The sequence below is a fragment of the Dehalogenimonas formicexedens genome (assembly GCF_001953175.1).
Taxonomy (GTDB): Bacteria; Chloroflexota; Dehalococcoidia; order Dehalococcoidales; family Dehalococcoidaceae; genus Dehalogenimonas; species Dehalogenimonas formicexedens.
This window is the reverse complement of the sequence record NZ_CP018258.1, coordinates 1,365,557-1,423,227: the sequence shown is the minus strand read 5'-3', so window position 1 is coordinate 1,423,227 and position 57,671 is coordinate 1,365,557. Positions and strand designations below refer to the sequence as shown.

At 50.0% G+C, this 57,671-nt stretch carries 52 protein-coding genes, 1 tRNA gene, 1 other RNA gene and 2 pseudogenes (2 of these 56 running past the window's edge); 26 read left to right on the top strand and 30 right to left on the bottom strand.

From position 1 onward, the window contains the following. Positions 1 to 276, bottom strand: the 5' portion of a protein-coding gene (locus Dform_RS07390; protein ID WP_076004435.1) for a GNAT family N-acetyltransferase. It extends 237 nt beyond the left edge of the window; only the first 276 of its 513 coding nucleotides appear in the window; its start codon is at positions 274 to 276; its stop codon lies beyond the left edge, outside the window. Positions 277 to 353: 77 nt separating this feature from the next. On the opposite strand from Dform_RS07390, the gene rlmN reads away from it, so the two are divergent. Next, entirely contained in the window at positions 354 to 1,454 is a 1,101-nt protein-coding gene (gene rlmN, locus Dform_RS07385; RefSeq protein ID WP_076004434.1) for a dual-specificity RNA methyltransferase RlmN, read from the top strand. 22 nt (positions 1,455 to 1,476) lie between these two features. Here the strand turns inward: rlmN and Dform_RS07380 are convergent, their stop codons facing one another. Beyond that, positions 1,477 to 1,959, bottom strand: coding sequence for a DinB family protein (locus Dform_RS07380; protein WP_225973659.1), 483 nt, complete (start codon positions 1,957 to 1,959; stop codon positions 1,477 to 1,479). A 211-nt stretch (positions 1,960 to 2,170) separates the two neighbouring features. On the opposite strand from Dform_RS07380, the gene Dform_RS07375 reads away from it, so the two are divergent. After that, positions 2,171 to 2,968, top strand: a complete 798-nt coding sequence (locus Dform_RS07375; protein WP_076004432.1) for an alpha/beta hydrolase — start codon at positions 2,171 to 2,173, stop codon at positions 2,966 to 2,968. A 56-nt stretch (positions 2,969 to 3,024) separates the two neighbouring features. On the opposite strand, the gene Dform_RS07370 is transcribed toward Dform_RS07375, so the two are convergent. The 3 genes from Dform_RS07370 to Dform_RS07360 form a co-directional block, all read right to left on the bottom strand. Then, on the bottom strand, positions 3,025 to 3,792 hold the full coding sequence (locus Dform_RS07370; RefSeq protein WP_076004431.1) for a nitroreductase family protein: 768 nt from the start codon (positions 3,790 to 3,792) through the stop codon (positions 3,025 to 3,027). 15 nt (positions 3,793 to 3,807) lie between these two features. Then, positions 3,808 to 5,604, bottom strand: coding sequence for an ABC transporter ATP-binding protein (locus Dform_RS07365; protein ID WP_076004430.1), 1,797 nt, complete (start codon positions 5,602 to 5,604; stop codon positions 3,808 to 3,810). Between the two features lie 95 nt (positions 5,605 to 5,699). Next, a complete protein-coding gene (locus Dform_RS07360; protein ID WP_076004429.1) occupies positions 5,700 to 6,155 on the bottom strand; it encodes a YqhA family protein in 456 nt (151 codons plus the stop codon). A 362-nt stretch (positions 6,156 to 6,517) separates the two neighbouring features. Between Dform_RS07360 and Dform_RS07350 the strand changes: the two genes are divergently transcribed. After that, entirely contained in the window at positions 6,518 to 8,293 is a 1,776-nt protein-coding gene (locus tag Dform_RS07350; RefSeq protein WP_076004427.1) for a chloride channel protein, read from the top strand. Between the two features lie 113 nt (positions 8,294 to 8,406). Here the strand turns inward: Dform_RS07350 and Dform_RS07345 are convergent, their stop codons facing one another. Next, on the bottom strand, positions 8,407 to 9,075 hold the full coding sequence (locus Dform_RS07345) for a class I SAM-dependent methyltransferase (protein ID WP_076004426.1): 669 nt from the start codon (positions 9,073 to 9,075) through the stop codon (positions 8,407 to 8,409). A gap of 319 nt (positions 9,076 to 9,394) precedes the next feature. Here Dform_RS07345 and Dform_RS07340 point away from each other — a divergent pair, with 319 nt between their 5' ends. The 7 genes from Dform_RS07340 (at position 9,395) to Dform_RS07310 (ending at position 15,651) form a co-directional block, all read left to right on the top strand. After that, the gene (locus tag Dform_RS07340; protein WP_076004425.1) at positions 9,395 to 9,865 is read left to right on the top strand and encodes a MarR family winged helix-turn-helix transcriptional regulator; all 471 of its coding nucleotides are present in this window, start codon (positions 9,395 to 9,397) and stop codon (positions 9,863 to 9,865) included. Then, positions 9,858 to 11,492 (top strand): MFS transporter, encoded by a 1,635-nt coding sequence (locus Dform_RS07335; RefSeq protein ID WP_076004424.1) that lies wholly within the window; start codon positions 9,858 to 9,860, stop codon positions 11,490 to 11,492. The genes Dform_RS07340 and Dform_RS07335 overlap by 8 nt, the downstream gene beginning before the upstream one ends. 61 nt (positions 11,493 to 11,553) lie before the next feature. Further along, positions 11,554 to 12,429, top strand: a complete 876-nt coding sequence (locus Dform_RS07330) for a DegV family protein (protein WP_076004423.1) — start codon at positions 11,554 to 11,556, stop codon at positions 12,427 to 12,429. Positions 12,430 to 12,779: 350 nt separating this feature from the next. After that, on the top strand, positions 12,780 to 13,547 hold the full coding sequence (gene heR / locus Dform_RS07325) for a heliorhodopsin HeR (protein WP_076004422.1): 768 nt from the start codon (positions 12,780 to 12,782) through the stop codon (positions 13,545 to 13,547). A gap of 35 nt (positions 13,548 to 13,582) precedes the next feature. After that, entirely contained in the window at positions 13,583 to 14,416 is an 834-nt protein-coding gene (locus tag Dform_RS07320) for a DegV family protein (RefSeq protein WP_076004421.1), read from the top strand. Positions 14,417 to 14,430: 14 nt separating this feature from the next. Further along, positions 14,431 to 15,213, top strand: a complete 783-nt coding sequence (locus tag Dform_RS07315; RefSeq protein ID WP_076004420.1) for a DUF1295 domain-containing protein — start codon at positions 14,431 to 14,433, stop codon at positions 15,211 to 15,213. A gap of 30 nt (positions 15,214 to 15,243) precedes the next feature. Then, on the top strand, positions 15,244 to 15,651 hold the full coding sequence (locus Dform_RS07310; protein WP_076004419.1) for a DUF2177 family protein: 408 nt from the start codon (positions 15,244 to 15,246) through the stop codon (positions 15,649 to 15,651). A 524-nt stretch (positions 15,652 to 16,175) separates the two neighbouring features. Here Dform_RS07310 and Dform_RS07300 read toward each other — a convergent pair. Then, positions 16,176 to 16,916 (bottom strand): Crp/Fnr family transcriptional regulator, encoded by a 741-nt coding sequence (locus tag Dform_RS07300; RefSeq protein WP_076004417.1) that lies wholly within the window; start codon positions 16,914 to 16,916, stop codon positions 16,176 to 16,178. Positions 16,917 to 17,040: 124 nt separating this feature from the next. Here Dform_RS07300 and Dform_RS11455 point away from each other — a divergent pair, with 124 nt between their 5' ends. Both Dform_RS11455 and Dform_RS07295 read left to right on the top strand, forming a co-directional pair. After that, positions 17,041 to 17,208: a hypothetical protein gene (locus Dform_RS11455; protein WP_192846586.1), complete on the top strand. Its 168-nt coding sequence runs from the start codon at positions 17,041 to 17,043 to the stop codon at positions 17,206 to 17,208. An 18-nt stretch (positions 17,209 to 17,226) separates the two neighbouring features. After that, complete coding sequence (locus tag Dform_RS07295; protein ID WP_058439799.1) at positions 17,227 to 17,646, top strand: pyridoxamine 5'-phosphate oxidase family protein; 420 nt, start codon at positions 17,227 to 17,229, stop codon at positions 17,644 to 17,646. Positions 17,647 to 17,890: 244 nt separating this feature from the next. On the opposite strand, the gene Dform_RS07290 is transcribed toward Dform_RS07295, so the two are convergent. The 7 genes from Dform_RS07290 to Dform_RS07260 form a co-directional block, all read right to left on the bottom strand. After that, positions 17,891 to 18,118: a hypothetical protein gene (locus Dform_RS07290; protein WP_076004416.1), complete on the bottom strand. Its 228-nt coding sequence runs from the start codon at positions 18,116 to 18,118 to the stop codon at positions 17,891 to 17,893. An 18-nt stretch (positions 18,119 to 18,136) separates the two neighbouring features. Next, positions 18,137 to 19,585: a reductive dehalogenase gene (locus Dform_RS07285; RefSeq protein ID WP_083635400.1), complete on the bottom strand. Its 1,449-nt coding sequence runs from the start codon at positions 19,583 to 19,585 to the stop codon at positions 18,137 to 18,139. Between the two features lie 227 nt (positions 19,586 to 19,812). Next, entirely contained in the window at positions 19,813 to 21,189 is a 1,377-nt protein-coding gene (locus tag Dform_RS07280; protein WP_076004414.1) for a reductive dehalogenase domain-containing protein, read from the bottom strand. 23 nt (positions 21,190 to 21,212) lie between these two features. After that, positions 21,213 to 21,461: a helix-turn-helix domain-containing protein gene (locus Dform_RS11830; RefSeq protein WP_076004413.1), complete on the bottom strand. Its 249-nt coding sequence runs from the start codon at positions 21,459 to 21,461 to the stop codon at positions 21,213 to 21,215. 1,088 nt (positions 21,462 to 22,549) lie between these two features. Beyond that, complete coding sequence (locus tag Dform_RS07270) at positions 22,550 to 23,242, bottom strand: response regulator transcription factor (RefSeq protein WP_058439797.1); 693 nt, start codon at positions 23,240 to 23,242, stop codon at positions 22,550 to 22,552. After that, entirely contained in the window at positions 23,217 to 25,010 is a 1,794-nt protein-coding gene (locus Dform_RS07265) for a PAS domain-containing sensor histidine kinase (RefSeq protein WP_065128746.1), read from the bottom strand. Before Dform_RS07265 ends, Dform_RS07270 begins: the two co-directional genes overlap by 26 nt. Then, complete coding sequence (locus tag Dform_RS07260; protein WP_058439795.1) at positions 25,003 to 25,587, bottom strand: hypothetical protein; 585 nt, start codon at positions 25,585 to 25,587, stop codon at positions 25,003 to 25,005. Before Dform_RS07260 ends, Dform_RS07265 begins: the two co-directional genes overlap by 8 nt. Before the next feature lie 711 nt (positions 25,588 to 26,298). On the opposite strand from Dform_RS07260, the gene Dform_RS07255 reads away from it, so the two are divergent. The 3 genes from Dform_RS07255 to Dform_RS07245 all read left to right on the top strand — a co-directional run bounded on the left by Dform_RS07255 (position 26,299) and on the right by Dform_RS07245 (position 30,048). Next, entirely contained in the window at positions 26,299 to 28,092 is a 1,794-nt protein-coding gene (locus Dform_RS07255; protein ID WP_058439794.1) for an adenosylcobalamin-dependent ribonucleoside-diphosphate reductase, read from the top strand. Between the two features lie 211 nt (positions 28,093 to 28,303). Further along, on the top strand, positions 28,304 to 29,752 hold the full coding sequence (locus Dform_RS07250) for a reductive dehalogenase domain-containing protein (RefSeq protein ID WP_058439793.1): 1,449 nt from the start codon (positions 28,304 to 28,306) through the stop codon (positions 29,750 to 29,752). Positions 29,753 to 29,778: 26 nt separating this feature from the next. Beyond that, on the top strand, positions 29,779 to 30,048 hold the full coding sequence (locus Dform_RS07245; protein WP_058439792.1) for a hypothetical protein: 270 nt from the start codon (positions 29,779 to 29,781) through the stop codon (positions 30,046 to 30,048). A 52-nt stretch (positions 30,049 to 30,100) separates the two neighbouring features. Here the strand turns inward: Dform_RS07245 and Dform_RS07240 are convergent, their stop codons facing one another. Continuing rightward, complete coding sequence (locus Dform_RS07240) at positions 30,101 to 31,000, bottom strand: bile acid:sodium symporter (protein WP_058439791.1); 900 nt, start codon at positions 30,998 to 31,000, stop codon at positions 30,101 to 30,103. A gap of 280 nt (positions 31,001 to 31,280) precedes the next feature. Between Dform_RS07240 and Dform_RS07235 the strand changes: the two genes are divergently transcribed. The 7 genes and pseudogenes from Dform_RS07235 to Dform_RS11600 form a co-directional block, all read left to right on the top strand. Then, the gene (locus tag Dform_RS07235) at positions 31,281 to 32,336 is read left to right on the top strand and encodes a hypothetical protein (protein ID WP_058439790.1); all 1,056 of its coding nucleotides are present in this window, start codon (positions 31,281 to 31,283) and stop codon (positions 32,334 to 32,336) included. Positions 32,337 to 32,452: 116 nt separating this feature from the next. Continuing rightward, positions 32,453 to 34,570: a DUF3631 domain-containing protein gene (locus Dform_RS07230; RefSeq protein ID WP_158513481.1), complete on the top strand. Its 2,118-nt coding sequence runs from the start codon at positions 32,453 to 32,455 to the stop codon at positions 34,568 to 34,570. Next, a complete protein-coding gene (locus tag Dform_RS07225) occupies positions 34,567 to 35,259 on the top strand; it encodes a Mom family adenine methylcarbamoylation protein (protein ID WP_058439788.1) in 693 nt (230 codons plus the stop codon). Before Dform_RS07230 ends, Dform_RS07225 begins: the two co-directional genes overlap by 4 nt. Beyond that, on the top strand, positions 35,256 to 35,888 hold the full coding sequence (locus Dform_RS07220; RefSeq protein ID WP_058439787.1) for a ParB N-terminal domain-containing protein: 633 nt from the start codon (positions 35,256 to 35,258) through the stop codon (positions 35,886 to 35,888). Before Dform_RS07225 ends, Dform_RS07220 begins: the two co-directional genes overlap by 4 nt. A gap of 244 nt (positions 35,889 to 36,132) precedes the next feature. Next, positions 36,133 to 36,543, top strand: a complete 411-nt coding sequence (locus Dform_RS07210; protein ID WP_058439786.1) for a hypothetical protein — start codon at positions 36,133 to 36,135, stop codon at positions 36,541 to 36,543. A 4-nt stretch (positions 36,544 to 36,547) separates the two neighbouring features. After that, the gene (locus tag Dform_RS07205; RefSeq protein ID WP_058439785.1) at positions 36,548 to 37,168 is read left to right on the top strand and encodes a recombinase family protein; all 621 of its coding nucleotides are present in this window, start codon (positions 36,548 to 36,550) and stop codon (positions 37,166 to 37,168) included. Positions 37,169 to 37,346: 178 nt separating this feature from the next. After that, positions 37,347 to 37,754 (top strand): annotated as a pseudogene (locus Dform_RS11600) (recombinase family protein); the annotation flags it as partial. 9 nt (positions 37,755 to 37,763) lie between these two features. On the opposite strand, the gene Dform_RS11595 reads toward Dform_RS11600, so the two are convergent. Continuing rightward, entirely contained in the window at positions 37,764 to 37,913 is a 150-nt protein-coding gene (locus Dform_RS11595) for a hypothetical protein (protein WP_225973658.1), read from the bottom strand. Between Dform_RS11595 and Dform_RS11590 the strand changes: the two are divergent. Further along, a pseudogene (locus tag Dform_RS11590) lies at positions 37,908 to 38,432 on the top strand (recombinase family protein); the annotation flags it as partial. The gene Dform_RS11595 and the pseudogene Dform_RS11590 sit on opposite strands and share 6 nt — an antisense overlap. 499 nt (positions 38,433 to 38,931) lie before the next feature. On the opposite strand, the gene ssrA reads toward Dform_RS11590, so the two are convergent. The 4 genes from ssrA to hcp all read right to left on the bottom strand — a co-directional run bounded on the left by ssrA (position 38,932) and on the right by hcp (position 42,069). Continuing rightward, positions 38,932 to 39,286: a transfer-messenger RNA gene (ssrA, locus tag Dform_RS07180) on the bottom strand. A gap of 6 nt (positions 39,287 to 39,292) precedes the next feature. After that, positions 39,293 to 39,748 (bottom strand): SsrA-binding protein SmpB, encoded by a 456-nt coding sequence (smpB, locus tag Dform_RS07175; protein ID WP_076004411.1) that lies wholly within the window; start codon positions 39,746 to 39,748, stop codon positions 39,293 to 39,295. A 78-nt stretch (positions 39,749 to 39,826) separates the two neighbouring features. Beyond that, complete coding sequence (locus tag Dform_RS07170) at positions 39,827 to 40,381, bottom strand: DsbA family oxidoreductase (protein WP_083635399.1); 555 nt, start codon at positions 40,379 to 40,381, stop codon at positions 39,827 to 39,829. Positions 40,382 to 40,506: 125 nt separating this feature from the next. Continuing rightward, positions 40,507 to 42,069, bottom strand: a complete 1,563-nt coding sequence (hcp, locus tag Dform_RS07165) for a hydroxylamine reductase (RefSeq protein WP_192846584.1) — start codon at positions 42,067 to 42,069, stop codon at positions 40,507 to 40,509. A 164-nt stretch (positions 42,070 to 42,233) separates the two neighbouring features. Here hcp and Dform_RS07160 point away from each other — a divergent pair, with 164 nt between their 5' ends. After that, complete coding sequence (locus tag Dform_RS07160) at positions 42,234 to 43,058, top strand: glutaminyl-peptide cyclotransferase (RefSeq protein ID WP_076004409.1); 825 nt, start codon at positions 42,234 to 42,236, stop codon at positions 43,056 to 43,058. Positions 43,059 to 43,060: 2 nt separating this feature from the next. Here Dform_RS07160 and cysE read toward each other — a convergent pair whose 3' ends face one another. The 4 genes from cysE to Dform_RS07140 are packed head-to-tail and all read right to left on the bottom strand — an operon-like array spanning position 43,061 to position 45,779. Next, positions 43,061 to 43,774 carry a serine O-acetyltransferase gene (gene cysE / locus Dform_RS07155; RefSeq protein WP_225973657.1) on the bottom strand — a complete coding sequence of 238 codons (714 nt, stop codon included), beginning with the start codon at positions 43,772 to 43,774 and terminating at the stop codon, positions 43,061 to 43,063. 46 nt (positions 43,775 to 43,820) lie between these two features. Beyond that, positions 43,821 to 44,171, bottom strand: coding sequence for a divalent-cation tolerance protein CutA (gene cutA / locus Dform_RS07150; RefSeq protein WP_076004408.1), 351 nt, complete (start codon positions 44,169 to 44,171; stop codon positions 43,821 to 43,823). A gap of 6 nt (positions 44,172 to 44,177) precedes the next feature. Further along, positions 44,178 to 45,089 carry a quinolinate synthase NadA gene (gene nadA, locus Dform_RS07145; protein ID WP_076005107.1) on the bottom strand — a complete coding sequence of 304 codons (912 nt, stop codon included), beginning with the start codon at positions 45,087 to 45,089 and terminating at the stop codon, positions 44,178 to 44,180. Between the two features lie 21 nt (positions 45,090 to 45,110). Further along, a complete protein-coding gene (locus Dform_RS07140; RefSeq protein WP_076004407.1) occupies positions 45,111 to 45,779 on the bottom strand; it encodes a class I SAM-dependent methyltransferase in 669 nt (222 codons plus the stop codon). A gap of 301 nt (positions 45,780 to 46,080) precedes the next feature. Between Dform_RS07140 and Dform_RS07135 the strand changes: the two genes are divergently transcribed. Next, positions 46,081 to 48,498: a multicopper oxidase family protein gene (locus tag Dform_RS07135; RefSeq protein WP_076004406.1), complete on the top strand. Its 2,418-nt coding sequence runs from the start codon at positions 46,081 to 46,083 to the stop codon at positions 48,496 to 48,498. A gap of 441 nt (positions 48,499 to 48,939) precedes the next feature. Here Dform_RS07135 and Dform_RS07130 read toward each other — a convergent pair. Further along, positions 48,940 to 49,015 (bottom strand) — tRNA-Ala (locus Dform_RS07130). A 105-nt stretch (positions 49,016 to 49,120) separates the two neighbouring features. Here Dform_RS07130 and Dform_RS07125 point away from each other — a divergent pair. Beyond that, positions 49,121 to 50,593: a M1 family metallopeptidase gene (locus tag Dform_RS07125; protein ID WP_145925546.1), complete on the top strand. Its 1,473-nt coding sequence runs from the start codon at positions 49,121 to 49,123 to the stop codon at positions 50,591 to 50,593. Between the two features lie 25 nt (positions 50,594 to 50,618). Here Dform_RS07125 and glgA read toward each other — a convergent pair whose 3' ends face one another. The 5 genes from glgA to Dform_RS07100 all read right to left on the bottom strand — a co-directional run. Then, positions 50,619 to 52,094: a glycogen synthase GlgA gene (gene glgA / locus Dform_RS07120; RefSeq protein WP_083635397.1), complete on the bottom strand. Its 1,476-nt coding sequence runs from the start codon at positions 52,092 to 52,094 to the stop codon at positions 50,619 to 50,621. A gap of 9 nt (positions 52,095 to 52,103) precedes the next feature. Beyond that, positions 52,104 to 53,378 carry a glucose-1-phosphate adenylyltransferase gene (locus tag Dform_RS07115; RefSeq protein WP_076004404.1) on the bottom strand — a complete coding sequence of 425 codons (1,275 nt, stop codon included), beginning with the start codon at positions 53,376 to 53,378 and terminating at the stop codon, positions 52,104 to 52,106. A gap of 94 nt (positions 53,379 to 53,472) precedes the next feature. Next, positions 53,473 to 53,994, bottom strand: coding sequence for a mycothiol transferase (locus tag Dform_RS07110; RefSeq protein WP_076004403.1), 522 nt, complete (start codon positions 53,992 to 53,994; stop codon positions 53,473 to 53,475). 228 nt (positions 53,995 to 54,222) lie between these two features. Next, on the bottom strand, positions 54,223 to 54,630 hold the full coding sequence (locus Dform_RS07105; protein WP_076004402.1) for a response regulator: 408 nt from the start codon (positions 54,628 to 54,630) through the stop codon (positions 54,223 to 54,225). A 112-nt stretch (positions 54,631 to 54,742) separates the two neighbouring features. Further along, a protein-coding gene (locus tag Dform_RS07100) for an MASE3 domain-containing protein (protein ID WP_083635395.1) crosses the window boundary here: on the bottom strand, positions 54,743 to 57,671 show its 3' portion. Its footprint extends 794 nt past the window's final position; 2,929 of the gene's 3,723 nt are visible here — the last part of the coding sequence; the start codon falls outside the window, past its right edge; the stop codon is at positions 54,743 to 54,745.

Sequence of the window (57,671 nt, the reverse complement as noted above, 5' to 3'; positions counted from 1 at the left end):
ATGGATGTAGACTGAATTTTCCACGGTAAAACGGTAGGCGTAACGCGTGTGATAGGGTGAAAGTGAGCCCCACCCCACCACTGCCCCTGCCTGTTCGGCGACTACGACCGGATAGGTTTCCGGGGCGTGGTGCTCAAACCATTTCTTCCTGGCTTCGATAGTTTCGGTTTTTTCCTGGTAGGTGCATGTCGAGGCCAGGACATAGTGGTTGTAGATCTCGTTAATAGCCTGTAAATCATCGGTTTTGGCGAGTCTGATCGAAACATCCCTGTTCATAAATTCAGAGTTTACTATGGATGGCGATTTCGGGCAATACGGTTTACATAAATATAAAGTTAGACTAAAATACGCCCATGCGCGACAGCCCGCATAAAGAAAATCTTTCCAACTTGACCTTCGACCAACTGGTGGAATTCGTCCGTGGTTTAAGTGAGCCGGCGTCCGGAGCGAGCGATCTATGGAAGTGGATCTATCGCCGTTTCGAGACGGATTTCGGCTTGATGAACGGCATTCGCCCTTCGTTGATTGAAAAGCTGGAAAGATTTGCGGAGATCACCACCATTGAACCTCTGGAAGAGCGAGTTTCAGCGGATTCCCTGACAAGGAAGGTCCTATTCCGCCTGGCGGACGGGAAGACGATCGAAACGGCTTTGATGTTCTTCAAGAACCAGGGCAGCGGCAGAGACCGGCGCACGATCTGCGTTTCCAGCCAGGTCGGTTGCCCGGTAGGGTGCGCATTCTGCGCCACGGGCCAGCAGGGCTTTGAACGGAATTTAAGCCCGGGGGAGATCGTCGCCCAGGTCCTGTATTTCCTCCGACTTATGGAACGGGAAACTGCTCCGGATGAGGCTAATCCTCAAAGAAGGCTGACCAACGTGGTGTTCATGGGGATGGGCGAACCACTTGCCAACTACGACAATGTGCGACGGTCGATCACGATTTTGAATTCCCCCAAAGGACTGAACATGGGCATCCGGCAGATTACGCTTTCAACCTCGGGAATGGCGCCGGAAATCCTCAAACTGGCTCAGGACGATGTTCAATGCCAGTTAGCCCTTTCGCTGCACGCGGCCAATGATGAACTGCGCCGGCGTTTGGTTCCCCTCGCCCGGAAATATCCGGTAGGGGAATTGATGCCTGTTTGCCGGGAGTACTCTGGAAAAACAGGAAGGCATGTTTACATTGAATACGCCCTTTTTGATCAAGTCAACGATTCGCCGAAAGACGCCGACGAACTCATTGAACTGCTGGGTAAAGGCGGTTTCCCGGTAAATCTGATTCCCTGTAATGAAACATCGGCAAACGGGTTTCACCCGCCGTCACTCGATACTGCGCGGGCTTTTCAGAAGCGGTTGATATCCGGCGGGGTCCGGGCAATGCTCCGCGTCTCCCGGGGTGCTGATATCGGGGCCGGCTGCGGTCAATTGAAAAGCCGCTGGCTGGAGTCCAGGTAAGCCTGGGTGGTTTTGGCAACAACTACCCTTTCGATTTAAACCGTTTAACGTTATCCTCAATCTGTTTCAGGTGCTCCCGAACATGACCTTCGGCGCCCGCCAACAGGTTTTCGAGGGTCAGGGTGCCTCTTTCGGAATGCTCGACGGTGTTTGCCCAGGCCGAGTCAGGAAGCTGAGCCATAAGCTCGTAGCTTAATGATCTCAGCATTCGAAACAGATTCAAGGATTCCTCTACGCTGCGTCCGGGGTAGTCCAGAGAATCCGCCCACCTGTTTTGATCGAAGGCTACTACGGCGCCGCCCGGTTCGGCGATGGCTTTACGAAATCTGATGTAATAGTTGGCCTCGCCATCCGCCACATGGAATATCACCTGCCTGATGCTCCATTCACCGGGCGCGGGTACCCACTTTACGATTTCGGGATCAATGGATTCCAAAACGGAATGTAGCTGATCCGGCACATTCACGAAAGAATCAAGCAATTGTCTCCTGCCAAGCGTCTCCATATATGCCCTTCCTTGCGTTCGAGTTCCCATCATCATAGATGAATTGCCTCCTTTTGACTATCGATATGTTTTAACCGGCAGAGGGCAGTGATATATTAAACTTCGATGGGGTATAAATCCCACCCGGAAGATTTTCAAACGACTCCTGAAAATTTCAGGCGCCTTTCTCGTTGGATTCCTGACGCTCTCGGTTATCGGTTCAATCGCAATAATGACCGTTCCCCGGTTGCCTCTTACGGCTGACCCGGCTCTGATCGCTCCGGACTACCAGAATGTGTCCTTTCCTTCTCGCGACGGGATCGATTTAAAGGGATGGTTCTTTCCGGGTTGGAACGGCGCGGTCATCGTTATCGTACACGGCGGGTTTCAAAACCGGGTAGACGATGTCGCCAATACAATGGGAATAGCCCGCGACCTTGCCAAATCCGGGTTCAACCTCCTTCTTTTCGACCTGAGCGGGAGAGGGGAAAGCGGGGGCAAAGGGGTATCCCTAAAATACGAGCCATCCGATATCGGCGGTGCGGTAGACTACCTGGCCGGCAGGGGGTTCGATAATGGTTCGATCGGGCTTATGGGGTTTTGTTCGGGAGCCGCCGGTGTGTGCATCTACTCCGCCGGCAACCGGGTGGGTGCCGTGGTTCTGGACGGATGTTTCCCTACGGTTCAAACTATGGTCGTTAATCAGGCTCGAGAGAGCCACATCCCGGTTCCTCTGTTAAAGGCCTTCTATTCCACCATGAGGCAGATCGTCAAATATTCATACAGGTATGAGGAACAGGATCCGATCGATTTCGTGTCCAGGATCGACTCGCCGATCTTTTTGATTCATGAGGAATTTGACGACCTAGTCAGTTATCAGGACACCCTCGATCTTTATTCCAGGGCTAACGTGAACGATATTAGCTTGTGGGAAGTGACCGGCGCCTACCACAGCCGGGCGTACGATCGCGACCCGTTAGCCTATATCGATAAAGTCGCCGGCTATTTCGAGTCTAGACTGGCAAAATAACCGGATTCCGCTTTGAGAATGCCACAATACTAGCCCCGACAAATCGAAATTGGTGCCTACTCCCAGTTGTTGATCATCTCACTGACCGACCGGTTCAGTTCAACGGCGAAATCGGACGCGAATTTCCGGAAATAGGTAGCTTGACCGGCATTGGCGTAATCGTGGGCACGATGTCCTGCCCGAAAATCGTTTTCCAAGGCGGCGAAACCTTTTTCCAGACCGCTCTTATCAAGGCGCTTATACCTGTTGGAGTGGACGATCATTTCTTTGTCGTACCGGGTGGTCAATCTTTTAGCCGTCGATGCCGGGTAACCGAAGCATAACATCGTGATGGGGAGGGTGAAGGGGGGCAAATCGAACAGTTCCCGGTGGATTTCGTATCGCTCAAGGATATCGCCTATGTAACACGAACCGATACCCATCGATTCCGCCGCGATGACCGCCGTTTGAGCGGCTATCAGCGCGTCGCAGCAGGCTAGCAGAAGGTCGCCGGTCCCAGGTTTTCGTTCGGGGACGCCGAGGTCCGCCGCTTTCGATGAAACGCCGCAGATCTGGAAGTAATCCATCCATCTCTGGTAGTCGGCGAGGAACAAGAGCACGTAAGGGGCCCTGGCGATGAACGGCTGGTTGTCGCAGGTTACCGCCAGCCGATCCTTCAGTTTTTGATCTTCGACCTCGATGATCGAGTAAAGCATCAGGTTGCCAGCAGTAGGCGCGCGCAACGTCGCCGCCAGAATCTGATCTTTTTCCTCGCGGGTGACAGGTCTGCCGCTGTAAGCTCGGACCGAACGGCGGTTAAGGATTACTTTGAGTGTATCATTCATTGTGCCTCCAACGCGTTAGATGATTTCGACGTTAATGTGATCATCGGGTTCGTTCTGATACAGAAGGGCGCTTTCACTTAACTTATTCTGGATGGTGTAAAGCTTGTGATAAAGGCCTTTCTTTTTCATCAGTTCATCGTGATTCCCGGTTTCGGCAATCCGCTTCCCATCCAGGACAACGATCTTGTCGGCATTTCTGATAGTGGAAAGACGGTGAGCAATGATAATCGTGGTCCGACCGGCGATAAGTCGCTCCAGGGCTTGCTGGATCAGGAGTTCGGTTTCGGTATCGACTGCTGAGGTCGCCTCGTCGAGGATGAGTACCGGGGCGTCCCGAAGCACCGCCCTGGCAATTGAAATTCTTTGTTTTTGACCGCCAGAAAGTTTCAATCCCCTCTCGCCGATGAGTGTATGATACCCCTCCGGCATGGACATGATGAAATCATGCGCGTTGGCCACCCTGGCCGCAGCTACGAGGTCGGCTTCGGTTGCATCCGGTCTACCAAAAAGAATGTTCTCGCGGATGCTGCCGTAAAAGAGAAAGACATCCTGTAATACAACGCTCATTTGTTTGCGAAGGCTCTGCAGGTCAATATCGCCGATGTCTTTCCCGTCCAGGGTCACGGTCCCATCCGTGGGGTCGTAAAACCGGGGGATGAGGCTGACCAGAGTGGACTTCCCCACGCCGCTGGGGCCGACGAGGGCGATAACTTTCCGGGCGGGGATTTCCAGGTTGATGTTTTCCAATACTGGCTGTCCGGGTTTGTATTCAAAACAGACCTTGTGAAAAACAATAGCGCCTGATGCCTTTCCATTTAGCGAAACAGCCGCTTGTTTTTGTTGGGGTTCGGGGGTTTCTTCAAGCAATTCTGCCACACGGTCGGCTCCCGCCAGTGCCCGTTGAATCTGTTCCCAGGAACCCGAGAGCGTTCTCACCGGCTGGTACAGCAGGTCGAGATATAACACAAAAGCCACCAGGTCGGGGATGGAGAGACTCTGGTTAAAGGCCAGGTGGCCGCCGAAATAGATAACGATCACCAGTCCCAGCGAAGAGAAAAAGGCGATAACAGGCTGGAAGGCGGACATCATGCCGATTGCCTTGAGCGACAACTGCCGGTATCTTTCCGCCTGGTGGCCGAACTTTTCGTTTTCTTCGTCCTCGCGGGTGAAGGCCTTGATTTCCCTGATGCCGGAAAGGTTGTCCGCCAGGATGGCGTTCAAATTTCCCAGTTCTTTCTGGCGTTCGCGGAAGGCGGGTCTCACGTACCGCGCGTAAAGGCGCATCAGGATAACGATGAAAGGAATCGGGATCAAAGCCAGCAAAGCGAGCTGCCAGTTGATATAGGCGAGGACGGCACAAACACCCACTAGCGTCACAAAACTCACGAAAATATCCGGAATGGCATGCGCGATAAGGTCTTCGAACTGGTCTGTATCGTTGATTACCCGGGACATCAGTTGGCCGGTTTGCTTGTCCTGGAAGAACCGCAGCGAAAAACGTTGCATCCTCTCGTAGATATGCTTTCGAAGGTCGGCGACGACGCCCCATCCAGCCACATGGGCATAGTAGGAACGCAAGAACTCCAGACCCGCTCGGGCCAGGTAAATACCCAATACGAACAAAGTGATGCGGCCGATGATGCCCAGTGTGTCGGGGGTGATCGCGGGACCTGAAAACAACGACAGCAGGCTCTTGATCGTCCAGGGTATGGCAAGCTGAACCGCCACCAAACAGAGCATAGCAAAGATGGTGACGGAGAGGACGAATCGATACTTACGAGCGTAGCTTAGTACGAGGTTGAGAGCTTTCACCGGATCTTACCCTAAAGATGTTGGCGTATTATATTGCGTTTCCGCGGGAAGTTTAAGGAGACCGGAAAATGGCATTAAAATTGGCTCTGTGATCGTCAGTCGGTTTTACTCCCGAAATAGCCAAAGGCGACTAATACGGTGGCAACAACGGCGACTCCAAGGCCAAAGAAGAGTGTGCCCTGGGGGTCCTGCCATTGTACCAGGTGTTTCAAGAATACGATGCCCATAACCATAATAACGACGCTGCTCAATTTCACCTTAAGGTCATGCAGGTTGTGGATGATGAGCCATTCCGGCAGGTTGAGCTTGCCGATGAAAAGTTCGTAAATGCCCAGGGCGAAGATCAGCAGTACAATTGCGATCAGGAATATATCCATTATCTCGATCAGGGATACCGACGCGGCGGTATCGGCATCTGAAGCAGTGAGGAAACTGATGACGATTTCTCCCGATTTGTACAGTCCCCAAACGAACGCGCTCGCCGAGGCCACAAGTGTCGATACAACACCGATAAGGGTTAAAAACTTGGTTTTTTCCAGAATCGATTTCACAGCTAACACCCTTTGAGTATTTATATTGGGCGATCCGTAAACGGCTGAGCATTATACCACACTTTTCAGGTGGTATTGTTCGGTTTATGCCTTCCAGGTAATTGGCGTCGGCCTGCAATGGTAGAAGAACGTCCCGTTTACGATTATGAATTTAAATTTGTCTTGAAGGAAAAGATCAAAACTCGCCGTAAATGGGAATATATTGCTGAATATGTCCTGAAAATAGTTGCCTGGTTGAGTTTGAAGATGACCCAAAATTGGGCTAATATCTGGGCAACTGGCCCATCGCACGCGGGTCAAATTGTTACGACCAAGGATTTTCTCCAGGGTTTTCTCGGGTTACGTATTGTTTTGTTGGTACGATGTCTGTTCACATAAAGAAACAACTGCTCGGGATTTCGACCTTCATCGGCCGCGGTTATCTTCGCAAATGGCTTGTCATCGCTATACTCATCGGAATCGTAGCCGGTGTCGGTTCGATTATTTTTTATATGGCCATCAACTGGGCCACCTGGTTGTTTCTCGAAAAAGGCGCCGGTTTTATTCCCCCTTCGCCCGCGGGCGAAGGCGCTACGGTGGTGAGCGATATCGCCCGGCGCTGGATGATACCTGTCGTTTGTACCGTTGGCGGCCTGATCAGCGGCTGGATTGTCTTCAAGTTCGCCCCTGAAGCAGAAGGACACGGCACTGATGCCGCCATTAACGCTTTCCACAACAAAGAAGGCTTTATCCGCCGGCGCATCGCGCCCATCAAATTGCTGGCATCCGCGATAACCATCGGCTCCGGGGGCAGCGCCGGCCGCGAAGGCCCGGTGGCTTTGATAGGCGCCGGGTTCGGCTCCACCATCGCCGATATTTTCAGGCTCAATTCCCATGACCGGCGTATCGCCCTGGCAGTCGGTATCGGCGCCGGCATCGGCGCCATCTTCAAAGCCCCTTTAGGGGGAGCCCTGATAAGCACAGAGATCTTGTATAAGCGGGACTTTGAGTTCGAGGCGTTGTTGCCCTCATTTATCTCATCCATCGTCGGTTACAGCATATTCGCCTCCTGGCACGGTTGGGATCCGATATTCAACATCAACTCCACCTTTGCTTTTAACAAGCCCCAGGAACTGCTCGGTTACGCCATCCTGGGACTGGTCTGCGGTCTGTTCGGCATACTTTATGGGCGATCCTTCTACAGAATAAGAGATCGGTTCAAGGCGTGGAACGTTCCGCGGTGGATCAAACCAGCGGCCGGCGGTTTGGCGGTAGGCGTTATCGGCATGTTTTTGCCCCAGATATTGGGCATGGGCTACGGCTGGGTCCAGTTGGCCATCAATAACGATACCGCCGCCCTGCCCCTGGGGATTATCATCGCGGTCATATTCGCAAAAATCGTCGCCACCGGACTTTCTGTCGGTTCCGGGGGAAGCGGCGGGGTGTTCGCGCCGGGGCTGGTGATAGGGGGAATGGTTGGAGGCGCTACCTGGACGCTTTTACGCGGCGCCGGAGGAATTGTCCCGGCTGACCCCGGACCCTTCATCGTCCTTGGCATGATGACGCTGTTCGGGGGTATCGCCAAGGCGCCGTTGGCGATCATGATCATGGTCAGTGAAATGACCGGGAACTATAATCTGCTGATCCCGAGCATGGTGTCGGTGGTCATCGCCTACGTGGTTAGCGAGAAAAGTTTCATCTATGAAAAACAGGTCAACACCAGGGCAGATTCGCCCGCCCACCGTTCCGAATACGGGGTGCCTCTGCTGCATAAAATACGCGTCGTTGACACCATGACCACGAGGCCGTTGACTATGTCATCCGGTCTTGACCTGGCGGATCTGATGGCATGGATGAATGCGCACAAGATCGAAGCCGTGCCCGTGGTGGACTCAGGCGTTCTTACCGGTATTATCACCACCAGGGACATTGCCAAGGTCCACGAGGACAAATGGCCTCAAACTCTTATCCGGGATGTGATGACCAGGAAGCTTATTCTAGGTCACCCTGACGAAACGCTTTATTCGGCCTTCCACAAAATGACCGAGCACAAAATCAGCCATCTACCGATCGTTGAACGGGGAGAACCCGAAAAGCTGGTTGGTCTGCTGGCTTTGAGCAACGTGACCTCGTGTTATGATTCGGTGCTGCTTAAGTAACCTTCGAGGGTTTTTATTTAAGCGGTATCGCTGACGAGTGGTGGCCGATCTTCGTGATGCCGTGTGGAGACAGGTTCACATTGAACCAACAGAGACATTCGGATCGGAACTGTTCAAGCCGCCGTTGATATCGTTACCGGCAAGCCCCACATTCTAACCGTTTGAGATCCTGTGAGTTCAAATCCCGCGGAGATTAAAGAATCGTTGAAGTAAATCGGCCGGCAATCCAGGTATTTTGGGAAAGTGCCATGCACCCACTCATAGAGTTTTACCATCAGGCTTCCGTCCCTGGCCATGGCCGCGACACAGATTCTTCCGGTTGGTTTTAGCACCCTGCGGCATTCAGCCAGTACCACAGGTATTTCTGGGGTGTCGAAGAGTTCGAGCGTAAAACTCATAAAGATGCCGTCGACCGATTCCGATGGGCGGGGCAACTTTGTCGCATCACCCCTTAAGAGTGAAACCCGCTCGATCAAGCCTTGGGCGATAAGTTTCCGCTGAGCCCGCTCGAGCATTTTCGGTGAAAGGTCCAGACCGTAAACCTTGCCATGTTCGCCGACACACTTTGCGATTAATACAAGAGAATTGCCGGTTCCGCTGCCGATTTCGAGGACGGTTTCTCCCGGCTTGGGATCCAGTATTGCTATGGCTGCCTCCAGTATTTTCTTTTCGAAGCCACCCTCGAGCAGGTCATACCACCGGCTCAAGCTGTTATAGTTTGAAATCGCTTCATCTCTCGTGCGTAATACCCTGGAGATATTTCTATTTGACGTGCGGTTCATGTTGCCGCCTTTCTGTGTCTTTTAAGACGCGCGCATGGAGAAATAACCTTTGTGGGGGAACCTCGGTTTTTATGAGCGGCTGTTGACACCGATGATCCCATTGATGCGATGACCTTTTTTTCACACGTCCATTTATTCATGTTAAACCCTTCAAGCCACTTCATACCAGCCGGGCAACGAAGGCGAGCCTGCAGTTCAGGCAATCGGTAACCAACCAAAAAGCGTCTTTCCGATTTCCCCCCCCTTATCCGAATGCACTCAGAATTACGCCGATACTCGGCTCCTACAAATTTATCTGCGATATTGATATAATTAAAAAATGAATGATTCAATAATAAATCAACGGGACATCGCCGATGAGATCGCCGATAGCGCCTATCACGCGTTGCATCTGCTGCATCGTGACCTGGTAAATCTGCCGGGCCGGAAAATTGTTCACCACAACCTGGCGATTTTGAATCTGCTCGCTTTGAACGGCCCACTTCCGGCTTCGGAACTTGCCGGAAGACTGTCATTGACCAGACCGCAGATGACCCAATTCATCGACAGGCTGGAGAGCGAAAACGCCGTTTCTCGAAGCAGTGATATCAATGACCGGAGGCGGATCAGTATCAAAATCACGGATCAAGGCCGGTCGATCCTGGCCGGATATCGCCGGGCTGTCCGGGACCACATCGCGGACAAGTTGAATAATCTGGGAGCGGGGCGGGCTGAGGCCCTCGTTAAAGCCCTGTCACAGGTAATCGATATAACACAGGAACTGACACGCGGAGGGGATGCCGATGCCTAAATCCACCTCTCATAGCAAATGGTTGGTGCTGGGTATCCTGGCAATCGCGCTTTTCATGATCAACCTCGATGTCACCATCGTAAACATAGCTTTGCCGAGCATTATGAACAGCCTTGAAGCCTCTCTCGTAGATGCGGAATGGGTTGTCAATATTTACATTCTGGTTTTTGCCGTCAGCTTGATTACCATGGGACGCTTTGGTGACATTTTTGGGCGCAAGCGGCTGTTCATTGGTGGGCTGATACTTTTTACCACGGCTTCCTTTGCCTGTGGCCTATCCCAGAACATCCAGATGCTGGTAACCAGCCGAGCTCTTCAGGCTTTCGGTGGAGCCGCGATGATGCCCGCCACGCTTTCAATATTGAATGTAGCCTTCAAAGACGGAGGGCGGGGGCCGGCAATGGGGGTTTGGGGCGCGGTTTCCGGGGCTGCCAGCGCCATGGGGCCGATCATCGGCGGGCTTCTGGTCGATAAATTCTCCTGGGGCTACATCTTCCTTGTTAATATTCCGTTGGGGGTAATCGCCATAATCGCCGGCTGGATTATTATCAATGAGTCAACCGATCCTGCGGCAATCCGGCATATAGATTGGCCGGGAGTCGGAAGCGCCACAGCGGGCATGGCAGGTCTGACCTTCGCGCTGATAGAAGGCCAGCGCTTCGGCTGGAGTTCACCGGTTATCCTTGGTTCTTTCGGAGTTTTCGTGTTAGGGCTGATGATGTTTTTCTTTATCGAAAGGCGCAGTCAATTCCCACTCATCCAGCTGCAGCTGTTCAAGAACGTTAACTTCGCTGCTGGAAACGTCGTGAGCGCGCTTCTGATGTTCGGACTTATCGGAATTCTTTTCCTTTTGGTTCTTTACTTCCAGATTGTACTCGGGTTCAGCGCGGTGAAAACTGGCCTGGTCCTCCTGCCCATGTCGGCCGTCGTCGTATTCATTGCTCCAATGGCAGGCAGGATGGCGGAACGTAACGGCGTACGCTGGATACTGGCTTCCGGCATGTTGATCATATCGCTCGCCATCTTTTTTATGGCACACCTTTCCATCAATACGACTTGGCAGTCTTTGATTATACCTTTGATATTCGCGGGCGTGGGGATGGGGCTTATTATGGCTCCGGTGAACACGGTGATGATGGCGGCAGCTAAAGTTGAGCAGTCGGGGGCCGCGAGCGGAATTATGACGACCATGCGACAGGTCGGCAGCTTGCTCGGGATTGCAGTGCTGGGAGCAGTATTACAAGCACGACTTGCTAGCGGGCTGATTTCGGCGCTGACCAACACGGCCGGCATACCGGAATCAATAAAAACAAGCATCATCAATGCCATTAATGACGGAAGCCTGAGTGCCGGAGGGATGGGCGTGCTGAATGGAAGCGGCGTACCGGAAACGGTCCAGGCTGCCGTAGGCCAAATGTTTATCAGCGAGTTTGCCAACGCCTTGAACGCGGCGATGGTCGTAGCCGCGATCTTCTGTTTCATTGGAGCAGTGGCGGCCTTATTTATCAAAAACCCTGGCCAATTCCCGAAAATATCAAACGCCGGTGCCGGCAACGTCGCGGAAGGCCCATTTCTCGTTGAAACAAAAGGCTTTATACCAGGTGATCCAGATTACCTGAAAAGATAAATTTGATTAACACGAATAGCGGTATCTTTTTGAGAGTAATAATCGAATTTGGAGATGAATTATGAAGATTGTCGTGGATAGCGGAGTCGATTTGAACATGACCCCGGAAACCATGTCGGAGATGGGCATCCACCAGGTGCCCCTGAGTGTTACCTTTAAGGGAAAAACCTATAGAGAAGGAGTGGACATCGACCGCGTTCAGTTTTATTCGATGTTAAGTGAGAATTCCGAGTTTCCAGTGACCTCACAACCTTCCCCGGGATTAATTGCCGAGACATACAAAGCAATAGCCTCCAAAGATCCGGATATCCTCTCGATTCACATGTCATCCGGCCTCAGCGGCACCTATGATGCAGCCCGTGTCGCCGCCGGTTTGGTACCCAATGCTAAGATCACTCACTTCGATACCAAGACACTTTCCGTGGCCTCCGGCTGGCAGGCGATAGCGGCTGCCCGTGCTGTTAAGGTCGGGCAACCTATTGAACAGGTGTTATCGATTATGAAACGAATTGGTGACGCAACGGACACTCTATTTACGCTTAAGGAACTGCGCTATTTGATTCATGGCGGGCGTATCAGTCACATCAAGGGTCTGATGGCTTCACTCTTGAATATCAAACCGATAATTGGGGTTGAAAAAGTACATGGGAAATATGTCCAAATGGGTCAGGCCAGGACCTTTAACAACGCAATCGAGAATTTGGTGAGCCTGGTGACGGGCCGATACCCGGCCGGAACCAAACTTCGGGCCCAAATTGTATATGCTCAAAATCCGGATGGGGCTGACATGCTTAAAAACGCTCTGGACAAGATTTCTAAGTGTGACTGGATGCCGAAATTCACCATTTCATTGGTGCTTGGTGCCCATACAGGCCCCAGCGTAGTCGGTTTAGCCTTTGCCCCCGACGCAACCTTGCGGGAAGTTGATCTGAGTTGAAACGAGCTAGGTACCGATTGATTATTTTTCGTCAAATGTGATCTGGGTCACTGTGGGCTTAAGTGGCTATGTATAAAATACTTCAAACAGATCTTGAGGTGACGTCATAATCAATCTGAAAAATTGCCCAAATGCCGCGTTAGAGACCTGTTCGATAGCAATGATGAACACGGGCGTTATACGATATGTATAAAATGCGGGTAGGCTATGGTGGAAAGCCCATTTCACCCGAATTGGTAGCATCTGAAGTGTCAAAGCGCCCTGGCCGGTGTACGGTTCGATAGTGTATTGATAGATATAAACTTGATGCGAATACGCAATAGAATACAAATAAATCAGAAGGAGGGATTATGGTAATCGATCCGGTGACAGAGGGCAAAATCAAACGATTGCGCGTCTTGAACGTCGTCGTGGGCCTTATCCTGGCAGTGCAGGCGTTAGCCATCGCGTTTTTAACCAATGGGTTCTCTTTACCCGTTACCTCCACCTTTATAAGCGGCCCGCCCGGAACCGCCCCGGAACTCAGGAACCTGTTTGATATTCCCACTGGCTGGGGCGTTTTTGCCTTCTTGTTCATTTCCGCTGCGGCTCTTTTGATCATTGCCTCGCCGCCAGTGTTCCCGTGGTATAAGCGCAACCTCCTCCAGAGCCGCAATTACGGCCGGTGGATCGAGTATTTTTTCAGCTCGTCGATCATGATCGTACTCATATCGCAACTCACCGGCATCAGTGACATCGCGGCGCTGATGGCGATATTCGGCGTAAACGCAGCCATGATACTTTTTGGCGCCGTTCAGGAAAAATACGAAAAACCGGGGAATGGGAACCTTCTACCATTTTGGTTCGGCAGTTTTGCCGGAATTATTCCCTGGCTTGCCATTTTGGTTTATGTCTGGGCACCAGGACTGAATGTCTCGCCCCCCGGTTTTGTCTACGGTATTATCATCTCGCTATTCATCTTCTTTAATTGTTTTGCCGTCAACATGATTTTGCAGTACAAAAAGATTGGACCCTGGAGGGATTACCTATTCGGCGAACGGGCCTATATCATCCTCAGTCTTACCGCGAAGGCACTGTTAGCCTGGCAAGTGTTCTTCCCGGTCCTGATGCCGGCATAACTGCGTTATGCTTGGAAACTAAGAGAGGATACTCAATGGCGGTAAAAATTATCACCGACAGTACCTCGGACATTCCTAAATCGGTAGCCGACGCATTGGACATCAGGGTTGTCCCAATCTACGTGCGGTTCGGCGACAAGACTTACCGCGATGGAGTAGATATCGACCCTGTTGAATTGTATCGCCTGCTGACCACTTTAGATATGCATCCGGCCACATCACAGCCGAATCCCGAAGATTTCGTTGCTGTCTACAACGAATGTTGTTGCAATTCGGATGGTATCCTATCCATCCATATTTCATCGAAGATCAGTGGAACCTATAACTCTGCGTGTTTGGCCAAAAAATCGTTGGCTAAAAGTTGTTCGATAGAGGTAATGGACTCCAAATTTAATTCTGCGGGTCTGGGGCTGGTCGTGCTTGCAGCCGCCCGTAAAGCTAAATGCGGCGGAAGCCTTGCAGAGGTAATCGCAGAAACCAATAAAGCCATAGCCGAAATCAAAATGCTGGGAATGTTCAAGACTATGAAATACCTCGCCAGAAGCGGGCGGGTTAATAAAACCATCGCCTCGGCGGCTCATTTCCTGAGCGTCATGCCGCTTCTAACTTTTCATTCCGGTGAAATTACCCGCGCCGGCTTCGTTCGTACTGTTACCCAGGGTATGAAGCGCATCATTGACTTCGTGAACAATAACATGCCAGTAAAAGAGCTAAGTATCGTTCACAGCGAAGTGCCCAACGATGCAGCCCGGCTGAAGGAGTGCATTAGTGAATTTGTTCCCGAAGAAAAGATAGCCATTTCACAAATGGGCGCTGGATTGGGTGTTCATGGTGGTCCGGGTGTTCTTCTGGTTGGCATTAGGACCTGAGGGAAAAATCTGTTATGGATACTTCTGAGGTCATAATCCTATCCGGGGCGATTATCCTTATTTACATGAGCGCATTATTTTTTGTCGCTCTTAGACTCAAGGATAATTCGATCGCAGATATCGCTTGGGGACCTGGCTTCATATTAGTCGCTGTCACTACCTTTTTAATGACTAACGATTTTGCTTTACGGCAAATTCTCGTCCTTAGCTTGGTGATGATCTGGGGTTTCAGGCTGGCGAAACGCATTTATCGCCGGAACCGTGGCAAGGGAGAAGATCCTCGATACCAAAAATGGCGCGAGGAATGGGGCTCAAGTTTTTTAATCAGAAGTTATTTGCAAATCTTCATTCTCCAGGGGTTTTTCATGTGGTTGATCTCAATGCCTGTGGTGTACATTATGGTCGCATCAACTGGCTCTCTGGGATGGCTTGACTTTGTAGGAACTGCTATCTGGGGAACAGGATTCTTTTTTGAAGCCACCGCAGATAAGCAGCTGGATTGCTTCTTATCCGATAAATCCAACAGGGGCAAAATTCTTGATCGAGGCTTGTGGCGTTATTCCCGTCACCCCAACTATTTTGGCGAGGTAATCCAATGGTGGGGCATTTTCATTGTTGCGCTTAATTTGTCAGGCGCCTGGTGGACTGTCATAGGTCCTTTGACGATCACGGGGTTAATACTATTTGTCTCAGGAATTCCCTTGCTTGAAAAGTCAATGAAGCAGAATCCCGGTTTTCAAGACTATGCCAAACGGACCAGCGTTTTTATCCCGATGCTCCCTAAAAAGCCTGTTTAACGCTGAAAAAACTTTTCTAGCGGAGATTATATGAGTTTCTTTAAATTAGCTCTGGTTTATGTGATCACTCTGATCGTTTTTCTGGGAATCGATGCGCTTTGGCTAGGGGTTATTTCCAAGAACTTTTACAGAACCCATCTTGGCGGTTTACTTAGAGATTCCTTTAACATGGCTCCGGCAATTCTATTTTACCTCCTTTACGTTATTGGTTTGATGGTGTTTGTGATCGTCCCGGCAGTTAACAACAGTTCAATAGCCCAGGCGGTTGGTCTTGGAATTCTTTTTGGTCTGGTTGCCTACGCAACCTATGATCTAAGTAATTTTGCGACTTTGAAGAACTGGCCTCTAACTATTGTCGTCTCAGATCTAGGCTGGGGGATGTTTATCAGTGGAATAGTATCAGTTGTAGGTTATTTAGTCGGCAATGCTTTGAAGTAGTGTAATAGCGTGGGGTTTTCTTTTCTAGATAGAGGATTTTGTGGACTTTCAGAAACTTTCAGGAGCGGCCTATGTCGTGTTATTTCCGTCATATACAAGAGATATTTAAAGATGCGGGTATAACGATCAGTACTCACAACAAAAAACAAATTGATCAGGCCATACACGAATTCCTGGGAATAACCTACAAGGATTGTCCTACCACATTGAAGGCTTTGAAAACAATTATGATCGATAAACAAAAGCGTGACTTGCTGGTCCAAGAATTGAAAACTGCATATAGATAGAACTCCCGAAAGATTCGAAGATTCGCATGAAAACGAGCCTCTGGGATCATCTCCCAAAGGCTCGGCTGTGTTTCTGGTGGAGACGGGGGAGAGTCGGACTATACCGGAAACACGGGAGGTCCTGGGTTGGCTGTTAATGAAACGGACCGAGAGTCTACAACCTTCGGTTTGTTGTTAATGCATAGTCCTCTAGGAGTCTAACTCCGCCTGAAATTCCTTTAATGCAAAAGCATCCAATTATTGAGTCCTCTGGAAACAATCGCAGCTCGCAGTGTGACCCTTAATAGGGAGGGTTTCTTTTGACAAAGGTTCACTTAAAAACCATTTACTTACCACCAACTTGTGATCGAAATCGACCTTCACAATGCCGGCAAGTTTAAGTGACTTCATAACGTTTGTAACCATGACCCGGGAGGCCCCAACCAAGGCGCCAAGATCATCATGAGTCAACCTGAAGTTCAGTTTCATCCCATCTAGGGTTTCCTGGCCGTGTTCCGTGGCAAGCCGAGCTAATGTGCGACAAAGGCTGGAGCGGGTGTCATAAATAGCGACGTCGGCCAGTTGCTCGGTTATCCGCCTAATCTTGTCTCCCAGGGTTTTAATCACTTTTAGCGATAGTTGGCTATTCTGCGTAAGGAATCCCTCAAAATCACTCTTATAACAGGAACATAGCCGAGAGTCCTCCTCGGCAACGGCACCAAAGGTGCGTAACGAATCATCGAAGAGAACTTCTTCCCCAAACAATTGATTGGCGGTCAAATACCCAAGGACAATTTCCTTACCATACTCCGAGGTCTTTATCAGTTTCACCCTGCCTTTAGTCACAATGAACACAGAGTTAGCCGGTTCACCTTCGATAAACAGGTATTCGTCCTTAAGATATTCTGACCGTCGAAAAAGTTTACGGATTTCTCCCTTTTCTCGCTCTTCCAGAGATTCAAATAGCCACATATCCGCCATACAGTTCAAGTACGTCATCTATTCCTCCACGTAACTCGCCTATTTTACAGCAAGCCATAGCATCAAGTTTGTAAACTATTTTACCGACTTCGCTCACATTATGATGCCAAAATGGACCAAAACACGAAAGGAGGGATCGTTCATGGCGACTTGGGCGTTCATATTCATTTTGGCGGCTGGCATCTGTGGTTTTACTCTCAAAACAGTTCACAATCCGTTGAAAGGTTTCATTACCGCCAAGCTTTTTTGGGTGCACCTATTGCTGGGTCTCACGGCGATGACTCTCGCTATCATCTCATTATTGGACTAATCAAGAAGGAGAATTGTTATGGCCAAGATGTCAAAAGAGGTTATTGGACTGTTTCAAGATCCCGGAGTCCCCAAGATGGTGGCAACGATAAGCCGTGCTGGTGAACTCAATGTCACCCCCAAAACGAGTATGACAGCAATTGACGACGAAACGCTTGCTTTCGCCGACTTGTACGGCCGCACCACAAGGACATTCAAGAATCTCGAGGAAACAAAAAAGGTGGCGATTGTGGCAATGAAATTGCCGGTTGCTCAACCATTCACCACTTACCAGGTTAAAGGCACCTTTCAGAAATACCTAACTTCTGGGCCAGTGTTTGATACATTCGCTAAGGCTCTCAAAGAAGCTATGGGGGTGACTATTAGTGGAGTCGGCACGGTTAAAGTGGATGCCGTATATTCCCAGTCACCGCAGGATAAGGGGAAGCTAATGGCTTAGGAACTTGCAGGAGCCAACTGGTCATGCAAGAGGGCCCCGATCCCTCTTGCTTGTTTTGAGGGGCTACCTTCAAATAAAAAGATTAATTCAACATTCTAACAGATTGTTCAGGTCACAACGGCAGATGTTGTTACTTGGACTGGGAGTCAGAATTCCCCGGGGACTCGGCCCGCCTAGATTGTTTGTCCAATAAGCCAATGGAGAGGCTGAAGAAGCCCCTCCATTGGCCATAGGTTATCTGTTACTAATCCGTCACACTAGATTTGGATTTTTTTAGGGCTGACCTTAAACCAAAGGTCAGATACAGGAAGATAATCAATGGGATTCCTATAAGCAAGGAAAGTACCTTGACAGTGCCAGGCTGAGATTCTGCTAGGGTAGCAAATATTTCATGAGTCAAGAAAAATGCCAGAATAAGAGAAATCACTCCAAAAAGCCATTGATACCATTTAAAGTCAATATTTAATTTCATGTTTTTTCCTCTCTCATTTTAAATAGCGGGCAGGTACTGGTGCCAATATTCAGCCCTGCCTTCATCTGAGATGACGTCACTGTAACCGGATAGCGTATCCATTTTAGTAAAGAAGCTGTTCATCACAGGAGTAGTGGACACTACACCCTTAACTACTTCATGAATCCAAGCTTTATGATCTTTACTAAAGACACAATGGCTGGAACATCGACGACACACACCAACTGGGCGAGAGGCAGGAGCGAAGGCTGTAACTGCATTAGAAAAATACCACTTTACGCATTCAATGGATTTATTAGGATATCCTTTATGGTCATTGGAAGCACTCCAGGGACCAGTTGCTCGATCCCAAGTTGGCTCTCTATACTCTTCTACTGTAGGAATTGCTCCGGCTGGGCAAACGTCGGCGCAAATACCGCAGGTTTTACAGAATTCTAAAGCTCCAAAGTCTATCGGTTTAGTAGTAGGTAGAGGCAAATCTGTGAAGAGAATACTGGCAAAATTACCGGTCTCACCTTCGGGTTGCGAGACCGGATTGTGAATTCGGTTGTATTCGCCTATGCCTGAGAGGATACCCCAAACATTCGTCGGAGTCCCTGTGAATTTGCTTGTTGTGCCATCTTCAAACCAATAAGATTGGTAGCCTAAACCCCAAAGGAAGTTTTGAAGCTTATGACCATACTCACATTTCTCCATATTTGATACAAAGGCTTGAGGGCTGTTGACGGTACGACGATAGTTGTTAGGATCTCGGGGACTTCTATCGTAAATCACGATGGCATACTTGCACTTTTCTGGCATGACGAATGTACCATTAGCGTCATACTTGTAATCTGGGTTGTTCTCCAATCTTACATGAGTGTTAAAAAGGGGTTTACGCGGTCCGACGCTGTTATCATCCACTCTTGCATAGCCAATTGCCCCTGCACCAAATTGCCGCAGGAAAGTTCGAATCATGAATGCGTTTTCCGTTTCGGAGCCTTCCCACTTCGGTACACCTAAGGTTTCATGAGTAACTTTTATTGTTCGAAAACCTTCAGGCGGATATTTTAGATATCCTGTTTGTCCTCTATCCAAAGAAGCCCAGGCTCCAACTTGATCACGCAATGTAAAACCTGGCCGGTTGTTTTTAGCTCCTTCAATGGCATTGTTCTGTTGAGAAGCCAGGATGGCAGCAATCTCCTCTTTAGAAACATATAGAGGAGACAAACCAACAGATAGATGGCCCGCATAGGGGGTGCGCAGTTTCAAGTCGATTTCTACTGTAGGAATGTCAACCTCTTTAACCCACCAAGGACGTTTTTGCATGGATGTAGTGGAGTTAAAAGTTTCGGCAGCACTTATGCTCATCATTTCGTCGAGATCATGGAAAAGTGGAGCACTTGCGCTCATGCCAGCTATGGCTGCAGAACCTAAACCTATAGATTTCATAAAATCTCGGCGACTCATTGTGGAATGCGATTTCATATTACCTCTTTTATGTTTTGATTTTTGTTGGTTCCTTGACTCTGTGACCCTTGTTTACTAGAATGAACACAGGGAGGCGACAAGACACTGTTGTAAGACGCAGTACTTTTCCTTCCTTAACTGACGGCTCTGCCAGGAGCCGTCAGTCCGTTTTAGCTGGGAAATTGTTGTTATCTATTTTGATTTTCTATTGTGAAATGTATTGAATCACCTCCTCTTTCCCAACGTTATGGTTTATCTATTTCCGGTGGATTAAGGATCGACATCATTCCAAATTCCGGCATGTCAATTTCCCAAAAATGTCGGGTATTCTCTCGATCTATCCTCAACGGTACGGTGTTAGGCAACGCTTTGAGGCGGTTATCAAGCATTTTGGCTTTTGTAAATGGACAAGAATACACGCAGTTCATGCAATGGCCCATCAATCTTGGCCGGAATCCAGTTGCAATATGGTTGACGATGAATTCCATGCATTTAAAGGAATTATTTTTATATCCTTTGTGATCATTGGATGCATTCCAGGGTCCAGTATTAATTTCCCAACTTGGTAATTTGTCATTATCAATCGCACCAGACGGGCAAGCAATCGCACATTTTAGGCAATTTTCACAGTATTTCAAGATCCCCATATCAATCGGTCTGCTCGGTGCTAAAGGCAAGTCAGTGAGAATACTAAAAGTACCAGACAAACATTCGTTGCCAAAAGCCGGGGTGATAGGGGGTCCGTGGGTTCGGTTATATTCTCCGATCCCGGTCATTATCTCCAAAGGAGGCAGAGGTGATCTTATTTCGAATCCAAGGTATCCAATACCATGCAAGAAATTCATCATTTTTGCTAAATGTAGGACCTTGTCTGTCGAGTCTTGCCCCGCTGTTGCGAGTGTCGTGAAGTTACCGAATCTCTTATAAATGCTCTTCATTTGTGGAACAAGGACGATCAAATATCTACAGTTACGGGGGTAGCAGATTGTATTCAGTCCTTGAAGCTTATAATCTTCGATTCCGTCCTCAAATTTTACAGCCATTTCGGAGTAAAATAAGTTTGTCACAGGACCTAATCTGGTGTCACTTAGGTCGAGAAACCCTACGTAAGAACAGCCGGTGGCTTTCGCCACCGTTCGGATCATCTTGGCATTATCTTCCGGTGTGCCTTCCCAACGTGGTACCCCATAATCTTTTGGAGACGGGATTGAACGAAATCCTCCGACTGGAGAAGGCAGGTCGTAATAATAATCGGAGATTAGGGTCTTAACGAGAGAGATATCACGTAAAGAGTTCCCTGGCAATTGGCGTACAATACCATCTCTTTCACGGAGTTTGCTATTGCTGATGATCTCAGCTTCCATTTTGGGATTATCTAGATATCTGAAAAACGCATTAATATCATATACGTTGGCTGACTGAGGGTAAGGGCTGTGTAGTTTCAAATCAATTTCTACAGTAGGGACGTCAGTTTCTTTAACAAACCATGGCTTATTTAACTCCGAAGCATTCAACATCTCATCTAAATCGCGAAATTCGTTAGCCTCTCCTTGGCCTTTCTGGGACGAAGAAAGGCTCTGCATGAGATCCTTGTTACTGATCGGAGAATGATATTTATCCATATTGACCCCTTAGCGAGCTAAAACTAGGAACCTCCATATATGTCATCAGTATGGCCAGGTTGTATCCTGATTTTGATTTCAACCCCAAGTGCGTTCGCGACTCTTTCGATAAATCCCAATGTGGGGGGATTCATCATACGTTCGAACTCGGATATAACGGGTTGTTTTGTACCAATGCGGGTAGCTAATTCTTCCTGAGTGACGCCACTTAGGCGCCTGTACTCTGATAATCTTTTTACGATCGACTGCTCCAGGGAGGTATTATTATTCATAACAAAATATAATCTACATCCTATATAATATAGGAAGAATCCTATATTGTCAATACCCTTGTGGATAAATAGATCGAGGTTGATCTTTCACTTGAACTTATAACACCAACTAGATGGTTATTTAGTGTAACAGGCTAACAGCATTTGGGACTGTTATTAAATCCTGGGCTTATCGGAGAGTTAGACATCTGGAACCGATTGGGGTGGCTAAATGTGAGAGGGGATGAACGGGTTTAATGAAACGTCAGTCTGTGACTTGAGTTACTGCCCTCGGACATACCTCGGGATGGAATTGTGTTTAAAAATGCACGTGTGAGGTGATTTAATGATCAATCTCAAGAGCTGCCCTAGATGTCGTACCGGTGACTTGTTTGATGGTAGTGATGAGTATGGTTGTTATTCAGCCTGTATACAGTGTGGTTATATGGGTTATTCCGGCAAAACCATCTCGATAGAAGTAGCTAAGGCTGAACAGTTGAGACGCCGAGGCAGGCGTTATTGATCAAAGTGATAACTAACAAGGTTAAGAAAGGAGACAGCCAAAGGCTGTCTCCTTTCTAATATAGTATGAATCGGTCAGACTCTGCCTGAAACACGTTATATCCTGGAGTGGTTAAGAAACGAAAAGACCGAGGGCAGAATGCTCCCGGTCTGTTGTTAGCTTCGTCCTCCTCAGAGAGTCGGACTCTCCCGGAAACACGAAAAATCCTAATTTGGCTCTTCACAGAACAGACAGAGAGTATCTCGTTCTATATCTGTTGTTACCTTCCACCTCGGAAAAACACCCTATTTTTTATGGCAGATTGCACTTAACTTAGCCAAAAACTAAAATTGAGACAATTCTCGAAGTGAGACAACTCGATGAAAATTGTACCGGTTGACGAAGTACCCAAGACTGCTCCAAGTATGCGTGGAGCGAAAGGCATCTGCAAATAAATTCCGGTCGGTGCTGAGCTAAGTTTCTCCGAACTTCACCACCCCTTACGCGATTCCAAACTCGAGCAGGGTAAATGTTTGGCTGGTGAAGAGAGAAGGGTGTCGATAAAAGAATTTTTATAACTGGCGATTATCGAAGTCGTATAAGGACATTAGGTGAAATTACGTGATAGAGGGATAGTGTATCCTATGCCCCTGCGACTGACAATAATTTTGGGGTTATTGGGATCATCTTCAATTTTTTTCCGTAAACGGCATATATAATTTTTAATATTTTCTGAGGAACCTGGAATGAATTCACCCCAAATCATTTCAGCAAGCTCAACCTTGGTTATGATCTTTCCCGCCTTTTTTAGCAGGTGGTACAACAACCTACCTTCCGTAGAGGTCAGTTCCCGCTTGATATTCCCAATGTAAACCTCATTGATGGAAGAACCATAGTGGATATTGTTGCATGATATCGTGAGATCCTCTTCAAAAAAAGAACGTTTTTTCATCGCAGATTTTAGTCTTGCTATCAATTCCATTTGTCTAAAAGGTTTGATGAGATAGTCATCCGCATTCATCTCGAAAGCTTTAATCAATGATATCTCTTCATCTCGCACTGTAATTACAATTACCGGGATACTCGTAAAGGCACGTATTTGTTTTAATACCTCATATCCGTCGATATCTGGGAGACCAAGATCAAGAAGAATTGAATCAGGCATATGTCTCTCAACCAATTCAATCCCCTTTTTACCATAAGGGGTTGAAAATAAAGCGACATCCGGCCAAACTAACCTTAATACTAGTGAGACCGTATCGATAATTTGCTGGTCATCCTCGATAATTAATACTTTCACACGTAGCCTTTTGAGCATTGGGTGTAACCATGACTGGAAGGGTAAAATAAAATGCACAGCCACCGCTTTGATTATTAACCACCCAAATCTTTCCCTCATGGAGCTCGACAATCTTTTTAGAAAGTGCGAGTCCTATTCCGAGACCACTGAGTTTATTTGTACATTTATATGGAATAAAAAGATCCGGTTGTCTTTCCTCAGGAATGCCTGGTCCATCATCTTGTACCATTACAGCCAACTTTTCATTCAACATACTGGTACTCAAGGTGATAGTTGTTCGTTCACCAGAATATTTGATGGCATTATCGATAAGATTCATCAAGACCTGTTTTATTCGTTTGCTATCTGCCATTGCAAAGGGAATAGTTTTATCTAGTCTTTGTAATAGACGCTGGTTATTATTCTTAGCCCGCAGTGCAAAAGAGTGCACTATTTCTGAGATCAAATCATTTATACTAAAAGGCGAACAATCTACCCTCAATATACCGACTTCACCTCGAGCTAAATCAAGGATTTCATCAATCCTGCCACTCAAATCGGTGGCTCCTTTATTGATACACTCAATTAACGGAAGCCATTGTTTCTCGCAAATATTATTGGCAAGTGTATCGCTTGCCAGTAATATTGGAGTTAGAGGGGTTTTCAATTCATGGACCAAAGCCCGAGTGAATTCTACACGCTTATCAATTTCATTCTGTAACGCTGACTTTGCTGCAGCCTCCTGTTCATACAGGTGTTTTAAATTAAGTTCCACGCTTTTCCAGTGTGAAATATCTTCTAGCTTTCCTTCAAAACGGTTACTGACACTGCCATCATCATTATACCGGGGATATATATGTTCTTTGATCCATATAATTTCTCCATCTTTTCTTTTTGCTCTGTATTCAATCGATAGTGGATACTGCATGCCTTTGGAGATACAATTAGAAACGAATGTGTATCTTTGCGAGATAAGTTGTGTTTGAGTATCACTATCGAAGTAATAATAGTGTTCAGGATCATTGATAAAGTATTTCATAAATTCCGAAGGGGTAAAACCCAATAGTTGGGTAACTTTTGGACTAATAAAAGTAATATATTTAGAATAGATATCATATTGGAATCCAATATCGCATATTTCACTTGGCATAGTTTTGTCTATTTTCTGTGATTTGGGAGATGTTTTTACGACAAAACTGTCAAGAGCTAATTTATGCGCATCATTGATTCCCTGCTGAATCAAAGCTTTAAAATGCGTTAAGTTACACTCAACAACTTGAGGAGGAGTATCAAAGGCTTGTGCGAAAGAGTAAACTTCAGAATCACGTGGTTTCTCAGGTTCAAACCTACAAGCTGTAATTTTTTGTGTGTTACAGCCTTTTACTAGGTTGAAGCTTGGGTTAAGAGATCCGTAAGCAATAAAGGTTTCGCCACGCCATTCGTTACAAACTGCAGTCCTTAGAAGCCAACTTCCCTCATTGACATATTCTCGGAAAGTATTAATACCTAATAGCATTTCCCAACAATTATCGCCTGGGATTTTAACAACATGATCTTTATATTCATCAAATATTGCAGGTAAATCCTTGTGGCAATATCCATAAGCCACAAGCGAGACCCGATTTTCGATAGCTGCTTGATCGAAGACATGTCGGAGTAAAGTTGGGGATACCTTGAACAGACAGGCTGGTACTAAAGGGTATATTTTGAATCCATCGTTATTCAGTAACACAGATTTAACATGCTTAAGTATGAATGAACAAGATATGATACCGATTTTATTATTCATTGACTTGAATCTCCAATAAATCAACTAAGTTGAATAAATCTAATGGGAACACCACTCCCGGTAGTAGGTGCTTCATTTCCGGTTTTAGGTTAAATGCCACTCCACCGGCGTAATAAGTGGTCTTAAGTGATAGTAAGTCTTTTATGCCAGCACTAACCATTTCGATAAAATGAAACAGCGAAAAACTAAATATGACAGCTAATGGGGCGTTTGAGGAGATTGTCTTGATCAACAAGCCTAGATCGGTTGGAGAGGTGATATTAATCAGCCTAACATCAAACAGTCTTACTTTTAAAAATACTTTACTCAGCAAGGCCCCCATTGTGATGATCGGCGAGAAAGAACATATAAATACTGGCTGTGCATTGCGATACGTTTGGATAACTTTATCTACACTTTTATCAATCGAATTCATTATTGAAAATAGTTGAGATGGCAACATCTCATCGTTTTGCCATGCAGACAGAGCCTTATCTAATAACGACATTAACTCAGTGCGATCATACGAGTGGACCTCTTCAAGAAGGGCTTGGAATTGTCTATTGTATGGAGTATTAGACTGAGCAATCTCTAGCATACATTCATTCTACAACCTTAACGATATTAACCCAGTACCAATATGTACCAATAAGGTAAATATCGGTAATTTCCATCGGATACAAAGGTAAAAGACAATCTCGGAGGACGAAACGCATTCTCCGTTTATATCCAGATTGAGTAGGCGATCAACATCTGGAATATGCCGCTAACCCTGGTAATACAATATCACAAGGTGCCCATGGTTACCACTACTAACCGCTTAACTTATTCAATTCATTAAGAGGTACTACATAAAGGACAGCATTCCAATTCACAATTACCAATACTACTCGGGTATAACGAATTTACTCTAAGACACTAATGTATTACCCCTAATTACTATCCCGGTATCGCACGTAACCGTCGGGAATACATTCACTATGTAATATTGTGTTGTCTAGACAATAGGTGGTTATAAAAGGAGGCAGTGTATTGATCGAATTCATTATAACTTCTGCCATTCTTGTCGTTTGCGCTTTTGGGGCGCAACTTATCAACAATTCTGATGCATCAGTTGGGTAGCGATGGTGCCGTCTCTTTCAAGGAAGTCGTTCTTTGGCAAGCCTCATGGTGGGGGAAACCAGGGCCGCCGGGTTGTTGCGACCAGCCCGGCCTAACAGGCTGTGAAACCCCTCCCGTGGGCTCCCTGGGTGTAATCGGGGTTCACTGTGGGGCTTGCCTCAATATAAAACCCATTTAAGGAGAGTAAATGGTCCTTGAAATAACCAGAGAAATTGAATCAGCCCTCACCCCCAACGCTCTCCGAGTGCTGGAGAAACGTTATCTTAGGCGTGATCGCAATGGCCGGATCACTGAGACACCGGAGCAAATGTTCCGCCGCGTCGCCCGATTTGTCGCCCAAGCCGAGAAACAATATCGCCCGGAAGTTGAAGTCGATACCATCGCCGATGAATTCTACCGGGCTATGGCTTCTCTTGAATTCCTGCCCAACTCCCCCACCCTTCTTAACGCCGGCACCGAGACTGGGCAGCTTTCATCGTGCTTCGTGCTCCCGGTGCCAGATTCCTTGGAAGAGACCTTCGATGCTGTGAAATATACTGCAATGATCCATAAAAGCGGTGGGGGCATCGGCTTCAACGTGTCGCATATTAGACCCACGGGCAGCGCCGTCGGTGAACACTTTGATGCCGCCGGTGGTCCGGTGGCTCTAATCCACGTCTTTGCCGGAGCTGCGGACTACATCCGCCAAGGCGGAGTCAGGCGTGGCTGCAACTCGGTTGTTATGAGCGTATCCCATCCCGATATTCTCCATTTCATCAATGCCAAGAGCAACCCGAGCCTTCTAACCAATTTCTATAATTCTGTTTCGGTAACCGATGACTTCATGGATAAAGTCAGATCCGGCGACGATTACTGCCTCATCGACCCCAACACCGGTCGAGCCGTCGGTAGTCTCAATGCCTCTGCCGTGTTTAAGCGTATCGTCGACCAGGCCTGGAGCACCGGCGACCCCGGTCTCGTCTTTATAGACCGCATCAACCGCGATAATCCCACGCCCAGCTTGGGCCGGTTAGAAACAATCACCGGCTGTGGAGAGCAGGCTTTACTCCCCTACGAGTCCTGCAACCTCGGCTCCATCAATCTCGCCGCCATGCTTAAAGAGAAGGGTGGCACCCTCTCCATTGATTTTAATAAGTTGGCGCGGTTGATCCCGATCGCTGTCCGCTTCTTGGATAACGTCATCGACGTCAACAAGTTCCCTGTCCCGGTGATCGAACGCACAACCAGACTAACAAGGAAGATCGGCCTTGGCGTCATGGGCTTTGCCGATATGCTCATCCAGCTGGGTGTATCTTACAACTCGACCAAAGCTATCACAATGGCTGAGGAAATAATGGAGTTTATCTCCGAACGCGCCAAGGAAGCCTCTTACAACCTCGCTCTCGAAAGGGGGGTCTTCCCCGCCTGGTCCGGTAGTATCTATGAAAAACGCGGCCTCCCCATGAGGAACGCCTCCTGCACTACCATCGCCCCGACCGGAACCATCTCCATTATCGCCGGGGTCTCGTCAGGCATCGAACCTATCTTCGCCGCGGTTTTTGTGAGAAACATCCTCGATGGCGAAAATCTCCTCGAGATCAACCCTTATTTTGAACGAATCGCCCGGGAGCGCGGCTTTTACTCCCGTGAGCTTATAGAGCAACTAGTGACCTCTAACCACCTGCACAGCCGGAAAGAAGTGCCGGAAGACGTTCGGAAAATCTTTGTTACCGCCCACCGTGTTTCGCCTGAATGGCATGTCCGTATCCAGGCGGCGTTCCAGCGGCATATCGATAATGCCGTAAGTAAGACGGTGAACTTCCCCAAGAGTGCCAGCCGTGAAGATATCGCCCGGGTCTTTATGATGGCCTGGGAGTGGGGTCTGAAGGGAATTACGGTATATCGGGACAGGAGCCGTCAATCACAACCCCTATGTATTAACGAAATAGGTAAGTATTTAATAGAAGACTTATTTAACCAAAGTCAAACAAGCGAGAGGTGAAATCAAATGGAAGTCACAAAAGCGAAACTGAAGATACCATTTATAAAATAACACTACAACCAAACGAAAAGTAGGAGTTATTTAAACATGGGTGGTTGAAGTGTTCCTTATGCGAAAGGAGGAAAGAGTTTTTTGATAAACAATTGATCTTCGGAAAGTCATAAGAAATGGACAACAGAGACCGAAAAATTGTATTGAAAGGAATTATGTTATGCTCGTCAAACACAAATTGAATGAAAAAGAGAGAGGTTATAGTCGTAGAGACTTCTTGAAGATTACGGGTGGGTCAGGTATCGGTTTCGCTTCCTTGGCTGCCGTAGCTGCAATTAAAGAACTGCCAGGAACTAATGAAGGAATGCTCTTCAATAGCCGTCTTAAAGATCCCTATTTGCCCCAGTATCCAACCGAATATCCTTGGTGGGTCAAAGAGATAGATGACACTGCGAATTCGCTGGGTACAACTGAAATAGTACCTAATGAGCTTGCTTTGGGATCAACAAAAGTGAACGGTCAATACCAACCCTTTACCGACGGGCGACAAGACGGTTTTCAGGCTGTAGGTAATGCTGCAACGAATCAAGACTGGTCCGGGGAATGGGGTAAAATTGCGCAGGAGGCGGTTACCTCTCGTAATGAATGGATAGCCAACATGACACCAGAGGAATTGCAAGACTACCGTTTCGGGACAGCGATAGTCCAAGCCTCGGATCATTGGCATGTTAACACCGCAGAGAAGAATTGGATTAAACTCCCAATTAATGCGGCGAAGGTTGAAATTTCTGCCGAAGAGATGACTGTGAAGTTAAAAGGTGTGGCGCACTGGTTTGGTGTAGATCAAATTCGTGTCTGTGCAATTGACGATAAAATGAAACCGTTTCTTTACAAAGTTGCTGCAACTTCAGGCACCTTACGTGGTTACCGTCCCAAAGGTTGGATAGATCCTGGCAGACCTGTGGCTTGGCCCTATCCCTACAAATATGCAATTGTAATGGGCATTTTCACAAGTTTACCAACCCACCGTGCTGGGGTGGGCCCCCTTGCCAATGCATCAACAGCAACAACTTGCAGTGATCAAGATGTCTATTCCAAATACATGGAGTCTACTATCCGAGGCTTGGGTTACGACGCCTATGGCATGATCATTGCAGATGAGGATTGTTGTGAGACTCCTTTTGCAATTAGAGCGGGGTTAGCTGAGGCTGGGCGATCCGGTCTAGCTATTGCACCTTGGGGTGCTGGATTACGGACTATAGTTGTTGCAACGAACGCACCACTCGTCCCTGACAAGCCGATAAATTTTGGTTTGCGAGAATTTTGCAAAGTATGCGGTCGGTGCTCAGCCAATTGCGTATCACAAGTTATCGGAAAAGATCCAGAACCATCTTTGATTAACGGTGCCTATAAGTGGGAATATGATGGGTTTCAATGTATGAAACAAAGAACGGCATTCGGCTGTCAATTCTGTGTCAGTGTCTGTCCATGGAGTTCACCAAACACTCCAACTCACGATATTGGTCGCGTATTAGCTAGTATACCGATGCTTGCTCCGATGATGGTCAAGGTGGCAGATATTACTTATGGTAAGTATCCTAGGGGTGAAAATGCCGACAAATGGCAACCTTGGCACACACCTGCGGACTGGGCACCCTGGCGAACTTAGTTAAACAAAAATTGAAAGGAAAGTATATGAGCCTGATAGTATTTTTAGGGGGAATCGTCTTTACAGTTCTGGTAGGTTTAATGCTTTTGGCAAATAGAAAATATCATGTATTTTGGTGGCATCACATTCTCGTTGCAATAGCAGCAGCATTAACAGCGATTGGAGTTGTGATTACGTTTGATTTGGCAGTTGAAAGAGCCCAAGGGGCATGGATTGTAGGTCTTATTTTTGGAGCAGGGGCTGCCATAATCGCAGTTCCGACTGTGCGTTCATTGCTACAAAACAAAAGAGCATAAGCTTCATCTAAGATAAAGGTCCTCTTGCGATTAGGGCGCAGAGGACCTTTATCTATTTTTCGAAAATCTTGGTTTCAATCCCAATGTTCTTATGAAAACGTATCGAAAGGAATAAATAGTAAAGAAAACCTACGATTAAAGCAGCAATCGCAGGTACGGAAGCTTTTGGGCCCAATATTACGTATGCGATGGTACTCGCTCCAGCCCATTTTTTCATTGAACCAAGAAGCATATAACTGATGGCAGTTGGCGTTGGAATTATTAATAACCTACTAGTACGATAAATCAATTCCCCAAGAAGAAATATTGTGGCCGCAGCAACGATAAACGCAATTAAAAGGTTGTTTGAGTACGTAGTAAGTAATTCATGATTTAATCCTACTAGGGTAAAACAAACGATGGCAATACACCAATTTATGATATGGCCGTTATATGGTTGTATAAGTCTAGATTGTTTTATATTTCTGATAATACGTGACAATATGAGCGGTAAAACGACAATTTGAAATATTACATTGAATAGATCTACTCCCCAATAGGTGCTACCAAGAAAAACATATATTAATAACGGTAAGATCAAGATGGATAAGAAATAACACGCAATAGCACTTAAAAATGAGAAGGATACATCGCCCTTGATGTTATACGTGCAAGGTGTGATTAAAAGTGATGGGGGAGCACCAGCTAAAACGACTAAACCAGCAATTAAATACTTATCATCCGTAAATAGGTGACCCAATATGATATTGAGGCCACCTAACAGAATAAAATTGAGCAACAAACCCATACTGGTCGCTTTGAGTATCTTTCTAGGTAGTAGCAGATCTTTAGTTATATCGATATGACTTAAAGACAAAGACATGGCAATGATGAGTGAAGGGATGATCCAACTTTCGGTGAGTTGAGCCAACGGCGCCATATTGAGGCCAGCGAATATGGCAAAAATGAGCATAAAATTATGCTGGTGAACTAGTATTTTTAAAATAGACTTGAGTATCATGATTGTGAGTTATATCTAGTTAGAGCGTTCACTGGCCAAAAGAACGTTCTCTAAGATCCTCCTGAAAGAATTACCAGGTATCGATTTTTCATCAATATGAAGGCTCTTGGATTCCCTGAAAATGGACCTGAAAGAAGTCCTTTTGGTTCGGTTCATTATAAGAGCCGGTTAGCTTCACCGCAAGGCATCCCCTTTTTGGAGCGGGATGAGTTTTTCCGTATAATCTCGCTTCATGGACCACCTAACCTTTGAAAACGCAAACAAACTCGAATGGTCAAACGATTTACTCGATTTTGTCATTGCCATGTCCTTATTACAGGAATTGTTCGAGGAACGGCCTGAAGCTCTTGTTTTCAGGAGTTCGAGGATCGAACTGAGGCAAGAGTATTTACCCGTGTTCACCGAAATTTACGAAAAAACCTCAACGCTGAGACGCTCGTTACGCATGAATATGTTTGGGGTATCGAGAGGCCGATCAACACGAATCTTCTCAAATGTTGTTGCGGTAGCCTCGCCTGTCGATATTTATGACCTGGCGGTGTCATCGGCGCCCTACATGCCTGAAGCTGAAGAATTCTGCAAAGACAAAGATGTCATCGATGTCTTCGAGAAATTCGAAGAGTTCCGTGAAAAGTATAACGAAAGGTACTCTCAAAAGGCTCTAGGTAGCATTTTACCGCTTAAGCGATTATCCGATAGCGTTAACGACTCGTTGGTACCTGAGGTTAGAAATCGGTTCTACGAGATTGTGCAACCGCATGTCGAATCGATCTTGCGTTACCTCAGGAAATCGATTCATTTGCATTATCGAGCAGGTCTGAAATGCTGGTGGGCACCTCTATTTCAAATCAATCTGGATATGGTCGAAGCATCTAGGCCGTTTGCCAACGTTAAGCGTCCAAGGGCAACGATCGATGGTGTCCTTGGCACGTTGTTCAGCGGACAAATAAAACGGTTGTATTCAGATTCGAGCGTACCTAGAGAAAAGAAAAGAGTCTATCGCGAGTATTTTCTTGCATCGATGCGACGTCAAGATACCCGTGAAAAATTGGGAGCAGATGATTACAAGAATTTCTGTGAAACGATGTCGCAGTGGGGTTATAGACGCTCAATGCACTGGGATCGGGCGACTTTCGATTGCCTTTTTGATCGAATATTCCTTGGCGACTCAGTAATCGCAGCAGCCCAGAGAGAAGGAATTGGGGAATCAGCAGCGCAAGAAAACACGGCTAGAATTGCGAAAATCCTGTCGATCACTCTACCCAGATCAGGCAGGGTTATGCGGTGATAGGTGGCTTTTTCTAAAAATCGAAAATCGCCGTGCTGAGTTCCTTGTATACGCCTATCGTTTAGGGCGTGGCAGTCACTCATCAGAACGACATTTTAATTAAAATACTTTCTCGGTTGGAGAAAGTATCCAAACCCGATAAAAACGGTTGGTACACAGCTCTCTGCCCTTTTCACGATGATCGGAATCACCCCAATCTTCGCTTCAATGAACGAGGCTTCAAGTGCCTGGCTTGTAGTGAAAAGGGTAATCTAAAGAAGCTTGCTTCTAAGCTAGGGATTGAAATTGATTCAAATCCCGAGAAATCCGTTGAAGTTGCCAATTACGATTACCTAGATGAATCTGGCAAAGTTCTTTTCCAGGTCGTCCGTTATCAGCCGAAGGGTTTCAGACAGCGCCGTCCTGATGGCAGGGGCGGTTGGATCTATAACTTGGAGGGCGTCCGGCGGGTACTTTTCCGCCTCCCTGAACTTATCTCAACACCTCTCGAAACGACGGTTTACGTGGCCGAAGGAGAGAAGGGCGTTCTTTCCCTGGTCGGTCAGGGGTTTGTTGCCACCTGCTCGCCAATGGGGGCAGGTAAATGGCGCGATGAATTTGTACCTTTCTTTAAGAATCGAGCCGTCGTCATACTACCCGACAACGACGATCCTGGCAGAGCCCATGCCGAGCAGGTAGCCAAGTCACTTATTACCGTTGCCCGATCGGTCAAAGTTGTTGCCCTGCCGGGACTTGGCCACAAAGAAGACGTCTATGACTGGCTCGGTTCAGGCCACAATCGGGCGGAGCTTGAAGCCCTGGTGGAGAGTTCGCCACGATGGGAGCTACCCAAACCTGTTGACTTGAACCAGCTGATCATCGACGTCTCAGGTTTTATCAGGCGTTTTGTCGTTTTGCCTGAACATTATTTACTTGCCATCTCGCTCTGGGTAATCCATAGTCATGCCTTCGATCATTTCGACACGACCCCGTATCTATCGATTACCTCGCCAGAAAAGAGGTCGGGTAAGACCAGGTTACTGGAAGTCCTGGAACTGCTGGTGGCTAAGCCTTGGTTCACGGGGAGGGTAACACCGGCGGTATTAGCCCGTAAGATCGATGCCGAATCTCCGACGCTTCTGCTCGATGAATCGGACGCTGCCTTCAGCGGTCCCGAAGAATATTCAGAGACGCTTCGCGGAATCCTGAACACCGGTTACCGTCGTGGTGGTAAGGCATCGATCTGCACAGGACAGGGTGCCAATATCGGTTATAAAGACCTGTCGACCTACTGTCCGAAAGCCATCGCCGGGATTGGTAACTTGCCTGATACCGTAGCTGACCGAAGCATTCTAATAATCCTGAAGAGGCGCATGCCCGATGAGACAGTCGAACGATTCCGCCGCCGTACCCATGAACCTGAAGCGACAGCGCTCAAGGGGCGCATTGCCACGGCAGCAAGCAGCCTTGAGGTAACAGTCCCTGCTTTGCCTGAAGAACTTAATGATCGAGCCGCTGACTGCTGGGAACCTCTTCTGGCCATAGCTGATGCGGCAGGCAGGGATTGTTTTGAAAAAGCCCGACAAGCCGCTATCGCTCTTATGGTCAAAGACAATTACCAAAACGATTCGATGGGCGTGCAACTCCTAACAGATCTCAAACAAATTTTCAGTACCCAAACCTACATGTTCACGGCTGACATGATAGAAGGTCTGTTGAGTCTGGATGAATCGCCATGGAACGATCTGCGGGGCAAGCCGATAAATGGTAAGAAAATGGCCTCGCTTTTAAAGAGTTATGGGATCCGCAGCCAGTCGATCAGGGAAGGAAACCAGACGCCGAAGGGGTATTATCGGGCTGATTTTGATGATGCATGGAAGCGTTATTTGCCTCATACAGTGCGTCAATCCGCAACATCCGCAACACCCAGCTTTGACTCGAACGTCCAAAATGGGCCTTTTCGATCCGCAACAGAAGCCCAAAAATCCGAAAATGTTGCGGATTGTGTCCAAAGCTGCGCCAATCGTAATGTTGCGGATGTTGCGGATCAAAACCCCCTAAGAGGGGTTCCGGGTGAAATTGAGCCACAAAATGAGTCCGAAGTATTGGATCAGTGGAGGGATTTGAGCATCCCTGAGTGGCGACGGATTCTCAAGGTCAGCATATCGTCTGGCGACAAAGGGCGTGAAAGGTATGCCCGGTGGATGCTCAGGGAAGTCCTCCACGATCCAGAGTATGAGGAGCTAGGTTCATGAGCGCCGCGAGTGTAATGGTCAGCACGTCATCCAGCCAGGATGAAAGACGCGGTCCGATCCCGACGGCGGCGCTCCAATCCATTCTGGTTAAGCCCATACCCTTCGTTGCTGCCAAGTCGATCTTGGTCAGAAACCACTACCTTCACTCGATGCCTGGTGGCACGCAGCTAGCTTTCGGCGTGCTTCAAGGCAACAGGCTTCTTGGGGCAATTACATTTGGTTCTGGACCGGCACACGCTTATCGCCTGGTCCAGGGTGCGAATCCCGAAGACTGTATGACCCTTTCTCGCTTATGGCTTTCGGATGAACTGCCTTCCAACTCGGAATCACGAGTGATCAGTATTGCTCTGAGGGCTCTCAAGAAGCACACAAAAACTAAATTCATTGTTAGCTACGCCGATCCAGGCCAGGGTCATCTTGGAACTATCTACCAGGCGACTGGGTGGATCTACACCGGATTGTCTGAGGCTATGCCGATGTTTGACCTGGGTGACGGACGAGTGAGGCACTCCCGGAGCCTCAGTCACACCCTGGGATCGCACTCGATCAAGTATCTTGAGGAGCAAGGCATCGAAGTCAGGGTAGTGCCACAAACCCGAAAGCATCGCTATATCTATTTTCTAGATCCAAGTTTGAAAACCCAACTGACCGTAAACCCTCAACCCTACCCCAAAAAGGAGACGAAATGAAAATCATCACCCTGCCTCTGACCGTTTTGGTGGAAGCACCTTGGAACCCGAATCAGATGGACGAAGCTGGATTCGAACGCCTGAAAAACAGCCTCACCCGATACGGTCTAGTTGAGCCTCTGGTGGTGAGGCCAATACAAAGCCTATACGAAGTCCTGTCTGGAAATCAGCGGCTGAAGGTGATCAAGGACATCGGGATCGAGCTGGTTCCTTGCGTCGTTGTTGACCTGAAAGATGCCGAAGCCATGCTTTTGGCACAGGCACTCAATGGTCTTAGGGGCCAAGACGACCTTGCTCTGAAGGGTGCTCTTCTTAAAGAGATTCTCTCGTCCATTCCCGAAAGTGAAGTGTTATCTGTTCTTCCGGAAACTTCACAAAGCCTTTCGACTCTTTCCACCATCAGTGAAGGCACTCTAGCTGAGCATCTTGAGGCCTGGGAGCAGGCGCAAGCCGCCAGGCTTTCTCATATGCAGCTGCAATTCACTCGGCCTCAACTCGAAACAGTGCAGGAGGCTCTTGCGAGGATTCTTCCTGTGGCAAAGGACTCAAGCAAAGACAATCCCAATACCCGCGGCACTGCAATGTATCTGCTGTGTAAATTCTTTCTAGAGAGGTATCAACCAGAATGAACACTGTGAATTGCCTGATCTGTGGCAGTCCTTTATCAATCAGGACCGCTAAAGGAAGGGAATCGAACAAACCGTTCATCATGCTGATTTGTCCGAAAGACGGCAGACATTTCAGGGCTTTCATCTCCGACCAGAACTACATCAAGAAGGTTTTGGAGGAAAAGGGTACGGGTACGAAGGGTACGGGTAGCGACTCCACCGCCGATATATGTACCAAACAGAGTACAGGGGAAGGAGAAACCAGATGAATTACGATGAACTCAAAGAGTGTGTTCATAAGGCATCGCACCTGATCTCAGTTAAAAACTGTCTGGCAGTCGTGGTTACCGCCCACCTTCTAGCCTCTGAAGGCACAACTCGGGCTACCGCCAAAGAGATATCCGACCGAATACTTGAAGAGTTCGGCCTCGAAATCCCTGCAACTAATATCGGTCAAGTCTTCGCTGCCTTTGAGATATCTTCAAAGACAACCCATGGCAAGGCAAGGTTTGTCCTCGAAGCGGATCAGTTAAAGGACATGAGTGACAACATCGCTGCTTATTGTGAGGAAGAAGCCGACAAGCTGGAAGTCTCAATTGCAGCTTACAGGAAGATCGATACGAAGGTGCATGCCCTTATCGATACCCTGAAGCAGGAGATCCAGTCCAAAGGATAAAAGCATGAGAGTCGCGATTTACGCCAGAGTATCGACCTCGGACAAGGATCAAGACCTTGCCACCCAACTCATGCCTTTAAGAGAGTTCGTAAAGTCGCAGAGTTGGCAGACTTACAATGAATACTCAGATCAAGTGTCTGCCACCGATATTGTCCATAGGACCTCCTGGCGCGAACTTCTTAGTGACGCCAGTAAGCGGCGTTTTGACTTGATCCTTGTCTGGAGAATGGACCGGGCTTTCCGGTCAGTGCTTGATGCCGCGACTACCCTCGAAAGGCTGAAGACCTGGGGAGTCGGTCTTCGTTCTTACACCGAGCCCTGGCTGGACACCACCTCGCCTTTTGGTGAAGTCCTTTATTACATCACTGTCGCTTATGCCCAAATGGAGAGGTCGATCTTGAGAGAAAGGGTTAAGGCCGGCATGGACCGTGCCCGGAAACAGGGGATGCAGATAGGGCGACCAAGGGTAACCGACAGGCGAGGTTTCAATCAGACTTATGGAGCAGTTTTGGAGCGCCTCAAAGCTGGAGAGTTATCAAGACGCCAGGCAGCGAGAGAGCTCCGCATCGGTTATGCCACTTTCAAGCGGTTACTCGACGCTGACAAGGGCAGGGAGACCAACTAGATGGATCCCAAGGAGATGCCCGATAAGTCGTTGACGGGTATACCCCTTCGCTATACAATCCCCGCCACTTTTGAAGGTGGAGAGTTAGACGACATAATGTTACAGCACTTCTTCAACACCATCGCTGAAGTCGCTCTGTCCGTCGCTTCAAGAGGAAACTCGATAAGAGAGGTTTCCCATGACTGAAGCTAAACGAGCAGTCACCTACATCCGGGTATCGGATGTGTCCCAGGTTCAGGGGCATTCACTCACTGCTCAAGAGAGGCTCTTCCGGGAACTTTGTCAGAACAGGGGCTGGCAACCGGTCGGCGTCTACCGGGAAGAAGGCAAGAGCGCTCATGTCGACGCCATCGCCAAACGTCCGGTCTTCAGGCAGCTGCTGGAAGATGCCTCAAAACATCAATTTGACGTCATCGTGATCCATACTCTTGATCGCTGGTCCCGGAATATGAAGGTAACCATCGAGTCCTTATCGATTTTGGCCAAACATCACGTCGGGCTCGTCTCCATTACCGAGAGTATCGACTATTCAACGCCTGAAGGCATGCTTTCGATGCACATGCTGGGAGCCTTCAATCAGTTCTTCTCATCATCGCTAGCCAAGCATGTGAAGAAAGGGCAGGAGCAGCGGATTTACGAGGGCAAGCATCACGGGGCAATCCCTTTCGGATACCAGTCCTGCTGGGATAGTTCCAAGGGAGAGAAGGTCAAACAGTGTGATCCTGAGCATTCTGGCGGTATTCACATCCACCCAACCGAAGGACCAGCAGTAACCGAACTATTCAGGCGCTACGCCTCAGGCACCGGCACCCTAAGCAGCCTTGCTGGGTGGCTTAATGCTGAGGGTTTCCGCACCCGGAACACCAAGGCCTCACCCGACGCCATTGGCAACCTTGTAGCAGGTCCCAGGCTCTTCACAACGGCATCCATCAGAGGAATCCTCCACAATCCCTTCTTTACCGGACAAGTCGTGTATCAGGGTAAGGCTCTACCCGGCGCTCACCAGCCCCTGATCAGCAAAGAGGTCTTTATTGCCGTCCAAGATTTGCTCAAGAAGAACTCAGGGAGGTCCGAGACGCTTTCGTCTCATCCTGAAAGGGAATACTTGCTCAAAGGTCTGGTGAGATGCGCTTACTGCGGCATGCCGATGTGGGCTCAGACTTACACCAGTGGCAATTCATATTATCGGGAGCACAAAGCCACCAGGAGTATCGAGGATTGTCGGGGTCATGGTGGTGCCATAACATGTTCTACTATTGACAATCAGGTGAGAGAGTTAGTTTCGGCTATCGAACTCGGACCGAAATGGTTGGAAGAAGTGCTGTCAATAATCAGTCTTAAAGATGATGTTGAGCGGATCAAAAAGGAACGCGACGAGGTCAAAGCAAGACTCCTTCGACTAGGCAGGGCATATGTCGATAACGTCATGCCCGAAGAAGAGTACAAGCGGCAGAAGAGATTGCTTGAACTCAGCCTTGAATCATTGGTGGTGCCTGACTACAACGCCGCAGAAGCTGCCGGTAAACTTATCCTGGATCTTCCCAAGTTATGGGCTTCGGCAACGCTTTCTGAGCAAAGGAAGATACTCCTCACCATACTGGACGCAGTCTACATCGACGCCAAAGCTGGGAAGAGGGTGATCGCAGTGATGCCTAAACCACCTTTCAGACCTATCTTCCAGGTAGCTTCAGCGAAGAAGGATTCTAAGATCCACATAATAAACGAGCCTCTGGGAGCTTCTCCCAAAGGCTCGGCTGTGTTTCTGGTGGAGACGGGGGAGAGTCGAACTCCCCGTCCAGAAAAGATTGCCCGGAATCTACTACAGGTCTAGCCGGATGTTTGTTTCTCGCCCTTTAAGCTTCAACCGGCGGAATCTTTAGGGGCCAGCCAATTTTTCTTTCGCTTCCCGTATCGGCGTCAAGGACGCGGCACCCCAATCTTTCGGCACCCGGTCCGCGCCCGTTGGGGTGGAGCGCGGCGGATGCGCTGGCTTTATTTAGCCGGCGAGAACGAGTTCACGTTCGCCAATTGTATTTTGCCACCAGGATTAATGAGCTTAGCGGCAAGCTCAACCCGCAATTCCGTAACTAACCTCCCCTGTCGAAACCACGCGTCCCCATGATGTTAGAGCCGGCTCTTGAGAATCCTGCCCAGCTCCCGCTCGCATTCGCGCTTCTCGATGACCTCGCGCTTGTCATAGAGCTTCTTGCCCTTGCCCACCGCCACCTCCACCTTGGCGACATTGCCCTTGATGTAGATCTTGGTCGGCACCAGGGTCAAGCCCCGCTCCTTGATTTTGCAGAGCATGGCGCGCATCTCTTTTTTGTGAATGAGCAGTTTACGCTGCCGGGTCGGCTCATGGCTCATGTATGAGCCCGGCTCATACCGGGCGATATGGGCATTCAAAAGCCACATCTCGCCGTTTTCAGGTTTGACGTAGGCATCGCCCAAGCTTACCCGGCCGCCGCGCAGAGACTTGATCTCGGTGCCGGTCAGTACCAGCCCGGCCTCTACCGGGTCGCTGATGAAATAGTTGTGGTACGCCTTCTGGTTGGTGGCGACAACCCTGATATCACTCACCTGAATATTATACCACGAAAACGCCCGTACGGACGATTGGAGATCGTCTTCCAGTTGACGGTTTTGTTGGTCCAGGGTTCAGGAAGCTGCCTGGGCCTGCCGGAGAACACGCCGGAAGGTCTCGATTGGCTGAGCGCCGACGATAGCGTAGCGGTCGTTGATGATGAAGGTCGGGACTCCGGTGACGCCCAGTTCATGTCCCTGGGCCTGCGATTCTCGCAGACGTTCGACATATGCCCCTTGATCGATCGCCTTCAGCATCGCCGCCCCATCCAGGCCGGCGCGGCTGGCGGTCTCCCGGATGACGTCTCTCGACCCGATGTTCTGGCCCCGGGCGAAGACCGCCGAAAGCATCTCATGGTGAAATTCCCGGAAACGGCCGTTGTCGCGGGCGAATTCAGCCGCGGCCAGAGCCAGGGCGGAATTTGCCAGGATGGGCGCCGGGTCATAGGGGAGTCCGAGTTCCTCCGCCCGGCGGCGCAGCATCTCCGATAACTGGGCGATATCCTCGGGGTTGTAACGATTCCTGACGTCGGCCCCTTCCGGCGGCGTTTCCGGGTGAATCTCGAACCCGAGCCAGGTGTCATCGATATCGAATTCGTCTCTGAAACTGTCGACAAGTCCCTTGCCGATATAACAGAACGGTCAGATGTAGTCAGAGAAAACGGTAACTTTGATGCTCATGTTTTTATTATAGGATAATTTTCTTTATTCGTCCCGGTAGAGGCTGGCGCCGGGACGCCAGCCTCTTCTTTTCATTAACCCAGTATCGCCTTGAGATCAGTCTCCGCCGAATCGATGGGTTTGAGCCCGAATTGTTCGACCAGAACCCCAAGTACGTTCGGTGATATAAACGCCGGCAGCGTCGGGCCCAGCCTGATATTCTTGATGCCCAGCGCCAGCAGGGTCAGCAGGATGCAGACCGCTTTCTGTTCGTACCAGGACAACACCAGGGACAGCGGCAACTCGTTGACACCGCATTTGAAGGCTTCCGCCAGGGCCAGGGCGATCCTGATCGCTGAATAGGCGTCGTTGCACTGGCCGATATCGAGGAGGCGCGGCAGGCCGCCGACAGTTCCCAGGTCGAGGTCGTTGAAGCGGTATTTACCGCAGGCAAGGGTCAGGATGACCGTATCGGCGGGCGATTTCTGGACCAGCTCGGTATAGTAGTTACGGCCGGGTTTGGCGCCGTCGCAGCCGCCGACGAGCAGGAAATGCTTCACCGCGCCGCTTTTTACCGCCTCAATGACGGCTCCGGCGACGCCCATGACCGCTTCCCGGCCGAAACCGGTGGTCAGGGTCTTTCCGCCGTTGATGCCGGTGAATTCCTGGCGTGCTGGGTAGCCTCCCAGTGCCAATGCCTTTTGGATGGCCGGACCATAGTCGATCCGCCCATCCGTTTCAGGCAGGTGTCTTAGACCGGGATAGGCGACCACGGCGGAGGTGAAGACCCGGTCGGAATATGAAGCCTTGGGCGGCATGAGACAGTTGGTGTTGAAGATGAAAGCGCCGGGGGCGCCGGCGAATTCCTGCTGCTGGTTTTGCCACGCCGTGCCGAAATTGCCCTTCAGGTGGGGGTACTTCTTCAGGCCGGGATAGCCGTGGGCGGGCAGCATTTCGCCGTGGGTATAGACGCTGATACCCTTCCCCGCCGTTTGATCCAGGAGTTCCTTCAGGTCCAGGAGGTCGTGGCCGCTCATGACGATGAAAGGACCGGGTTCGACCGCGGTGCTGATCTGGGTGGGAACCGGATGGCCGAAGGTTCCCGTGTTGGCGGCGTCGAGCAGTTCCATGCATTTCAGGTTGATGCGGCCGAATTCCATCAGCAGTTCCAGCCATTCGGCCACGGAATGCTCCCGGCCGACCTCGCGGAGGCCTTTGTACAACCAGCCGGTCACCTCGGCGTCGGTGTAGCCCAGGACGCGGGCATGCCAGGCGTAGGCGGCCATGCCGCGCAGTCCGAATAGCAGCGTCGAGCGCAGTGAAACGGTGTCGGGGTCGCCCTGCCACAGGGACGCGACCTTGAAGCCGGTATCCCCGCCCAGGCGGCGGGTTTCGCGTCTTACCTCTTCAACCAGTCCTTTAACGTCCTGGTTATCGAAGTTGACATTGGTTACGGTGGCAAACAGCCCCCGCATCACCAGCCCGTCCCTGGACGAATCAGGGGTTTTACCTTCCGCGGTTTTCGCCAGGCTGGTAAGGGCGGCCGTCAACTCGTCCTGCGCCGCTGAAACTTCGGGCGGCTTGCCGCAGGCGCCGACTTTGGTGCAGGCTTTGCCGCCGACCGCCTGTTCGCACTGGAAACAAAACATTTCGCCCAAAACACTTCTCCCTTATAAAAATTGTTCGCGCTTTCCATCGCGCGACCAAACCAGTATATCCTCCGCACGCCAGGAACTTGTATGATTTGGATCAAGTTGACACAATTGGAATTTTCACTTGGGACGGCCGGGGGAATATGATGAGTGTTGTCCTGGGGGGATGTATGATAGCGTCGAAAATCAGGGTCACCGCCGCCGCTGCGATAATCGCCATGGCATTGGGCTTACAGCCGGGCTGCGCTGAGTCGCCCGCAGTTTCGACAACCGCCACCCAAACCACAATTCCCCCGGTCGCCAACTACACATACAGGGTCGTCAATTCCTATCCTTACGACCGTGCCGCCTTCACCGAGGGCCTGGTCTACGCCGATGGTTTCCTTTATGAGAGCACCGGCCTCTACGGGCAATCGACGGTTCGGAAAGTGGATCTGGCGACGGGCCAGGTCCTGCAAAGCACGAGCCTCGACCCTAAGTACTTCGGCGAGGGACTAACCCTTTGGCAAAACTCGCTCATCCAGTTGACCTGGCAGACGCATATCGGGTTCGTCTATTCCAAAGATAACTTTACTGTATTGAAAAGTTTCAGTTACACCACTGAAGGCTGGGGGCTTACCCAGGATGGGACGAGGCTCATCATGAGCGACGGCACCTCGACAATATATTTCCTTGATCCTGTTACCCTTCAGGCAACGGGCAAGATCGATGTCAGGGATCATGGCACGCCGGTGGTGAACATCAATGAGCTTGAGTATGTGAACGGCAAGATTTATGCCAATATCTGGTTGACCGATGAAATCGCCATAATCGATCCGGGCACCGGCAACGTGGAATCCTGGGTCGATCTGACCGGCCTGTTGCCGCCGTTTGCCAATCCTGTCGCTGTCGATGTCCTGAACGGGATCGCTTACGATCCGGTGGGAAAGAGGCTCTTCGTCACCGGTAAGCTTTGGCCGCTTTTGTTCGAGATCGAGCTGGTGCCGAAATCGTGAGGCTAGCTGTTGGAATTGAACTCTTTGGCCAATTCCTTTAGCTTGTCCTCGAGTTCATCCGTCGGGGTGATGATGCTGCCCAGTTTCTCCAGTTCCGCTAGCCGTTTGTCCAGCTTGGCATGTTCAGCCAGCATGTAGCGCACTGCTTCGGCGACCGGGTCGGGCAGCTTGCCGTGTTCAAGGTCAGTGACCACCTGGGGTTTGTGTTCCTCGACCACCCGGCCGGGGATGCCCACCACTGTAGATCCTGGAGGTGCGCTTCTAACCACCACCGAACCTGCCCCCACCCTCGTTCCGTCGCCCAGGGTGATGTTGCCCAGTACGCAGGCGTTGGTACCTATGACGACATTATTGCCTAAGGTCGGGTGGCGTTTTCCCTTGGAGAGGCTGGTACCGCCCAGCACCACCCCCTTATAGAGCAGCACGTCGTCGCCGATGATGCTCGTTTCGCCGATGACCACGCCCATGCCGTGATCTATGAAAAAGCGCCGGCCGATGGTGGCCCCGGGATGAATCTCAATGCCGGTGAGAAATCGTGTGACGTGGGAAAGCCACCGCGCCAGGAAGTGCCAGCGGATTTTCCAGAACCAGTGGAAGACACGGTAGCCCCAAAGAGCGTGCAAGCCGGGGTAGCAGAAAACGACCTCGAAAACGCCCCGCGCTGCCGGGTCTTTGGCGAAAACATTGTTGATATCTTCGCGGATGGTATTAAACATCTGTTCGCTCTTGAACAGGTATTATACGGCGAGGGCCTTCAAATAGCTATGTGGCGGTCGGTTCTTCAGCTTCCGGTTCGAGCGATTCATCGACCCATTCGAAATAGCTGCCGCTGCCCCCGAAGACCGGCAGGGCGATGATCTCCGGATTTTCGTAGCTGTGGATCTCGGTAACGGCGGTGACAATGTCATCCAGCATTTCGGCCTTGGTCTTGACCATCAGCAGGCTCTCGGTGGCGTTCTCAATGGCGCCCTTCCACCAGTAGGCTGAGTTCATGCCGTCCATGATGCTGACGCAGGCAGCTTTCTTCTGCTCGAGTAGCATTTTGGCGATAAGCCGGGCCTCTTCGTTATCCGCGGCGGTGATGAATACCATCGTGTATTTGAAATCGTTCATTTACTATTATCCTTTTAACTCAAGCATTCTTTCGATGGCCAATCGCGCTTTTTCGGCGACTGATTCGGGTACTTTTACTTCCGGCTGTTCGGTTTCGAGGGTATATAAAACCTTTTCGAGGGTTATCAGCTTCATATTTGGGCAAACCGCCTGCTCCGACACCGGATAGAACTTTTTACCGGGGTTTTCTTTTCGAAGGCGATGGATAATACCCATTTCCGTGCCGACGATGAACTCGTTGTATGCCGGATTCTTAGCGTACCGGATCATTCCGCCAGTGGAAAGGACTGCATCGGCAACCGCGGCTACTTCAGGCCTACACTCCGGGTGAACCATAGCCTTGGCATTCGGATGCTCTGCCTTTAATTCCAGGATATGCTCCGGCAGGATACGGGCGTGGGTGGGGCAGTAGCCCGGCCAGAAGTGGATGCGCTTGTCCGTTTGCTGCTGAACGTAATAGCCCAAATATTGGTCGGGCACAAAGATGACCTCGGGATTTGGTATGCTCTCGACAACCTTCACCGCATTGGCTGAGGTGCAGCAGATGTCGCTTTCGGCCTTAACCTCGGCAGTGGAGTTCACATAACACACAACCGGCCGGCCCGGCAGTTGTTCTTTCATCCTTCGAAGTCCGGCGACGGTGATCATGTCGGCCATGGGGCAGCCGGCGTGGGCGTCCGGCAGCAGGACCCTGGATCCGGGAGCGATGATGGCGGCCGTTTCAGCCATGAAATGGACGCCGCAGAAGACGATGATTTTTGCGCCGGAGGCTGCGGCTTTTTGTGATAATTCAAGTGAATCGCCCACAAAGTCGGCGATGTCCTGGACCTCACCCAGCTGGTAGTTGTGCGCCAGGATGACCGCATTCTTTTCCTTGGCCAGCGCCCGTATTTTGGCAGCGACATTATCAGTATTCATCATCGGAAACCTCGTTGCCTGCTAATCCTTAACACTCTCGATGATCTGGAACATCCCCCCCAGCGCCTCTTTTTTGCGGAGCACCCGCAGGCCTGATTCTTCGACCTCTCCTGCCAGGCTGCCCCTCATCATCTGGTACGCAACGTCATGTTCGAAAATTCGGACAAAAGCGGAAACGGCCTGGCGGGCCGGGAACCGGTGGGGCAGGTTGTAATCCATGGTCATGAACTTGCCACCCGGCCTGAGGACGCGGAAAACCTCCTTCAAAGCACCGGCGCGGATGGCTCTGGGGATCTCGTGAAGGCCGTATGTGCACAGCACCGCATCGAATGAATTATCGCCGAAAGGCAGGGCATCGACGCTGGCACGTTCGAAACCGACCCACTGAGCCGGCACTTTCTTCCGGGCGACAGCCAGCATATCCGGCGAAAGATCGACACCGATGATTTTACCTTGATTTACCTCCTCCGCGATGATCGCGGTGGTAGAGCCGGTCCCGCAGCAGATGTCCAGCACCTGGTCCGTGTCCTTCAGGTGGGCTCCGGCGACGAACTTGCGGCGGAATCTCTTTTCGCCGCCGAAGGGAAGAAAAGCCAGTTTTGTCGTCCGGTCGTAAAGTCCGGCCCATTTGCGCCAGTAGGCGACGCTGTAGTAGGCGGGTGTTTTGATCTCCTGGGATGTTTCGGCCATAGATTCTCCTCGGTTGAATAGCAGCATTATACGGGCGGGGCGGGTGAGGGGCAAGAAATTCGATATATTTGTACTTTTAGGGCATTCGGCAACGTTACAATAATTTTGCATACTAAACTGAGTTTAAGTGTGAAGAAATTAAGTATTTTATCACGTAAAAATACGTGGCGATACCTATATCAAAATGACCAGTTTCCCCACATAATAGTTCTAGAACTGATTGTGGAGATTTTGAGGAGGTTGTCGAAGTTTTTATTTTCATGGTGGCGATACCATATATAGTTTTGAAAGGAGAGATGAAATGGAAAAGTTCAATTTTACACGGATGACGCGTCGGAGTTTCATTAAGGCAACCGGGCTTGCCGGGGCTGCTCTTGGAACGATAGCAGCTACTGGTCTTCAGTTGGTCGATTCTAAGCGGGTCCACGCAGCAAATCTGACCGATGCTTCTTTTACGCCTCAAACGCCTCTCGAAGATTCAACGACAATCGAGCAATTCGCTCAACCATTGCCCCTGCTGAGTGTGGCAGGCGGACCGATCCAGACTATCGTGGCCGGTGCATCCCAGATTGGGATCAGCATGGAGGAATTTAGAGCCAGGATGCTGCCTGACTCTTTCGCGCCTGCGTCAGGCGGTAACTATGACGGCACCTGGGTCTGGGGATATTTGTCCGCCGGCACGGACAAGGGCCCAACGCGTGAAACTTACACGGGGCCGGTCTTAGTGGCAACCCGTGGAAAACCGACCGAATTCAAATTTACGAACAACCTGGGCACCACAGATTCAACCCAAATTCAGGCCTATACCTACTCAATAGACCAGAGTCTTCACTGGGCCAACCCCAACGGGGTCCCGAGGTATGTCGAGTATGACACTCCCGACCCGAAGTTCATTGGCAACCCGGCTCATTACTCCGGTCCCATACCCGCGGCAGTGCATCTACATGGTGCTGAGGATCCCGCGGCGATCGACGGAGGTCCCGAGTCGTGGTTTGTTAGCGATGGCAGTAAGGTCGGCAAAGCATTTTATTCCAAGGATGGGAATTCTGCTAAAAACTATTGCATCTATCGATACCCTAATGTTCAAGAGGCCGCGCCTTTGTGGTTCCATGATCACACCCTTGGAGCTACCCGCCTTAACGTCTATTGCGGCTTGGCTGGCGCTTATGCGCTCATCGATCCCAACTTGTCCCTTCCCCCGGGTCTAAATGCGACAGGTTTAAGAGGCGGCGCATTAGGTCCAAACCCGTCGGATGATACCCTCGTTCCGCTCGTCATCCAGGACCGGAAATTCGATACGGATGGTCAGTTGTACTTCACCGGCGGGCCGGATGATCCGGACAATCCCAGCCCGACTCCTGATCACCTGTACTGGTCGCCTGAATTTTTCGGCAATACCATCGCCGTCAACGGGAAGGTTTGGCCCTACCTGGAAGTTAAGGCTCAGCGGTATCGCTTTTTCCTGATCAACGGGTCAAACGCACGGACTTACCGCTTGACCTTCCAGGATACCGCGGCTACCGTAAATTCGGCTCACCCTGTCATCTGGCAGATCGGCACTGATCAGGGATATCTGGACAAACCCGTCCGTTTGACCGAACTCATGGTCATGCCAGGTGAACGCGCGGAATTCATTATCGATTTTGCCGGGCTCTCCGACGGAACCAAATTGGTCCTTAACAATCTCGGACCGGATTCTCCGTTCGGTGGCGACCTGAATGATCAGGCTGTTCCATCCACGACTGGCAGGGTCATGCAGTTTGTGGTTGTGAGCGGAGCGTCCTTAGTGGACACGAGCTTCGATCCGTCGGTCGCTGGCGCTTCGATCAGGAGTAAAAAAGACGCCATCGTAAGATTGGTTGATCCTGCGGCCGGGACCCTTGCCAAAGGTGTTGTTGCTGATCTCACTAGGTCCCTGGTGCTGGTGGAGATTGCAAAGTACGAGCCCGACGGTGTTAATCTCGACGGCAAGTTTTTCGCCGGTGGCCCTGCCGAAGTGCTGGTTAACAACTCTAAATGGATGGGATTACGGCCGAGCGACTCAGACCCGAATGAGATGATGCGTCCGCCTTTGATTCCAGTCAATGGCGGAGTTGCGGACGGCGTCGGCAACTGGCTTACCGAGTTGCCTAAAGAGGGCGATACTGAAATCTGGGAAATCGTCAATACGACTATGGATGCCCATCCCATTCACACTCATCTGGCGCAATTCCAGTTGATGAACCGGCAGAGCTTCTACCTGGGGGACGGGGCTCCGGACGGTTACCAGGCGGTATACAACGGATCGTTCCCCGGAAGTGAATTTATTCCCGCCTACGGGCCGCCATTGAGCTATGGACCATCAACTGCTTCCGGAAACAAATACGGTGGAAACCCGGATGTTTCACCTTTCTTGGACGGTGACGTTTTGCCTCCTAAACCGAATGAAGCCGGGTGGAAGGACACGGTTCTGGCTCTCCCGGGTTACGTCACCCGGTTTGTGGTAAGGTGGGCGGCCACGGACCTGGGAATCAAGAACAATAGCAACGCAGCTTCGTTGCGTTATGACTTTATCCCGAACGATGCCATTCCCGGCCGTTCCGGGGCGATCTACGATTACGTTTGGCATTGTCATATCGTGGACCATGAAGACAACGAGATGATGAGACCGGATGCCGTCGTCCCGGATCCCAGGACTCCTCTCGCCGCGAGGAAATTCAAGATGGGCATTGACTACTAATAATTAGTCAGGAGTATCGGCTCTTCGAGGAGGCTAAGTTATTAGCCTCCTCTTTATATTCATTTGAGACTTAACATAATAAAATAACAAGCCAAAAACGACACGAGACGCTTGACTACCTTAGAGAACCAGTGTGCTATAATACCGAGTGAACAAAAATAGCACAAATGTATCTGCACATTTCAGCGGATGAATCGTTTCTTGCTGGACTGAACCTCGGAGGGTTCGGTTTCAAAAACGAATCGCAGGTTTGCGGCAAAGCTAATTTAGACCGATTCGTTTCGAAATAAAAGCTTTTTAGTGAAGCAAAAACAAATCAAAAATAAAGTCGATCGTGAGACGGAAAATTGGTGGAGCCGAGAATCGAACCCTCTACCTTCCCGACGCTGTCGGGACGTTCTCCGGATAGTAAAGAGGGATCTAGACTTGAGTGAAAAGTGGTGGTGGAGCCGGAGGGGATCGAACCCTCTACCTTTTGACTGCCAGTCAAACGTTCTCCCAAGTGAACTACGGCCCCACGGGGACAGAACCGAAATATAGCATATCAGCCTGGTTTTCTGCAAACACAAATCGTGTCAAACTGGTGATTCAGGTTGATTCTCCGATAGTCTAAAATATAATAGTGAGCACATTTAAGAACTTCAGTAAACCGATTGTAGCCGGCGTGATGCTTGTCATCACGGCTTGCGGATGTATTTCCCCGGCGAAGACGACTCCAACGGAAGTCAACTGGAATGACCTGAGTGTTTACGAGGCCAACCTTATCCAGGGCGAACATGCCACTCTCGCGACGATGTCAGAAGCAACAGTTTACCATTTGGATGTGAGCATTTCCCCAAATTTCGGAACAGTCAACGGCCACCAAGAGGTGCGCTACATTAACCGGGAAACGGTTGAGTTGCCATCGGTGTATTTCCGATTGTTTTCGAACGAATCAGGCGGGCAGGAAGTCGTTTCAGTCGTTTCTGTCGATGGAAAACCGGCAAGTTTCGAGACAACTTCAAGTTCATCGGCTCTTAAAGTAACTCTTCCAGCGGCGTTGAAACCAGGAGACGGGATTACAATCAGCCTGGATTTTAGCCTGACGCTGCCTTTGACTACCGAACAGAATTTTGGACTTCTTGGTTACTTCAACGGCGTCCTGGCTTTGGATTCTTTCTTCCCGATCATCCCGGTCTACGATGAAAACGGCTGGCACATCGAAGCGACGGATCCCGACGGAGACAAAACCTACAACGATGCCGCTTTTTTTCAGGTGAACGTTACGGCGCCATCAAATACAACCATTGTGGCATCAGGGGTGGAAATTGCGCGAAGTCAACAGGAGAATAATCAGACAATTACTTTTGCCGATGGTCCCGCGCGGGATTTCTACCTTGTAGCAAGTAACCAGTTAGCCCTGAAGAGTACGACAGTCGGTGAAACTACAGTTAACAGCTATTATCTTCAGGGAAAGCAGAACGGAGCCGACAGGGCATTATCGACCGCCGTTGACGCCATACGTGTCTTCAATAACCGCTTCGGTATTTACCCCTACACCGAGTTCGATATCGTCCCGCTGGCTCTTTCCGGAGGCGGCATCGGAATGGAATACCCCGGCATCGTCGGGATTGGCATGAGTGTGTACGACAATCTTGGTCTTCTGGAGGAAACGGTGGCCCATGAAACGGGGCACCAGTGGTTTTACAACTTAATTGGCAACGATCAGGTCGATCAGCCTTGGCTCGACGAATCGCTGACCCAGTATGTCACCGGCTTATACTACCTCGATATTCACGGCCAGGACGGCTGGAATGCCTCCAAATCAGGATGGAACAGTTTTTGGTCCCGTACTCTCAAAGCCGAAATTCCCATCGGGATGCCCGTGTCGTCATATCCGGGCTACACTTACGGTTCGATTATTTACGGGCGGGGCCCGCTGTTCCTCGTAGCGCTCGCCGATTTTCTCGGCGGGCCGATTTTCGACAACTGTCTGCGGGGTTACTGCGAGAATTTCCGGTGGCAAGTGGTCGATACGGCCTCGTTCGAAGAATGGTTCCAATCGCGTTCGGGCAAAGACCTGAATGCGATATTCCTGAAGTGGGTGCTGCCTTAATTGGGGACCCGATGGCGAAAGGTTTCTATTTTATCAGTTCGAGGTACAACCGGAGGTATTGCTGCATAGAGCGGTTCCAGGAGTGGTCGGCTGTCATCGCTCGGCGGACAAGGTGTTCCCAATCCGGTTTTTGCCTGTAAACAATCGTTGCCTGCTTGATCGCCTCAAGGAAGTCTTCAGGCGAAAAATTATCGAAAATGAAGCCCGTTCCGCTGCCGTTAGCAGCGTTATAAGGCTCGACCGAATCGGCCAGGCCTCCGGTTCGCCTGACGATGGGGATAGTGCCATACCTTACCGCGTACATTTGTGTGAGGCCGCAAGGCTCACGCTTCGAAGGCATTAGTAGAATGTCCGCCCCGGCGATCATCTGATGGGCGCTGGCTTCATCGAAAGCGATTTTAACACCGACCTGACCTGGATGATTCTTAGCCAGCTCGCTGAAATAGGTTTCATAGTGGCTTTCGCCCCGGCCGAGCACGAGGAGTTGGATATCCGATGAAAGAATCTCTTGAGCGGCATCCACTATCAATTCCAGCCCCTTGCCTTCCACGAGGCGGGTTACGATACAGGCTACCGGGACTTCCTGATCCTCCTTCAAGCCATAGCATTCTTGGAGAAAACGTTTGCATTCCTTTTTCCCCGAGGTGTCCGAGGCAGAGTAACGTTTCTGGATGTATGAGTCACTTTCCGGGTTCCAGCTCTCATAATCGATTCCATTCAAGATTCCCGTGAGCCGGCTAGACCGTTCCCGCAGCAGCCCTTCCAGACCGAAACCTCCGCCTTCCTGTTGAATCTCCCTGGCATAAGTCGGACTGACGGTGGTAATCCGGTCGGCGGTGGCAATACCGGATTTCAGGTAGTTTATCTTACCCCAGAATTCCAGGTGCCCGGGATCAAAGTAGCCCCAATCGAGATCGAGGGCCGGCCAGTGGTCGCTGCTGAATATGCCCTGGTAAGAAAGATTATGGATCGTCAGGATGATTTTTGTTTTTCCTAATTCCGGGTATTTTTCGGGTTGGAGCCTGAGGAAAGCCGCCGCCGGGGCTGCCTGCCAGTCGTGGAGATGGATGATCTCGGTCTTGGTGAGCCTGGCGACTTCAAGTACCGCGCGGGAAAAAAAGGCGAAACGCTCAGCGTTGTCAGGATAGTCTCCGGATTCGTCGCCGTAAAGACATTCGCGGTCGAAATACTCGTCGGCGCGAATAAAATAGGCGCTTAGAGAGGAATTGATGCGTTTTTTATAAAGCTGGCCGGAGACGATCTTACCCCGGATTGGGATGCTGATGTTTTTGACCGGCTTCAGATCGACGAGTGACCCGTTGATGACGCTACGGTACGCCGGCATTATGAGATTAACCGTGGCTCCAGATGACGCTAGTGCTTGAGACAAGGCGCCGACGACGTCTGCCAGTCCCCCGGTTTTGGCAAACGGGACAATCTCGGCGGAAGCCATGGTGATGATGGGTTTCGAGGTGTCCGAACCTAGTGTTTTGTCGGGCATCGATTCGACTTAAAAGGTCAGCTGTCTGGCGATCGTCTTGGGTTCGATAATGGTGCCTTCGGGTAACACGGTACCTTTCGGCACGACGACAATGCCGTCCTGAATGACCCAACTACCGTGATCTTCGTTGGTGCCGCGCGGGAAGGGTTTGATCACACTACCCGCGCCGATACTGACGTTTTTATCGATAATAGCACCCTGGATGTAGCATTTCTCCCCGATGCCTATCGGCCGGTCGTGGTTGTCAGCCCGGTAACAATCGGCACCCATCAGCACGGAGTCGCTGATCACGCTGCCGCGCCTTATCTGGCTGCGGACGCCGACTACCGAATGGATGACGCTGGAACTTTTGAGCAGGCACCCGTCACCTAGCAGGACGTCATGCACACTGGAATCTTCAATAATTGAACCGGGAAGAAAACGGGCGTGAGTATATATCGGTCCGCGAGGGTCGTAGAAATTGAACGGGGCGTCCTGGCGTGTCAATTCGAGATTGGTCTCGTAAAATGAGCGGATGGTTCCGATATCCCGCCAATAGCCATCGAATTCATAGCTGAAAACCGTCAAATTGTCGACCGCCCAGGGGATGACATCCTTGCCGAAATCGACGAAATCCGGTTTATTCGTCAGGATGTCGGCGAGGACACCGGCTTTAAATACGTAGATGCCCATCGAGCCAAGATAACAGTTCGTCCGGTCAGGATAACTGACCATAGCAGCCTGCGATGCCGCATCCCTGGGTTTTTCCTTGAAAGAGATGATCCTGCCATCCGCGCCGCGTTTCAAGACCCCGAACCGGTCGACTTCCTCTCCGTTGATCGGAATGACGCCGACGGTTATATCGGCGCCTGAAGACCAGTGGTATTCGACCATCCTGGAATAATCCATGCGATACAGGTGGTCCCCGGCCAGTATCAGGACATCTGTGGGGTTGGCGGACTGGATTTGAATCAGCTGCTTCCGAAGGGCGTCAGCCGTCCCCTGGTACCAGTCGCTGGTCACCGCAGTCTGCTCGGCGGCCAGGATTTCGATGAACCCTGCATGGAACCTGTCCAATTGGTAGGTCTGGCTGACATGCCGGTTGAGAGAAGCCGAATTGAACTGGGTAAGTACGCTGATCCTGAAAATGCTGGAGTTGATGCAGTTGGAGATGGGGATGTCGATGAGCCGGTATTTGCCAGCAAGAGGGATAGCTGGCTTAGCCCTTAACGCGGTAAGTGGGTGCAAGCGCGTGCCGCGGCCGCCGCCCATAATGACCGCCAGGATATCCTTTAAGGAGGGCATCGATGCTCACCTTCGCGCATTGACCGCTGTTACCGGATCGGTTTGTGATATTGTATATGCTTCATCCTAAGTAAACAACACGGCCGCAGGTCCTTCAATAACCCAGCCACCCGGATCCTTTGATCAGCTCGCGGATATAGGCGGCTTCACCGGCATGGACCAATGCGTCAGCCATAATTGAAACAATGCGGACTCCAACGGTAGGCCTTGGTTGATAGGATTCGTCGAGTTCACGGTTGAGTTCACTCGCATTGACGGTTTTTAGATATCGATTTGAGGCGGCGACCACTGCGCGGCAGTATTCCAGTACTGACGCCGAAGGTGATTTGAAAGCTCTGACTTGCTCTATACTGTCTCCGAACCCGGTATCCTCAGGATCAGGAGGGAGGTTGAATTTATCATGCCAGCCGTCTTTTATCCAGAGCTGTTCGGTTCCTGCCAGGTCCGCAATCTGAGCGTCCTGACCCCGGGCCAGATGCCAGACGGTCCAGCCAAGGCTGTTGCAGTCGGGTTTTGGCTGTTGATTCAGCTCCGTCTGCGACATGCCCTGCAACGCCGGATCGAGGAGTTCAAAAATCCGGTTGTAGCCGTCGATGCTCAGATCTCGCCAATCCATCGGTCACCCCACTTGAAAATACACAGTTGCCTAACCCAATTCCTAACCTAATGGAGGGAATTTACCGAATCAAGTTTGACCGCCAGTGGGGCGCGGAGCCCTCTGATCATTCGTTCAGACACATGTGAAGCGTTATTGTGACACCGGCTTTTGTTTTTGATCGCCAGATTACCAGTGTTCACGTCACATGACGCTTTACGCAGACCTCTAAGTCATCCGGATTGATTTTCAGTTAACCGAGGGCATGATCAACGGAGGGCTGACATAAAGTCCGCCCGCCAGGGCTTCCCTGATGGCGTTTACCGTATGTTCAACTCCGGATTCTTTTAGAATGTAACCCGATGCCCCACTTGCCAGAGCCCGGGCGACGTAAGGTTCATCCCCGTGCATCGAGAGAATGATTACCTTGGTCGGCCAGTTGCGCTTCCTGATCTCGCTAGCCAGCTCGATTCCCGTTAACCCGGGCATTGAGAGATCGGTCACGAGCACATCGGGGATGGTACTCTCCAACATTGACAAGGCCTCCGTACCGCTGCCCGCTTCGCCGACAATATTAAAATCGGGTTCATATTCAAGCAACGCCCGAACGCCCTGCCGCACTATCTTGTGATCATCAGCCAGTATAATGGTTGTCATATCCCAAGCACCGTCATCGCTATATGATTTCATAGTGTAATTTTAAGTTAGTCGGAGTTGTTTGAGAATACGTAATGATACGTATTTAGCAGGCTATACCACACTAATAATGTCAACCGGAATCACTAGCCGGGTTCCTTAAAGGTAAAACCACGTTGATGACCGTGCCCCTGCCGGGGCTGGATTCAAGGTTGTAACTCCCTCCCAGGAGCGCCGCTCGCTCTCTCATCGCCGACAGTCCGGTCGATGGGTTTGAAACTGTTGTATCAAATCCGCGACCGTGATCCTCGATCCTCAGGTACAGCCCACGATCAGCCACCGACATCTGGATCCAGGCTTCCTTGACACCGGCATGCCGCATTATATTGGTCAGCGCTTCCTGGGTAATCCGGTATATGACCGTATTCATTTCCGTGGACAATCCCGAAATTTCACCGTGTTCGAAATGAACCAGCAGGTCCGCCTGAGATTGAAGCTGCTTGAAAAGCCATTCCATTGCCGGGACCAACCCCAAATCGTCCAGGATGCCAGGTCGAAGAGACAGGGAAAGGCTTCTCACCTGTTTGATAATGTCGGCGATCAGGTTCCCGGTGTCCTTGAGGATCGGTTTCATTTCCTCGGGCGCCATCCGGTCGGCTCTTCCGAACATAAGCTTCAGCACCGTCAGGCTTTGGCCGGTTTGATCATGAAGTTCGCGTGCGATCGTCCGCCGCTCTTCTTCCTGGATGGAAAGCAGCCTGCTGGATAACGAACGGAGTGATTCTTCCGCCTTGGCCCTGAGCTTCAATTGCTCAGACAGGTCGGCATAGGCGCTTTCAAGCTCTCTGGTGCGTTGCTCGACCCGGCGTTCAAGCGTCGCGTTCAGTTCCTGAATGGCTCCCTCCGCCCGCTTGCTGTCGGTTATGTCGCGGAAAACTCCGACGTAGGCGATGATCTGCCCGGCATCGTTTCGGATGGGACTTGTTGAAGCACTGATCGTGGCGCGGCTTGCATCCCCACGGACAATGTCCACCTCTTCATTGTCTATGGCTTTACCGGTGGCAATTGTCCGGTTCATCGGCCATTCACCCGCCAGGTATTTTTTGCCATCACGGTGAAAACTGCGGTTCAGATCAAAGGTATTTTCGTTACCGGGCGGTTCGCCGAAGATCACGGAAAATTGGCTGTTGGCCATCACCAGGGTTCCGCCGACATCCCGGATGACCACTCCAGCAGGCAACTGGTCCAACGTGTTTTGTAGAAGGCGACGCTGTTCGTCGATCTGCCGGTGCAGTTTTTCACGCTCCGCTTCGGCTAATTTTCGTTCGTGAATATTTTTGACGATGTGAACACTGCCGGTGCACTTGCCGGAATTATCGATTATGGGCAGTGTCGTGGCTTCGATATAAATGCCCAAATTCGGTTCTAGGAACTCTTCTTTGGCTTCCGTACCGCAGTTTATCGTACGGCGGTGCGGACAAAACGCTGGTGGGTGAGCAGTGGCATGGACGATTTCGTAGCAAAATTTCCCCACCGCCTGCTCGGCTGGAATTTTAAACGTTTCAGTGAAGGCTTGGTTAGCGCGAATTATCCTGTGATTCGGATCCAGAAGCATGATGATGTCGTTGATTGAGTCGAAAGTTGCCTGCCATTCCTCGGCGGCCGCCTTGACGGCCGATTCAGCCTTTTTTCGGTCGGTGATATCGATAATGGTCGAGAGGAATAATTTCTGTTCCCCCAGGTTGATTATTTCGAGTGAAGATAGCGTATCCAGCAGTTGGCCGTTTTTCTTCCGCAGGGTCAATTCAAAGTCTCGTACTCTCCCTGTTTCGCTCATCAAACGGACTATCTCCGACCTTTGTTCCGGATGAAGATAGATGTCGAAATCAGTGGTTTTCCGGCCCACCAGCTCATCCCTTGAATATCCCATCAGGCGTTCGTAGTTTTCATTAACATCGATATACGTTCCGTCATCTACCCTGGTGATGGCAGAAGCGGCGGGGCTGGCTTTAAAAGCTTTATTGAAACGTTCCTCGCTTATTTTGAGCGCCTCGGCGGCTTGTTGCTGATCCGCGTTGGCTTTAGCCAGTTTAAGATTGGAGTAACCCAATTCCGAAACCATCGAAGAGAAACGGGTGAAAAAATCCATCAGGGCGGCTACTTTTTCCCGGCTGTGGCGGGGGGCGCGATTCAAAGCGGCGAGGTACGCGGATTTATCGAATCCGAATCGGTTAGCCTGCTTGGCGAAAAGTTCGGCATCCGGTTGCTCATCTTCAAAGAAAAACTGCCCGGTGAATACGTTGGCAACATGCCGGTCGCCAACGTAGAGGGGCGTAACGATATCCCACATATTGTTCTTACACTTGTAGGTCTTGAATTCTCCCCTTTTGACGCCTTGAGTCAGGGCAAGATCGCTCTCGATACAGTTTGCGCAGGTAATTGGATTTTTCCGGTGGAACTCAACACAAATATCTTGCCAACCCGTACCGACAAGGACTTTGCCCTTGAGGTCGATAATCGCAAATCCCAGCCGCGTCACCTCGTACAAATCGTCCATCATGCCTTGAACTACGGGTAGATCGAGGATGGCCAGCAATTCTTGTTCACCCAGGTCCCCTTCAGGAGACAGGATGTAATCCAGTTGTGAGCGTAGCTTGGCTTCACTCTGTTTTAAGGCTTGTTCAGTTCTTTTACGGTCTGTGATGTCACGCACCACGGAGAGCAACAGCCTGGTCCCGGCTATGGTAGCTCCCCGGGAACTGACCTCCACCGGAAATTCGCGGCCATCGCGGCGCCGATGGATGGTTTCGAACATGATACCGGTGTCGTTGGCCTCAGCCATTTGCCAGGAAATGATATTTTGATCGCCTTCGGCCCTTAGGTCGCCGATTTTCAAGGCAAGGAGTTCGTTTCTGGTGTAACCATAAGCTGCGGTCGCGGCAGTGTTGGCTTCGACGATATGCCCGTCGTCGGCCCTGATCATCAGAATGATATCGCGCGAGTTGTTGGACAGGAGTTCAAAGCGCTGCAATTCGTTAGCGCGTTCTTCGAAACGCTCTTCA

What these genes read in the sequence shown, in the direction of transcription:
- Dform_RS07260 (WP_058439795.1), bottom strand. Translation starts at nt 25,587, where the DNA reads ATGCTAGAGATTGCTCAGTCTAATACTCCATACAATAGACAATTCCAA.
- Dform_RS07245 (WP_058439792.1), top strand. Translation starts at nt 29,779, where the DNA reads ATGAGCCTGATAGTATTTTTAGGGGGAATCGTCTTTACAGTTCTGGTA.
- Dform_RS07330 (WP_076004423.1), top strand. Translation starts at nt 11,554, where the DNA reads ATGAAGATTGTCGTGGATAGCGGAGTCGATTTGAACATGACCCCGGAA.
- Dform_RS11830 (WP_076004413.1), bottom strand. Translation starts at nt 21,461, where the DNA reads ATGAATAATAATACCTCCCTGGAGCAGTCGATCGTAAAAAGATTATCA.
- rlmN (WP_076004434.1), top strand. Translation starts at nt 354, where the DNA reads ATGCGCGACAGCCCGCATAAAGAAAATCTTTCCAACTTGACCTTCGAC.
- Dform_RS07300 (WP_076004417.1), bottom strand. Translation starts at nt 16,916, where the DNA reads ATGACGTACTTGAACTGTATGGCGGATATGTGGCTATTTGAATCTCTG.
- Dform_RS07140 (WP_076004407.1), bottom strand. Translation starts at nt 45,779, where the DNA reads ATGGCCGAAACATCCCAGGAGATCAAAACACCCGCCTACTACAGCGTC.
- Dform_RS07225 (WP_058439788.1), top strand. Translation starts at nt 34,567, where the DNA reads ATGAGCGCCGCGAGTGTAATGGTCAGCACGTCATCCAGCCAGGATGAA.
- nadA (WP_076005107.1), bottom strand. Translation starts at nt 45,089, where the DNA reads ATGAATACTGATAATGTCGCTGCCAAAATACGGGCGCTGGCCAAGGAA.
- cutA (WP_076004408.1), bottom strand. Translation starts at nt 44,171, where the DNA reads ATGAACGATTTCAAATACACGATGGTATTCATCACCGCCGCGGATAAC.
- Dform_RS07285 (WP_083635400.1), bottom strand. Translation starts at nt 19,585, where the DNA reads ATGAAATCGCATTCCACAATGAGTCGCCGAGATTTTATGAAATCTATA.
- Dform_RS07160 (WP_076004409.1), top strand. Translation starts at nt 42,234, where the DNA reads ATGATAGCGTCGAAAATCAGGGTCACCGCCGCCGCTGCGATAATCGCC.
- Dform_RS07265 (WP_065128746.1), bottom strand. Translation starts at nt 25,010, where the DNA reads ATGAATAATAAAATCGGTATCATATCTTGTTCATTCATACTTAAGCAT.
- cysE (WP_225973657.1), bottom strand. Translation starts at nt 43,774, where the DNA reads ATGTTTAATACCATCCGCGAAGATATCAACAATGTTTTCGCCAAAGAC.
- Dform_RS07345 (WP_076004426.1), bottom strand. Translation starts at nt 9,075, where the DNA reads ATGAACCGCACGTCAAATAGAAATATCTCCAGGGTATTACGCACGAGA.
- Dform_RS07255 (WP_058439794.1), top strand. Translation starts at nt 26,299, where the DNA reads ATGGTCCTTGAAATAACCAGAGAAATTGAATCAGCCCTCACCCCCAAC.
- Dform_RS07370 (WP_076004431.1), bottom strand. Translation starts at nt 3,792, where the DNA reads ATGAATGATACACTCAAAGTAATCCTTAACCGCCGTTCGGTCCGAGCT.
- Dform_RS07375 (WP_076004432.1), top strand. Translation starts at nt 2,171, where the DNA reads ATGACCGTTCCCCGGTTGCCTCTTACGGCTGACCCGGCTCTGATCGCT.
- Dform_RS07105 (WP_076004402.1), bottom strand. Translation starts at nt 54,630, where the DNA reads ATGACAACCATTATACTGGCTGATGATCACAAGATAGTGCGGCAGGGC.
- Dform_RS07235 (WP_058439790.1), top strand. Translation starts at nt 31,281, where the DNA reads ATGGACCACCTAACCTTTGAAAACGCAAACAAACTCGAATGGTCAAAC.
- Dform_RS07310 (WP_076004419.1), top strand. Translation starts at nt 15,244, where the DNA reads ATGAGTTTCTTTAAATTAGCTCTGGTTTATGTGATCACTCTGATCGTT.
- Dform_RS07335 (WP_076004424.1), top strand. Translation starts at nt 9,858, where the DNA reads ATGCCTAAATCCACCTCTCATAGCAAATGGTTGGTGCTGGGTATCCTG.
- Dform_RS07240 (WP_058439791.1), bottom strand. Translation starts at nt 31,000, where the DNA reads ATGCTCATTTTTGCCATATTCGCTGGCCTCAATATGGCGCCGTTGGCT.
- Dform_RS07115 (WP_076004404.1), bottom strand. Translation starts at nt 53,378, where the DNA reads ATGCCCTCCTTAAAGGATATCCTGGCGGTCATTATGGGCGGCGGCCGC.
- Dform_RS07250 (WP_058439793.1), top strand. Translation starts at nt 28,304, where the DNA reads ATGCTCGTCAAACACAAATTGAATGAAAAAGAGAGAGGTTATAGTCGT.
- Dform_RS07295 (WP_058439799.1), top strand. Translation starts at nt 17,227, where the DNA reads ATGGCCAAGATGTCAAAAGAGGTTATTGGACTGTTTCAAGATCCCGGA.
- Dform_RS07315 (WP_076004420.1), top strand. Translation starts at nt 14,431, where the DNA reads ATGGATACTTCTGAGGTCATAATCCTATCCGGGGCGATTATCCTTATT.
- Dform_RS07110 (WP_076004403.1), bottom strand. Translation starts at nt 53,994, where the DNA reads ATGGATTGGCGAGATCTGAGCATCGACGGCTACAACCGGATTTTTGAA.
- Dform_RS07205 (WP_058439785.1), top strand. Translation starts at nt 36,548, where the DNA reads ATGAGAGTCGCGATTTACGCCAGAGTATCGACCTCGGACAAGGATCAA.
- Dform_RS07350 (WP_076004427.1), top strand. Translation starts at nt 6,518, where the DNA reads ATGTCTGTTCACATAAAGAAACAACTGCTCGGGATTTCGACCTTCATC.
- Dform_RS07135 (WP_076004406.1), top strand. Translation starts at nt 46,081, where the DNA reads ATGGAAAAGTTCAATTTTACACGGATGACGCGTCGGAGTTTCATTAAG.
- Dform_RS07380 (WP_225973659.1), bottom strand. Translation starts at nt 1,959, where the DNA reads ATGGAGACGCTTGGCAGGAGACAATTGCTTGATTCTTTCGTGAATGTG.
- glgA (WP_083635397.1), bottom strand. Translation starts at nt 52,094, where the DNA reads ATGCCCGACAAAACACTAGGTTCGGACACCTCGAAACCCATCATCACC.
- Dform_RS07290 (WP_076004416.1), bottom strand. Translation starts at nt 18,118, where the DNA reads ATGAAATTAAATATTGACTTTAAATGGTATCAATGGCTTTTTGGAGTG.
- Dform_RS11455 (WP_192846586.1), top strand. Translation starts at nt 17,041, where the DNA reads ATGGCGACTTGGGCGTTCATATTCATTTTGGCGGCTGGCATCTGTGGT.
- Dform_RS07280 (WP_076004414.1), bottom strand. Translation starts at nt 21,189, where the DNA reads ATGGATAAATATCATTCTCCGATCAGTAACAAGGATCTCATGCAGAGC.
- Dform_RS07220 (WP_058439787.1), top strand. Translation starts at nt 35,256, where the DNA reads ATGAAAATCATCACCCTGCCTCTGACCGTTTTGGTGGAAGCACCTTGG.
- Dform_RS07340 (WP_076004425.1), top strand. Translation starts at nt 9,395, where the DNA reads ATGAATGATTCAATAATAAATCAACGGGACATCGCCGATGAGATCGCC.
- Dform_RS07320 (WP_076004421.1), top strand. Translation starts at nt 13,583, where the DNA reads ATGGCGGTAAAAATTATCACCGACAGTACCTCGGACATTCCTAAATCG.
- heR (WP_076004422.1), top strand. Translation starts at nt 12,780, where the DNA reads ATGGTAATCGATCCGGTGACAGAGGGCAAAATCAAACGATTGCGCGTC.
- Dform_RS07210 (WP_058439786.1), top strand. Translation starts at nt 36,133, where the DNA reads ATGAATTACGATGAACTCAAAGAGTGTGTTCATAAGGCATCGCACCTG.